The sequence below is a fragment of the Mesorhizobium sp. WSM3868 genome, assembly GCF_002294785.1.
Classification (GTDB): domain Bacteria; phylum Pseudomonadota; class Alphaproteobacteria; order Rhizobiales; family Rhizobiaceae; genus Mesorhizobium.
In genome coordinates this window covers 55,154-111,404 of the sequence record NZ_NSGB01000011.1, presented here as the reverse complement: position 1 = coordinate 111,404, position 56,251 = coordinate 55,154, and the positions used below count along the sequence as shown (strand labels likewise).

The window sequence follows — 56,251 nt, the reverse complement described above, 5'->3', positions numbered from 1 at the left end:
CGAATCCGGCCCATCTGATGAGCGGCGCACGAACCTCACCCGGCGAGAGCGTTACCCGGAAACGCGGCCGTTCGCTGGCGGCACTTGGCCACACGAAACCACAAACCTATGAGGAGCTGCGCGCGGTGCTCTCCTCCGGCACCGTGCATTTCCCGAAAAGGATGCGCCAGGTCGCCATCTTCCTATGGCAGCATCCGAGCGACGTTGCGCTTGGCACCATCGCCCAGGTGGCAGCACAGGCAGGCGTGCAGCCCTCGACGCTGGTACGCTTCGCGCAGATCTTCGGCTATGCCGGCTTTTCCGACTTCCAAGGCCTGTTCAAGGACCACATGAAAGGCTCCTGGCCGGAAGGACGCACGCGCGACAACAAGCAACCGGCAGCAGCCGAACCCCACGCCGACTTGCATTTCCTCAACGGCATGGTCGGCGCCTCGCAGGCTTCGCTCAACCGCATCGGCAATGGCTTCGACACCGACAGCTTCGACAAGATGGCCGACCTGCTGGCGGGAGCCGAGCTGATCTACGTAATCGGCAGCAAGCGCGCTTTCCCGGTCACCACCTATCTGTCGCTGACGCTGTCGCAACAGGGCGTGCGCAACGTCTTGGTCGACAATGTCGGCTCGACCGCGCTCGATCAGGTCGGCTGCATAAGCCAGCGCGACGCGGTGCTCGCCGTTTCCTTCAGCCCTTACAACTCGATCACCCCAGACCTGGTCGCCCTCGCGCATGATCGCGGAGCACGCATCGTCGCCATCACCGACAGCACCTTCTCACCGCTGGTCAAACTCTCCGACACCTGGCTGGAAGTGGTGGAACAGGACTTCGCAGGCTTCCGCTCGCTCGCCGCTTCGCTCGCCGTCGGCATGGCTTTGGTCCACGGCGTCGTCGCGCGACGGACAGGCTGATCGGCGCAGTTGACTGCAAGGAACTGCCGTTCCATATTCGAGAAAATAGAAACTTTGTTCCGGGAGGAGGAATGGAGGTTCGGCTCGACGGCAAGGTCTTGTTGATCACCGGTTCGACCCAAGGCATCGGCCGCGCGATTGCCTGGACGGCCGCCCGTTCCGGCGCCGAAGCTTTGCTGATCACCGGCCGCAACCGGCAGCGCGGCGATGCGGTTGCGGCGGAACTGTCGGCGATCGGGGCGCGGTCCGCTTTCCTGGCGGCCGACCTCGGCGACCCGGTGACTCCGGCCCTGCTCGCCGCCGCATGCACCGAGCGCTTCGGCCGCATCGACGGGCTGGTCAATGCAGGGGCTCTGACCGACCGGGCCTCTTTCGTCGATGCCGGCCTCGACGATTGGACATCATTGTTCGCCGTCAATGCGCGAGCGCCGTTCTTCCTGATGCAGGCGGCGATCGCCGACATGAAAAAGCGCGGACAAGGCGGCGCCGTCGTCAACATCCTGTCGATCAATGCGCATTGCGGCGCGCCGGACCTCGCCGTCTATTCCGCCACCAAGGGCGCGCTGGCGACGCTGACCAAGAATGCCGCCAACGCGCACCGCTTCGATCGCATCCGCGTCAACGGCATCAATGTCGGCTGGACCGACACACCCGCCGAACGCGTGATGCAGGCCGAAACGCTCGGCCATGGCCCGGGCTGGCTAGACGCGGCCAATGCCGCGCAGCCCTTCGGCCGGCTACTCTCCGTTACCGACGTAGCGAACCTCGCCGTCTTCCTGCTTTCCGACGCGGCCGGGCCGATGACCGGCGCGCTGATCGACCAGGAGCAATGGGTGATCGGAGCGAACCGGTGAGCATCTCACCCTCCGCCAATCTCGGCCCCGCCCTGCTCGGCGTTGTGCCGCCTGAAGTCCGCAGACCGGCTTACGCTCGCTCGGCGCTGCAGCCGGGCATTGCCCATATCGGCGTCGGCGCCTTTCACCGCTGCCACCAGGCTGAATACACCGATGACCTTCTGGCGGACGATTTCGACCGCTGGGGACTGGTCGGCATCAACATCCGGCCTCCCGTGCTCGCCGCGACGCTCGGCCGGCAGGACGGCCTCTATACGCGGCTCATCCGTCAGAACAACGAGATCGAGGCCCGCGTCATCGGCAGCATCGTCCGTGTGGTCGACAGCCAGCACAGCGCCGCGCCCGCACTCGAGGTGCTCGCCTCGCCCGATATCGAGATGGTCACGATGACGGTGACCGAAAAGGGCTATTGCCACATCCCGTCGAGCGGCGCGCTCGACCTAGACCATCCCGACATTGTCCACGACCTCGCCAACCCTGAGGCCCCGCGCAGCGTGCCCGGCATCCTGGCACGAGCGCTTGAGCTGCGCATGGGCTCGCATGGCCGCCCGGTGACGCTGCTTTCCTGCGACAACATCCCGGCCAACGGCACTATCCTCGGCAATGTCGTGCAGACATTCGCCGAGCGGCGCGGCAACGGCTTGGCGGACTGGATCGCCGCCAATGTCGCCTTTCCCTCGGCCATGGTCGACCGCATCGCGCCGGCAACGACCGAGGCCGATATCGAGGCGGTCGAGCAGCGCTTCGGCTATCGCGACAGCGCCGTCGTCGTCGGCGAGCGCTTTCGGCAATGGGTGATCGAGAACCGCTTCGCCGGCCGCGTGCCGCGCTGGGACCGCGTCGGCGCCACTTTCGTAGACGACGTCACGCCGTTCGAGCATCTCAAGATGCGGGTGCTGAACGGCGCCCAGACGGCACTCAGCTATCTTGGCGTTTTGGGCGGCTTCGAGCACACATCGGACGCCATGGCCGACCCATTGCTTGCCACCTTCGTCCGCCGCATGCTGACGGAAGAGACGCTGCCGACGCTGATGCCCGTGCCCGGCATCTCGCCGTCAGCCTATGTCGAGCAAAGCCTTTCGCGCCTCGCCAACACGGCGATCCGCCACCGCAATCACCAGATCGCTACCGACGGCTCGCAGAAGATCGTCCAGCGCCTGCTCAACCCGGTCAGTGATCGCCTGGCTAAGGGCCAAAGCATCGCGCTGCTGTCGGTTCCGGTCGCGGGCTGGATAGCCTATCTGATCAAGGCATCGTCGCGCTTCGGCCGCGCCTGGCAGGTGTCCGATCCTTTTGCCGAAAAGATTGCGGCCATCGCCGATCGCGTTGGTTCGGACAGCAGGGCCCTTGCCAATGCAATCCTTGCCGTCGAAGCCATCTTCCATCCGTCACTTGCCGCCAGCGACATGTTCCACGCAAATGTCGTCACCAGCCTCGATGGTTTGCTGTCAGATGATCCGATGGCCTTTGTCAGACATGTGTGCGCTGATGCAACAGATGCACGGTTGAAGCGACCAGCACGATCTGCATAGTACGAAGCGGGAGGCATCATGAAGCTTGGACTTCTCACGGCACCATTTCCGGATACTGCCCTCGGCGATGTCGCCGACTGGGCGAACTCGGCCGGCTTCGAAGCGCTCGAGATCGCCTGCTGGCCGAAGACTTCGGGCGCCAGCCGCCGCTATGCCGGCACCAGCCATATCGACGCCGCCGGCACCTCCCCCGCGCAAGCCAAGGACATTGCCGCCGAGCTCGCCGGCAAGGGCCTGACGATCTCCGGTCTCGGTTTCTATCCCAATCCGTTGCATCCCGATCGGGCGCATCGCGATGCGGTGATCGATCACCTGAAGAAGGTGATCGTGCTGGCAAGCCGAATGGGTGTCTCGCTCGTCAACACCTTCTGCGGCGGCGACGCCTCGAAGCCTGTCGACGACAACTGGCAGGCCGCGCAGAAAATCTGGCCCGCGATCATCGCCCACGCGCGCGAGCACGGCGTCAAGCTCGCCTTCGAGAACTGCCCGATGATCTTCAGCTATGACGAATGGCCGGGCGGACACAACATCGCCTATTCGCCCTATGTCTGGCGCCGGATTCTCGAGGCCTGGGGCGGCGACGTCGGCATGAATTTCGACCCCTCGCATCTCGTCTGGCAGATGATCGACAAGGAACGCTTCATCCGCGAGTTCGGCCCGCACATGCTGCATGTGCATGCCAAGGACCTGATGATCGATCATGATGGTTTGTATGAGCGCGGGATCCTTTCCGCTGGCATGGGCTGGCAGGTGCCACGCATGCCGGGGCTTGGCGACATCAACTGGAGCAGCATCTTTTCGGGCCTTTACCGGGCCGGATATGACGGGCCGGTGGTCATCGAGCATGAGGACCGCCGGTTCGAGGGAAGCGACGAGAAGGTCAAGCGCGGTTTTCTGCTGGCTCGCGACGTGCTGCGCCCCTTCGTCAAATGAGGGGACAAACGGCTAGGCTTCGATCGCTTCGGAGCCCAGGAACTGAAATCAATGTGGAGGAGCACTGAAATGAAGAAATACCTGACCATGGCCCCGCTGCTTGCCGGCGCTGCCTTGCTTGCCTCGGTGGGCGTGTCGTCCGCCGAAGGCAAATACACGATCGGCATCTCCAACACCGTGCAGGGCAATGGCTGGCGTGAGGAAATGATCTGCGCCATGAAGGCCCAGGCGCTCGCCTCCGGCCAAGTGGCGAAGCTCAACATCGCCCACCGCAACACCGACGCCGCCGGCCAGCTCGAGGACATCCGCAATCTGATCAGCGCCAAGGTAAACGCCATCGTCGTCAACCCGGCCGATCCGGCCGGCATCAAGGCCGGTCTGGAGGAAGCCACCAAGGCCGGTATCGTCGTCGTCGCTGTCGACCAGGCGGTGACCGAGCCGTCCGCATACATCATCTCCAACAACCAGGAACAGTATGCCTATCTCGGCGCCAAGTGGCTGTTCCAGCAGATGGGCGGCAAGGGCGAGGTGCTGTACATGCGCGGCGCCGCCGGTGCTTCCGCCGACAGCGACCGCGACAAGGGCTTCAAGAAGGCGCTGGCCGAATTCCCCGACGTGAAGGTCGCGCAGGAAGTCTTCACCGGCTGGCAGCAGGATCAGGCCAAGCAGCAGATCCTGTCCTTCCTCGCCACCGGAACGCCGATCAACGGCATTTGGACCTCCGGCATCGACAACGTCATCGTCGACGCTCTGGTCGAGCAGCAGGCGCCGATGGTGCCGGTTGTCGGCGCCGACAATGCCGGCTTCGTCGGTCAGTTGAACACGGTTAAGGGTCTGGTCGGCGCTGCCGTCACCAATCCCGGCTCGATCGGCGGCGCCGGCGTTTCGCTCGCACTGCAGATCCTCGACGGCAGGAAGCCGGCGCAGCAAACCGTTCTGGTCGAGCCGCAGCTCTGGGAAAATGTCACGGAGGAAGGCAAGGCCAAGCTGAAGGCGGCCGCCGACCCGTCGCTCAGCCCCGAATGGCCGGTCTCGATCTCTATCCCGGACTGGACCACCTACACCAAGGAGCAGATCGTCGCCTGCAAGGGTCCGGGCGAATAGTCGCCTGAGCGACTTCAACTCCGCAGATGTCGCAAAAAGCATCCTACGGTTTTGCGATAAGGAGCTGCGGGATAGGGTCGCCGGGACGGCAGGTGCGAACCTGCCGTCCTCGGTGCTTGATGCGAGAACGCTGGTTTTGACGACGAACGAATTGCCGAACAATACATTGCTGGACGCCACCGGCGTGGCGAAGAATTACGGCGCGGTGTCGGCGCTGCGTGACGCATCATTATCGGTGCTGCCGGGCGAAGTGCATGCGCTGATGGGCGCCAACGGCGCCGGCAAGTCGACCCTTGTTAAGATCCTGACCGGTGCGATCCCGGCGGATGCCGGCCGCATCCTGATCCGCGGCGAAGCTCGCGATGTCCGCTCTCCGGCCGCCGCGCGTCGCGCCGGCCTGCTGCCGGTCTACCAGGAACCGGCGCTGATCCCTGACCTCGATGTGCTTTCCAATCTCAGGCTCACTGGCACGCCGGTCGAGCCGTTCCGCGCCTGGGTGCGCGAGCTCGGCATTCCGAACCTCGACATACGCGAGACCGCGCGCGACATTCCGCTGGCCGTCCTGCGTGTGCTCGACCTGGCGCGCGCGCTCGCCGCTGAGCCCGACGTTCTGCTGCTAGACGAGATGACGGCCGCACTGCCCGCCAACCTTGCCGAAAAAGTGCTGGAAGTCGTTCGCCGCCAGGGCGACAGCGGCCGCTCGGTCATCTTCATCTCGCACCGTTTCGTCGAGATCTCGGCGCTGTGCGACCGCGCCACGGTGCTGCGCGACGGCGCAACCGTCGGCGTCGTCGACATCGAGCCCGGCGTCGAGGAAAGGATCGTCGAGATGATGCTTGGCGCCCGTATCGAGAAGACCAGCGTCGCCGCGGCGCGCACGGCAAGCGAAGCGCCGGTCGTGAAGGACAGCCACCCTCGGCTTTCGGTCCGCAACCTGCAGCTCGGCACGAAGCTGCATGACGTCTCTTTCGATCTCGCCAATGGCGAGGTGGCCGGCGTCGTCGCGCTCGAGGGCCAGGGCCAGGACGAGCTCTTCGCCGCCCTTGCCGGCTCGATCCGCCCGGCCGGCGGCACGATCGCCGTCGATGGCGCGCCGGTGAAGTTCTTCCATCCAAGCGATGCCATCCAGGCCGGCCTCGCCTACGTGCCGGGTGACCGCACAGAGGCTTTAGCCATGCAACGTTCGGTGCGCGAGAACATCGCGCTGCCTTTCAGCGCTGCGCTGCGCAAATGGGGACCGATCAAGGTGCGCCGGGAGCATATGGTGGTTTCAAGCGCCATCGCCCGGCTGCAGATCGACACCCGCGCGCAGGGCGAGGTCCAGCGCCTTTCCGGCGGCAACCAGCAGAAGGTGACGATTGCCCGCTGGATCGCGGCAGATGCCCGCACCATCCTCTGCTTCGACCCGACGCGCGGCATCGATGTCGGCACCAAGCAGGAAATCTACAAATTGCTGCGCGAGCTCGCCGGCCTCGGCAAATCGGTCCTCTTCTACACATCCGAGCTGGAGGAAGTGCAGCGTGTCTGCGACCGCGTCATCGTCATCTTCGGCGGCCGTGTCGTCGACACCTTCCCGGTCGAGCTCGCCGACGAGCCGGCTCTGATGCGGGCCGCCTACGGCCTGCCGCGCGGCGCCAGGGCGGATGTCGGCATCCTTGCCGATGTCAGGCCAACGTCCGACGCGGAGACCGCGCCATGATGCGCTTCCTGCGCCGCCAGGGCTGGGTCGCCGGCCTGCTCGCCCTGCTCGTATTCCTGTTCGTCGTCACCAAGCTGATCCAGCCGGGCTACGGCAGCGGCGACTTCGGCTCGCTGGCGCGGGCGGTTCTGCCCTACGCCTTCGCCGTCGCGGCGCAGACTGTGGTGGTCATCGCCGGCGGCATCGACTTGTCAGTGGCCGCCATGATGGCGCTGACCAGCGTCACCGCCGCCTCGATGATGAACGGCGCCAGCGAGGAGTATGCGTACTTCGTCGTGCCCTTCGTGCTGGCCATGGGCCTTGTGCTCGGCGCGCTAAACGGCCTCCTAATCGTCGTGACCCGAGTGCCGGATATCGTGGTTACTTTGGCCACGCTATTCGTCCTGCAAGGCGCGGCCCTCCTGGTGCTTGACGCGCCCGGCGGCGCAGCCGCCGAGTGGCTGAAGGCCACCGTCGTCGGCACCATGCCGATCCCCGGCCTGCCGGATTGGGCCGATGCCTGGATCCCGAAGGCACTGGTGCTGCTGCTTGTCTGCCTCTTCGTCATCTGGATCCCGCTCAGGCGCTCGCGGCTTGGCCTCTCCATCTACGCCATCGGCAGCAACGAGCTCGCCGCCTTCCGCAGCGGCGTGCCGGTGGCCCGCACCAGGATCGTCGCTTACGCGCTCTCCGGCCTGTTCGCAGCACTTGGCGGGCTGTCGCTCACCATCAGCACCGGCATCGGCGCGCCGATCCCCGGTCCCTATCTGCTGGCCAGCGTCGCGGCGGTGGTGCTGGGCGGCGTCGCGCTCGGTGGCGGCAAGGGTGGGCTGCTCGGGCCGATCATCGCCGTCTTCGTGCTCAGGCTGGTGCGCACCGACCTGACGCTTCTGGCCATCGATCCCAACGTCACGGCCATCATCGAGGGCGCGATCATGGTCGCCGTGGTGATGTTCGGCGCCTTCATCACCATCCGGGGCCGCCCGGCAGGAGCAACACCATGACGAACAGCGCGACCATGCCCCAGCCGGTCTCGCTCGGCCGCCGCCTGAAGCGCTTCATGGCGGACCGGCCGCTCATCCCGCTGATCATCCTGCTCGTCATCCTGGTGCTGATCCTGCAGGTTCTTCGCCCCGGGATCGTCAATGAACGCTGGATCGCCAACACCGCCAAGTTCGCCATTCCGCTGGCAATCCTCGCCGGTTGTCAGACCATGACGATGCTCACCGGCGGCATCGACCTCTCGGTCGGCACGGTGGCGACGATGAGCGCCTTCATCATGGCGACGCAAATCGTCAACCAGGATCCGACGGTGGCTTTCATCCTCGCCATGCTGCCGGCGGTGCTGATCGGCCTCGTCAACGGCGTCGGCGTCGGCGTCTTCCGCGTCCATCCGCTGATCATGACGCTCGGCACCAGCCTGATCGGCACCGGCTTCCTGCAGGTCTACCAGCGCACCGTGATCGCCTCCGGCGCCAAGATTCCGGATTTCCTCAACTGGCTGGGCACCGGCCTCACTTACGGCTTCCCCAACGCGCTCTTCCTGTTCGTGCCGGTGGCGGTGCTGATCGTCTTCACCTTGAACCGTACAGGCTTCGGCCGCCTGCTCTACGCCGTCGGCGACAATGAGCGCGCTGCACGGCTTTCGGGCGTCCGCTACTGGCAGGTGATCACGGCGCTCTACGTCATCTCCAGCCTGCTCGCCGGCATCACCGGCCTGCTCTATATCGGCCTGATCAAGGCGCCCTCGCTGTCGCTCGCCGAGCCGCTGGTGCTGCCTTCGGTGGCTGCCGCCGTCATCGGCGGCACCTCGATCTTCGGCGGCCGCGGCGGCTATATGGGAACCATTGTCGGCGCGCTGATCCTGACCGTGCTGACGACGCTGCTCACCATCCTGCATATGCCCGAAGGCGGCCGCCGCATCCTCTTCGGCTTCATCGTGCTGTTCGTGACCGCGGCCTATTTGAGGATCATCGAGGACAGGTAACAGGCGAAGCTATGCCGAGGCGTTGATTAGACTAGCTTGCCACGCGCTGCGGCATGTATGGCCACAACAAGGTCCTTTTCGTCGAACGGCTTGCCGACAAGCGCGACATCGAGGGGGCGCTCCACGATTTTCTCCGCATCCGCATAGCCGGTGATCATAACCGCGGGCCAGCCGGCACGCAGATTGCGGGCAAACCGGATCACGTCTATGCCCGAGATAAGGGGCATGGCAAAGTCGGTGACGATCACGTCGAATCGATCCGGCTCTCTCTCAATGGCGGCAAGCGCTTCGGCTCCGCCGGAAGCCCCTACGACCTCGAAGCCGGACTGCCTGAGCGACATGGCCGTCATTTCTCTCAAGGAGTGGCTGTCATCGATGAGCAGAACGGTCAGTGATCGTTCGCCAACCGCCGTGGCGCGCTCCGCGTCGGCAGCCTCGACAGCCTCTGCGCCGGCAACAGCGATAGCCTCGGTGACATCCTGCGGCTGATTGGATCGGGGCAGCCACAGTTCTATGATGGTGCCGCGGTCCACCTCGCTCTCTATCCTGAGCATGCCGCCCGACTGCTTGGCGAAACCATAGACGGTGCTGAGACCCAGCCCCGTGCCCTTCCCGATCGGCTTGGTTGTAAAGAACGGCTCGACCACCTTGCTTATCATGTCGCCGGCAATTCCGGTCCCGGTGTCCTCGACAGCGACCACCACATAGTCGCCAGCCGGCAGTTCGTCGCCCGCGTGGCCGACGCTGCGGTTGCTCGTCCGGACGAGAACCGTGCCTCCCGAAGGCATTGCGTCTCGAGCATTGAAGATGAGGTTCATCAAGGCGAGCTCGAGCTGCGCCGCATCCACATACACGGGCCATGTGTCGTCACTCACCAGCCACTTGAAGCGCACGAGGCCTCCAAGGACCGGCGCAACCAACCCGTTCATCGTATCCCCAAGGCTCGACAAGGGTACTGCCACGGGCTTCAGGTCCTGGCGTCGCGAAAAAGCGAGCATGCGCTGGACGAGATCCCTGCCTTGCCCGGCGGAGCGGCGTGTCATGTCGAGGATCTTGGTAGCGTTGCCGTCCAGCGTCAGCTGTCGCTCGAGCAGGCTTAGGCCGGAAAGGATCGCCGCGAGGAGATTGTTGAAGTCATGGGCGAGTCCGCCGGTCAGTTTGCCGATCGCATCGAGCCGCTGCGACTGCAGCAGCTGGCTCTCCAGGCGGCGTTGCTCTGTTATGTCTTGCATGGTGCCAAGCAACTCGAGCCCAGCGTCATCTTTGGAAACCACGCCCCGATCGAAGAAGATGCGATATTCATCATTGGCACACCGCCAGCGAAATTCGCAGCCATAGGACCCCGTCTCGCATGCCGCCGAAAGCGACCTGCTTACCTCCTCGCGATCGTCGGGGTGAACCCGGCTGAGCCCGAAATCCGGATGCGACAGGAAACGGCTCGGCGGGAACCCTGTCAGCCGCTCGACGCCTTTCGAAACGTAGCTTGCGGCGAAAGGCGCCTCAGCCGAGCGGGCATGAAAACAGATCGGAAGCGAGGCAAGAATCGCCTCCTGCCTTGCTTCCGAATGGCGCAGCGCCCGCTCGGCATCGAGTTTGTCCGACTTGGCCTTCAGCGCCTGTTCGAGCAGCCGCTGCTCCCGCGCCGCGTTTCGCTCGATCTCGCGCGTCTTCTCATGAAGATCGACGAAGACCATGACCTTGGAGCGAAGCATCACCGGGTCGAACGGCTTGAACAGGTAGTCGACAGCGCCGACGTCGTAGCCGCGCAGCATATGCGCCTCTTCCTTGCTGATCGCGGTAAGGAAGATGATCGGCGTGTTTTTCGATCGTTCACGCCGGCGGATCAGCGTGGCCGTCTCGTAGCCGTCGAGGTTCGGCATGAGCACGTCGAGCAGGATGACGGCGAAATCTTCCTTGAGCAGGAAGCGCAGCGCTTCCTCACCCGACTGGGCGCAGACGACCTCGCCGACTTCGCCAAGCACCTCCGCGATGGCAAGCAGATTGCGTTCGTCGTCATCGACCGCGAGAACGCGTGCCCGCAATCCTTCGACCGGTTCGCTTCTTTCTGCCTCGATCGCGGCCATTCCTTTTACCTGCCGGAGTGCTTTCAGATGGCGGTCATCAATGCCGGCGCGAAGGGCTCAGCCCGCGCTCGCGCGCGACCGATCCAAACCCGCAGCAACGCAAGCAGCAGATCGAGATCGACCGGTTTGGCGATGTAGTCGGATGCGCCGGCGTCCAGGCATTTCTGACGGTCGCCTTTCATCGCCTTGGCGGTAACCGCGATCAATGGGATGTGGGCTATCGCCGGCATTGCCCGAATCCGACGCATGGTCTCGTAGCCGTCCATTTCCGGCATCATGATGTCGATCAAGGCGACATCGACGTCGGGTGTTTCTTCGAGCAACGCGATGCCGTCCCGGCCCCGTTCGGCATGCTGCACATCAATGTCGTAAGTCTCCAGCACGCTGGTCAACGAGTAGATGTTGCGAATGTCGTCGTCGACGATCAGAACCTTGGCGCCGGCGAGATCGGCATTGTCGACCTGCTCGGTGGCCAAGATCTGTTCGCTCTGCGTGTCGCTTGGCAGTGCCGCCGAGATCAGGAGCCCGAGCTGGCCGAAGTTATCGGCACGTGGGACATCGCCCAGTGCCGGATGCAGCGCGACCTGCTGCAGAAACGCGTCCGGGTGCGGCGTGAAGAACAGCAGGCGCGGTAGAGCGTCGCTGAATTGAGACACGATTTCGTCGAGCATCTGGGCGTTGTCCTTGGCCGAACGCCCAAACCCGAAAACAATCGCGTCATAAGCGGCGGCGCCCGGCTCGTCCACGTTGGCGGCGACACGACCGACCGCGGTGACCGAGGTGATGCCATCTCGAATGGCTTCCACCAGGGCCAGGCGGCGCTCGGGGTCAGGATCGGCGATCAGCACGTTGCGCTGCACCCTCAGGTTCCGCGAATGGATTTCCTCGAAAACGCGGGCGAGCTCGCCGGCCGAAACCGGCTTGCTCGAAACGCTTGCAGCGCCCCTGCGCGTCAGCACTTCGAGATCTTCGGCGCCGGAGATGACATGGATCGGAATGCTCCTGGTCTTCTGGTCATGCCGCAGAAGGTCGAAAAGCACCCAGCCGTCGATGTCTGAAAGGCCGAGATCGAGCGTGATGGCATCGGGCATCAGCTTGCGAGTCAGCGCAAGCGTGCCGGAGCCGGCGGTTGAAAGCACCCCCTTCAGTCCGGCGGATCGAGCAAGACCGAGCAGCAGCCCTCCGAAAGTCGGGTCGTCCTCGACAATAAGCACCACCCTGTCCGAGGGATTGATCGAGTCACGATCGTCCGCAAGTTCTGGGGTACCCGAGCTGTCTGCTGGCTGGACGCCCGCCGCGATGACTTCGGCAGGCGAAAGCTCAATCGGCGCCGCCAGGCTGCTGCTGCGCGGGCCGTCGAAGGGGATGACCAGGGTGAAGGTCGATCCCTTGCCTGGCTCGCTTTCGACGCGCAGCTCACCGCCGAGCAGCCGGGCGATTTCCCGGCTTATGGAAAGGCCGAGGCCAGTGCCGCCATATTTGCGGCTGGTCGTGCCGTCGGCCTGCTGAAACGCCTCGAAGATGAGCTTTTGCTTGTCTTCCGGAATGCCGATCCCGGTATCGGTAACGGCGATCGCCAGTGCCCGGGGCGGCGCCGCACCGTTTTTGCGGCCGGTTCTCTCGGCATGGATGTTCAGCATCACCTCGCCGTTGGACGTGAATTTGAAGGCATTGGACAGCAGATTGAGCACGATCTGCTGCAGCCGCTTTTCGTCCGTGCGGATCGTGTCAGGCAGGGCTTGCTCAATCTTGATGGTGAAGCCGAGCCCCTTGTCAGCCGCAAGCTGTCTGAAAGTCCGCTCCATATGCTGGCGCAGGTGTGCGAGCGGCATGTCGTTGATTTCGATCGACACCGTGCCGGACTCGATCTTGGAAAGATCCAGTATGTCGTTGATGAGGCTGAGCAGGTCGGTACCTGCCGAGTTGATAGTACGCGCGAAATCGATCTGCTTGTCGTTCAGATTCCCCTGCTGGTTGGTCGCAAGCAGATTGGACAGGATCAACAGCGAATTCAGCGGCGTCCTCAGCTCATGACTCATGTTCGCCAGGAATTCGGATTTGTATTTGGAAGTCAGCGCCAGTTGCTCGGCCTTCTCCTCCAGAGCCCGCCTGGCCATCTCGATCTCGAGGTTCTTGTTTTCCACCTGCTTCTTTTCATTCTCGAGCAGTTGCGCCTTTTCCTGCAGCTCCTCATTGGTGGCGTGAAGCTCTTCCTGCTTCTTGGTGAGCTCGGTCTGACGCGACTGCAGTTCGGACGTCAAAAGCTGCGATTGCTTGAGAAGCCCTTCCGTGCGCATGGTCGCGGCGATCGTGTTGAGCACGATGCCGACCGATTCCATGAGCTGCTCCAGGAAAAGGCGGTGCGTATCGCTGAACCGGCTGAACGAAGCGAGTTCGATAACCGCCTTGACCTCGTCCTCGAACAATGCCGGCAGGACGATGGCGCTCGCCGGCGGGGCCTCGCCCAGGCCGGAGGTGATGCGCAGGAAGCTCGATGGGACGTCATCGAGCATGATTGCCCGTTTGTCGGCGGCGCACTGCCCGATCAGGCCTTCGCGGAAGTCGACCCGTTGGCGGACGGTGGCCTTGCCTTCGGCGGCGTAGGACGCGGCTAGTTCCAGATAGGATTCTTCCTCGTCCCGATTGGTGACGTAGAACAGGCCGTATTGCGCGTTCACCAGCGGCGCGAGCTCGGAAATGATCATCCGCGAAACCGTGGCAAGGTCCCGCTCGCCCTGCAGCATGCGCGAGAAACGGGCGAGATTGGTCTTCAGCCAATCCTGCTCGGCATTCTTCAAGGTCTGGTCCTTGAGGTTGCGGATCATCTCGTTGATGTTGTCCTTCAGCGCCGCGACCTCGCCGGAGGCCTGCACGCTGATCGAGCGGGTGAGGTCGCCCTTGGTCACCGCGGTCGACACTTCGGCGATGGCCCGGACCTGGGTCGTCAGGTTCGCCGCCAGCTGATTGACGTTGTCGGTCAGGTCGCGCCACAGGCCGGCGGCGCCCGGCACCCTGGCCTGGCCGCCGAGCTTGCCCTCGATGCCGACCTCGCGAGCCACGTTGGTCACCTGATCCGCGAAGGTCGCCAGCGTCTCGATCATGCCGTTGATCGTGTCCGCCAGCGAAGCGATCTCGCCCTTGGCATCGACCGCAAGCTTGCGCTTCAGATTGCCCTGAGCAACGGCGGTGACGACGTCTGCAATGCCGCGCACCTGGTTGGTCAGATTGGTCGCCATCAGATTGACGTTGTCGGTCAAGTCCTTCCAGGTGCCGGCCACACCCTCCACCCGAGCCTGACCGCCGAGCTTGCCTTCGGTGCCGACCTCGCGAGCCACGCGCGTCACCTCGCCGGCGAACGAGTTAAGCTGGTCGACCATGGTGTTGATGGTCGACTTCAGCTCCAGGATCTCGCCTTTGACATCGACGGTGATCTTCTTGGACAGGTCGCCTCGCGCCACCGCTGTGGTAACTTCGGCGATGTTGCGAACCTGACCGGTGAGGTTCTCGGCCATCGAGTTGACGTTGTCGGTCAGGTCCTTCCAGGTGCCGGCGACGCCGCGCACCTGTGCCTGACCGCCGAGCTTGCCTTCGGTGCCGACCTCGCGAGCCACGCGCGTCACTTCCGAGGCAAAGGAGTTCAATTGGTCCACCATCGTGTTGATGGTGTCCTTGAGCTCCAGGATTTCACCGCGCACATCGACCGTGATCTTTTTCGACAGATCGCCGAGTGCGACGGCGGTCGTCACCTCCGCAATGTTGCGCACTTGGCCCGTGAGATTGGCGGCCATGGCGTTGACGTTGTCGGTGAGGTCCTTCCAGGTGCCGGCAACGCCGCGTACCTGCGCCTGTCCGCCGAGCTTGCCGTCGGAACCCACCTCGCGCGCGACGCGCGTCACCTCCGAGGCAAAGGAATTCAACTGGTCCACCATCGTATTGATGACGTCTTTGATCTGCAGGATTTCGCCCAAGGCGTCGACGGTGATCTTCTGGGTCAGGTCGCCGGTGGCGATTGCGGTCGCGACCTTGGAGACGTCGCGCAACTGCACGGTCAAATTGCCGGCCATCGCGTTGACATTGTCGGTCAGATCCTTCCAGGTGCCGCCGACGCCCTCGACATGCGCCTGACCTCCCAGTTTGCCTTCCGAGCCCACTTCGCGCGCCACGCGGGTGACCTCCGACGCGAAGGAATTGAGCTGGTCCACCATGGTGTTGACGGTGTTCTTCAGTTCGAGGATTTCGCCCTTCACATCGACGGTGATCTTTTTCGAAAGGTCGCCCCTGGCAACGGCCGTGGTCACATCGGCGATATTGCGCACCTGCCCGGTCAAATTGGCGGCCATCAGATTGACGTTGTCCGTCAGGTCCTTCCACGTGCCGCCGACTCCGCGGACTTCAGCTTGGCCGCCCAGCTTTCCCTCGGTGCCGACCTCGCGTGCCACGCGGGTGACTTCCGAGGCGAAGGAGTTCAGCTGGTCCACCATCGTGTTGATGGTGTTCTTCAGCTCCAGGATCTCGCCCTTCACATCGACGGTGATCTTCTTCGAGAGGTCACCCAGTGCCACCGCGGTAGTCACTTCGGCGATGTTGCGAACCTGACCGGTAAGATTCGCCGCCATGGAATTGACGTTGTCGGTCAGGTCCTTCCAGGTGCCGGCGACACCGCGCACCTGCGCTTGGCCGCCGAGCTTGCCTTCCGTGCCGACCTCGCGCGCCACGCGCGTCACCTCGCCGGCAAATGAGTTGAGCTGATCGACCATGGTGTTGATGGTCGATTTCAGTTCCAGGATTTCGCCTTTCACGTCGACCGTAATCTTCTTGGAGAGGTCGCCCAAAGCCACCGCCGTCGTCACATCGGCGATGTTGCGCACCTGGCCGGTCAGGTTGGCGGCCATCAGGTTGACGCTGTCGGTTAGGTCCTTCCAAGTACCGCCAACGCCCTCGACACGGGCCTGGCCTCCGAGTTTGCCCTCGGTGCCGACCTCACGCGCGACGCGGGTCACCTCCGAGGCGAAGGAGTTGAGCTGGTCCACCATCGTGTTGATGGTGTTCTTCAGTTCGAGGATCTCGCCCTTCACGTCGACGGTGATCTTCTTCGACAAGTCGCCAGACGCGACAGCCGTGGTCACCTCCGCAATGTTGCGCACCTGGCTGGTCAGGTTGGTCGCCATCGCGTTGACATTGTCGGTCAGGTCCTTCCACGTGCCCGCCGCCCCCCTGACGCGTGCCTGACCGCCCAGCTTGCCTTCGGTGCCGACCTCGCGCGCCACACGCGTCACCTCCGACGTGAAGGAGGCGAGCTGCTCAACCATGGTGTTGACGATTTTACCGATGCGCAGGAATTCGCCACGAAGCGGCCTGCCGTCAATTTCCACCATCATGGATTGGGACAGATCGCCCTTGGCGACCGCGCCGATGACGCGGGCAACTTCCGCGGTGGGCTGCACCATGTCCTCGATCAGGTCGTTGACCGAACGGACGCTCGATTCCCAGCTGCCTTTGGCGTTCCTCACATGGCCGCGTTCGCCGATGCGGCCGTCCTTGCCGACGACCCTGCTCAGCCGCGCAAATTCTCGCGCCATCTGGTCGTTCAACTCGACGATCTGATTGAATGTGTGGGCGATCTCGCCGTTCAACCCTTCATAGGAATTCTCGATGCGGACGGAGAAGTCACCGTTTCGAAAGGCTTTGAGGGCGTTGAGAATCTGACGGGAATCGAATTGTTCCTTTGACGAACGAGAAACGCCCACACTCCCCTCCGCGCCTGCCCCGACAGCTATATTAAGCCGAGGGCCAAAACGCATCGCGGCCTGTTTGGTTCCGTGCCTGTCTGAACAGGAGGTTAATCAGATGTGGCGAAGCTTGCCGTAGAGACGCTCAGGCCGGATTCTTATGCAGCCGAACTGCCCGGCTCTTCTTCGCCGGCATTCGGATCCCCCGGGGCCGTTGCCCAGGCGAGCTCGACCAGTGTCACCGTGCGGCGGCCAACACCGTCGATCTGGCAGACGATCAGCCCCTGCTCCTCGATGTAATCGAGCAGCCGCCGGGCGCGACGCAGCGAATGCGAGCCATAAGCGCGGGCGATCGCCGCGTCGCTCGGGCAGGGCCAGCCTTCCTTCGCCGCCCTCGCGATCATCATGAACACGCCCTGCATGTCCTCCGGCAGAAGCGATGCGCGCACGGAGACGTCGCGCCACGCGTCGTCCTCGGCCATGTCCGAGCCGACGCCGGCGCGGGCGCGCGTCAGCATGCGTCGGAATTCCGAAAGGTCGGGCACCACCGAAGCGAGTCCTTCGATTCGGCAGCGGACCACGAACTCCTGATAGAGCACGCCGATGACGCGGAATCCGGCATCGGGCTCAGCCAAGATAGCGCGCAGGATACGGTCCATCCGCCCGCGCCGCTCGGCAAGGTCCTCGGCGCTCGGCTGCGGCTCGGCCGGCTCGGGGCGGATGTCGAGCGGCGCGGCCTTGGCCGCCATCAATTGATCGAGCAGGTCGGGCGACGGCCGGCGCTGCGGGCGGACCGTCTCCGGCGGCGGTGCCGCGAGGATGATGGCGCGCGCATCTTCGAGCGTCGCTTCGGGCAGCGGCATCAGCCGCGGCGTGCCGTTGCGCGGGCTCGTCTCGGTCGATCCGATCCGCACGCTGAGCGGGCGGCGCGACAGCGCCGGACCGAGCGCCATGAAATGCCCGCGCTCGAGATCGCGGAAGGCTTCCGCCTGCCGCCGCTCCATGCCGAGCAGGTCGGCGGCGCGCGCCATGTCGATGTCCAGAAAGGTGCGGCCCATCAGGAAGTTGGAGGCCTCCGCCGCGACGTTCTTGGCGAGCTTCGCCAGCCGTTGCGTGGCGATGATGCCGGCGAGCCCGCGTTTGCGGCCGCGGCACATCAGATTGGTCATGGCGCCGAGCGAGAGCTTGCGCGCCTCATCCGAGACCTCGCCTGCAGCAGCCGGCGCGAAGAGCTGCGCCTCGTCCACCACCACCAGCATCGGATACCAATGGTCGCGCGCGACCTCGAACAGCCCGCCAAGGAAGGCTGCGGCGCGCCGCATTTGGTTCTCGGCATCGAGCCCTTCGAGGTTTAGCACCGTCGAGACGCGGTGGATGCGCGCTCGCTCGCCGGCCGCCTGCAGGCCGCGCTCGGTATGATCCTCGGCGTCGATCACCAGATGGCCGTAGCGCTCACCGAGCGAGACGAAGTCGCCTTCGGGATCGATGATGGTCTGCTGCACCCAGGGCGCGCTCTGCTCCAGCAGCCGGCGCAGCAGATGCGACTTGCCCGAGCCCGAATTGCCCTGCACCAGCAGGCGGGTCGCCAGCAGCTCCTCAAGGTCGAGGGCCGCCGGCGCGCCTGCCGACGTCTGCCCCATCTCGATCGCAACCGTCATATTCTCGACTCGGATAGTCTCCCTGCGCGGGAGGGACTTAGCAACCGACGCGCGGTGCGTCGAGCACGGGGCCAAGGGCTGGGCGCGATGTTCCACACTTAACGGCAGGCCATCGCCAGCTGAACTGGTCCGACCACCATTTCGCTGGCGCAATCTCCTGATCGGCGTATCATCCCTTGAGGGAGGGGTTCATGGCAGGAGGAGGCTTATGAACGTCGCTGCGGAGGTGCCCGTCGTAGACCTGACGGTGCAAGACATTGTTTCGTCTGCTCTTTCGAAATTTCGCGCCGGCGACACCGTTTCGACCCGGGCAATGCTCGATGCCATCCGCCAATCGGACCCCGCCTGCGGGGACAGCGACGACCATCTGGTCGAACTGATCGTCATGGCCGCTGTTGGTAAGACCATGGGCGTCGTCTTCGATCACCGCTCGCCCGATGAGCGGTTGCCGCGCCTGTCCTAACCTCGTTACTCTGAAAAGGATTCAGGCGAGGCGCTGCAAATCCTTGTTTGGCGGATGTCGGTGTCCCAAAACGCGCACACATCCGGGCGACATGCATTAGCTTCCGAGCGGATGCGGCATATAACCGACAAAGCCGGCGATCTTCCAGCGCCCGCCGACCTTGCGGCAGAAATAGAGCGTTTGCCATTTGAGCCGATCGACGCTGCCGTCGGCCTTGGCGATCGAGCCGTCGAACTTCTTGTGCAGCACAGCACGATCGCCGTCGACGTCGATGTCGCGCAGGTTGGTGACGCGGAAAATCGCCTCGCGCAGCGGCTCGGCGAATTCCGTCGCGGCTGTCTCCTTGGCCTGCCGCAGCCATTCGTCGCGATAGATTTCCAGCTTGGGAAACTGCAGCCGCCAGGCGTCGGCATTGGGCAGGAAATGCGCATGCATGCCGAAAAAGCTCTCGGCGATGAAGTCGTCCTCGACCATCGACCAGTCCTGGCCGAGGAAGGCGTCGATGTCGCGCCGCACCAGCATTTCCCACAGCGCATGGCGATCGGCATCGCCTTCCGGAAACGGATTCTTGTCAAAGGTCATGTTGGTTCTTCCCCTTGCGTTCGATCAGCAATCCACCGGTCGCATCGCCGGTTCGGGGTGCAGGATGCTCACGATTTGTAATAAAGCAACATGAATTTCGGAAAAAATGTTGCTTTCCGACATTGCCTCTTGGAGGATCACCTCTACAAGCGTAGACGGCTGCAAGAACGGTCCTTACGCTCGACAACAGGAGATTCATTTGCCCAAGCAGTGCTTCGGAAAGTCGCATGTCCCGCTCTCGCCTGCCGTCCGCGCCGGCGATTTCGTCTATGTCTCCGGCCAGGTGCCGGTGGGCAGCGACGGCCTGGTAGTCAAGGGCGGCATAACTGACCAAGCCGAGCAGGTGCTGCAAAACGTCAAGGCTGCGCTGGCGCTGGCCGGATGCACCATGGACGACGTGGTGAAGACCACCGTCTGGCTCGAGGACGCCCGCGATTTCGGCGCGTTCAATACGGTCTATGCCAGGCACTTCCCGAACGACCCGCCGGCGCGCACCACCGTCGAGTCGCGCCTGATGATCGACATCAAGATCGAGATCGAGGCCGTCGCCTACCGGCCGATCTGATCGGGGCCAGACAACAACGGAGGCGCGGAATGCAGTTCGACCTGTTGATCAAGGGCGGCCGTGTGATCGACCCGGCTTCCGGGTTGGATGCGCCGCGCGACATCGCCGTCGCCGATGGTCGAATCGCCGCGATCGAAGCGGCCATCGATAGCGAGACCGCCGGTGAGGTCGTCGACGCCAGCGGCTGCATCGTCACTCCGGGCCTCGTCGATCTGCACAGCCACGTCTACTGGGGCGGCACCTCGCTCGGCGTCGACGCTGACCGTCTCGCCGCAAAGAGCGGCACCACCACCTTCATCGATGCCGGCAGCGCCGGCGCCGGCAATTTCCTGGGGTTTCGCCGCCATGTCATCGAGCGTTCGAAGGTCCGCATCCTTGCCTACGTCAACATCTCCTTCGCCGGCATATTCGGCTTCGCCGAGACGGTATCCGTCGGCGAATGCAGCGATCTCAGGCTTTGCGAGCCGCGCGAGACGGTGGCCGCGGTGCGCGAGCACGCCGCTGTCGTCGTCGGCGTAAAAGTCCGTTCCGGCAAGCATGCCGGCGGCACCAGCGGCATCGCGCCGGTCGACCTCGCGCTCGAAGCCGCGGACCAAGCCGGCCTGCCGCTGATGGCGCATATCGACGAGCCGCCGCCCGGCCGTTCGGAAGTGCTGCCCAGGCTCCGCCGCGGCGACATCCTCACTCACTGCTTCCGGCCGTTCCCCAACGCGCCGGTCTTCGCTTCGGGCGCGGTGCGGCCGGATATGCGGCAGGCGCGCGAGCGCGGCGTCATCTTCGACATCGGCCACGGCATGGGCTCCTTCGACTTCGAGGTGGCGAAGGCGATGCTGGCGGAGGGGCTGGCGCCGGACGTCATCTCGAGCGATGTGCATCTCTACTGCGTCGACGGCCCTGCCTTCGATATTCTCGTCTGCATGTCGAAGCTCATGGCGCTCGGCATGCCGCTGGTCGAGGTCGTGCGCGCGGCAACGCAGCGCCCGGCCGATGCGATCGCCAGGCCCGAGCTCGGGGCGCTTAAAGTCGGCGGCATCGGCGATGTCGCGGTGCTGAGGCTGCAGCCCGGCCGCTTCACCTTCGTCGATGCGGTCGGTGCGTCACTGATCGCGGACCAGCGGCTGGTCTCCAATGGCATCGTCATCGGCGGCAAATGGTGGCGGAACGAGGCGCCCGACCATAATGAGACCGAGCGCTTCGAGGCCCATGCGCACCACACGCATGTCGAGGTTGCGGCCAGGCACTTCGGGCGCTGATTGGCTCACCGTCGCGAATTGCTCGGCTCGCCATAGACCGGCGTCGCAATCCCCTCCATCCGCGCCTTGAGCTGCAGCGCCACGAATTTCGAATAGAAGCGCGACAGCGCGAGATTGCCGCCGTGGAACCACAGCGCCTCCTGGGCCGTCGGCTTCCACATGTTGCGCAACTCGCCCTGCCACGGGCCGGGGTCGCCCTTGACGCCGGAGCCGAGGCCCCAGCACGGCCCGACCTTGTCGGCGACCTCCCGGGAAACGATCCCTGCCACCGTCTCGTTCATCGACTGGTAGCCGGTGCAGGAGACGATCGCGTCGACCGCCAGCTCGCTGCCGTCCTCAAACAGGATGCCGGTCGGCGTCAGCGATTTGATGCCGACGCCGCTCTTCACCGCGATCTCGCCGTTCAGGATCAGCTCGCAGGCGCCGACATCGATGTAGTAGCCGGAACCGGTGCGATAGGCCTTCATCAAAAGGCCGGTCTCGTCCTCGCCGAAGTCGATGGCAAAGCCGCTGTCGCCGAGGCGCTGGTAGAAATCCGCGTCGCGCTCGCGGATGACGTCGTAGAGCGCCCGCTGTCCCTGTGGGACCAGCGCGAAGGGCGTCGAAGCGACGATCATGTCGGCCCTGTCGGTGGTGATGCCCCGCGCCAGCGCCTTTTCCGAAAAGATCTCGAAGCCGACCTCCATCAGCGTGTCGGACTTCACCACCGTCGTCGGCGAGCGCTGCACCATCGTGACCTTGGCGCCAGCTTCCCAGAGGTCGACGCTGACATCGTGGCCGGAGCTCGCCGCGCCGATCACCGCGACGCGCTTGCCGCGGAATGTCTCGCCGGTCGAGTACTGGCTGGAATGCAAAAGCTCGCCTTTGAAGCTGTCCGCGCCAGGCAGATCGATCTGCCGCGGCGGCCCGTAGGCGCCGGTGGCGAAGATGATGTGCTTCGGCTTCAGCGTGATGCGCTGGCCGACGCGGTCGACCCCCACCGTCCAGACCTTTTCGGCCTCGTCATAGGCCGCACTGATGCATTTGGTGCCGACCCAGTAGTTCAGCTCCATGACGCGGGCATACATTTCCAGCCAGTCGCCCATCTTGTCCTTGGGCGTGAACACGGGCCAGTTTTCCGGGAACGGAATGTAGGGCAGATGGTCGTACCAGACCGGGTCGTGCAGCACGAGCGAGCGGTAGCGGTTGCGCCAGGAATCGCCGGCGCGCGCGTTCTTCTCGACGATGAGGGTGGGAACGCCGAGCTGCCGCAGACGGGCGCCGAGCATGATGCCGCCCTGGCCGCCGCCGATCACCAGGCAATAGGGCTGCTCGTGCACGCCGAGCTCACGCGCCTCGCGCGCTCTTGCTTCCGCCCAGGTCTCGCGTTCGGGATCGGCCTTATGGCGGATGCCGAGCGGCCGGGCAGGCCCCTTCTGCTCCTCGAAACCCTTGAGCTCGCTCATCGCCGTGAACAGCGTCCGGCAGCGGCCATCCTTGAGCCGCAGGATGCCCTCGCCTCGCGCCACGGCCGTCTCGAAGCTGAACCAGGCCTCGATGACGCCGTCGGCGACGCTTGGCTCCCCGGACAGGCGCCAGTTCGACGGTTGCGTTGAGAAAAGCGTCGCCTTGAGCATCTCGCGGACCGCGGGTTGGCCCTCCATGGTCTTGATGTTCCATGTGAAGGTCAGCAGATCGCGCCAGTAGCAATCGTCCACGAAAAGGTTCGTCGCCACCTCGATGTCACCCGCCTCGAGCGCGCGGCCGAATGTGCCGACCCAGGTTGCCGCCTGTTGCGATGGTGCGATGTCGAGCATTGATGTTCGTTTCCCCTGAATTACGCAGATCATAGCCGCGTTGCGGATTTCCTCAGTCGCCGAGCGGCTCCATCTCCTTCCCCGTCCGATGGATCTGGGCGTTATATTTGATGCGGCGCACCGTCTCGCGCGCGGGGCCGTCGAGCTTGTAGGCGGACGCCACCGCGAGCAGGTCGATGGCCGCAAGAAAAGCGTAGCGCGAAGCTGTCGGCTTCAGCGTGTCGGGATATTCGGGAACCGCCATCGTCAGCTGGACATCGCAGACGCGTGTCAGCTCCGTGTCCGGCGCGGTCACGCAGATCGCGTCGGCACGATAGTGCTTGGCAAGCTCCACCGCCTCGATCACCTCCCGGGTACGGCCGGTCGCCGATATCGCGATCACCACATCGCCCGGCTTCAGCGTCGAAGCCGTCATGCGCATCAGATACGGATCGCATTGCGCGCTGATGGTGATGCCATAGCGAAACAGGCGATACTGCGTCTCTTGCGCCAGCGCCGATGAGCTGCCGCCAAGTCCGAATACCGTCACTTGCCTGGCCTTGGCGATCAGCTCCGCCGCTTTCTGCAACTGCCCTGGATCGATCTGCCGTTCGGCCTCCTGCAGCGCGCGGCGCGCTTCGCCGAACACGGCGTTCCAGAACGGCATGCCGCTGTCGCCGTTCGTGGGTTGCGGCTTGGTGCTAAGATAAAGCGCGCCGACGACGAGGCTCTGCGCCAGCTTCAGCTTGAAGTCGCGCACGCCGTCGCATCCGATGGCGCGGCAGAAACGGGTGACCGTCGGCTCGCTGACCTGGGCGCGCTGCGCCAGCGCGGCATTCGATGCATCGACGGCATATTTGACGTCGTCGAGCACGACGTCGGCGACGCGACGCTCCGCCGGCCGCAAGTCCGTATAGCTGTCCTTCACCTGCGAAATGATGTCGGGGAAGCGCCTGACATGATCATGCCGGCCGTCATCCGCGTCGGAAATCCGCAGCGCCTGGCTGTCAGCTTCGGTCATTGGCCGCCCTTCTCTGCCGTTTCTGGACCACCATATTTGCGATTATCCGCCGGCTGGCCATAGGCAATCAGCCGAAGTGAGTATGTAGGAAAGTAACACACACTGCAAGCCCGTCTAAACAAGGCGAAATCAGTCACTTAGATAAGCTTTGGTTGAATCTGATGGCGCCAGATCTTTGCCCGCCGCTTGACAGTAAAGTAGGATAGTTACAGACTGATTTCGCGGACAGAGGGGGCTCCGGCAACCCAATCACGCAGTCTCCGAGGGGAGCATGAATACCGGCAGCGCAAGAACGCCGAAGCTCGGCGTGCAGGTAGCGAGCAAGGTTTATACCACGGCCTCCGGCGATCTTCTCGCCCTGGACCGCTGCAGCCTCGACGTGCACGCCAACGAGATCGTCTCCATCGTCGGCCCCTCCGGCTGCGGCAAGACCACGCTCTTGTGGTCGATGTCGGGCCTGCATCGTCTGACCAGCGGCGCGATACTGCTTGACGGCAAGGAGGTCACCGGCCCGCGTCCCGAGATCGGTATCGTCTTCCAGGAAGCGAACCTTCTGCCCTGGCGCAATCTCGACGCCAACATCAACTTCCCGTTCGAGATCAAGGGCGAGAAGCCCGATCGCGCCTGGATCGCGCATCTGCTTCATCGCGTCGGGCTCGACGGCTTCGGCGGCAAGTTCCCGCGCGAGCTTTCCGGCGGCATGCAGCAGCGCGCGGCGATTGTCCGCGCGCTGGCGCTGAAGCCTTCCGTGCTCTTGATGGATGAGCCCTTCGGTGCGTTGGACAGCTTCACCCGCGAGGAGATGAACCGCCTCGTCGAGGAGATCTGGCTGGATACCAAGACGACCATCGTTTTCATCACCCACAGCATCGAGGAAGCGATCTTCCTCTCCGACCGGGTCGTGGTGCTGACCGCGCGGCCGGGACGCGTCGCCAAGGTCTACGACGTGCCGTTCCCGCGCCCGCGCTCGCTGGAGATCATGGCCACCAAGGAGGTCTTCGACCTCACCAACCGCATCAAGATGGACATCGTCGGCGAGCGCCGGCCGAAGGCGCAGGAGCAGCTCGAACACAAGAGCGCTGAAATCGTGAGGATCAGACCGTGAGCGGGGGCGACGCCATTCCGGAATTCTCCAAAGCCAAGTCCGGTGACGGCCAGGATGTCAGCCTCACCAACCTCTCCGCCTTCGCCGGCGGCCCAGGCATCAAGTCCGGCGCCGAGGTGGCCGCGATTCTCGTCGTCGCGGTGGTGATCATCGGCGGCATCGAGCTGGCGCTGCGCATCTTCCACGTGCCGCAATACATCATGCCGCCGCCGAGTGCGATCGTTTACGCTTTATTCGACGAGTTCCCGCTGATCGCGCCGCATCTCGGCTACACGCTGGTCGAGCTCTTCTCCGGCTTTGCCATCGGCGCCGTCGTCGGGCTGGTGATGGCGGCGGTGATCACGCAGTTTCCCTTCGCCGAGAAGATCGTCGCGCCTTACATCTTGATCCTCGTCACCACGCCGATGCTGGCGCTGGTGCCGCTTCTCATCCTGCGCTTCGGCTTCGGCTACACGCCGCGCATTATCGCGGTAGCTTTAGCCGCCGGACCGATGGTGATGATCAATGCCGCGACCGGGTTCCGGCGCGTGGACAGCGCCAAGATCGCGCTCGCTCGCTCCTATGGCGCGAGCACCTTGCAGATCTTTTGGAAGATCCGCGCGCCGATGGCGCTGCCGATGATCCTGGTCGGGCTGATGATCGGCGCGATCTTCGGGCTCCTCACTGCGGTAGGTGCCGAGATGGTCGGCGGCGGCTTCGGCCTCGGCAACCGGCTTACCTCGTATTCGTCGATGATCCAGATGCCGCAATTCTTCGGGGTGGTGCTGATCCTGTCGACGCTCGGCATCCTGATCTACGTGCTCTTCTTCCTGATCGGCAAGAAATGGGCGAGCTGGGAGGCATGAGCGCGGACGGATGAGATCGCCCGGGAGACGGGCGAAGGCAAGGGCAAAGCGATCGATAAGGGCAATCAACAAAAGGGGAATGCCATGACCAACGAAAGCTTATTCAGTACAGCGACAAGAGCGGGCATCAGCCGCCGCTACTTCCTGCAAGTGACGGCCGCCGGCGTGGTGACCGCCACCGCGCTCGGCGCATCGGGTCTGAAAGCCAGGGCGGCGGCTTATGAAAAGTTCACCTGGATCTCGCCGCGCGGCACGCTCGAAGTGCTGGACGACTATCCCTACTGGTCGGCCAAGAAGGCCGGCTATTTCGGCGACCTCGTCACCGACATGCAGCCGGGTCCGTCGGACGGCACCGCGACGGTCAAGTTCGTCGATGTCGGCCAGGCCGACATGGGCTTCCCCTCGCCAGGTGTCTTCTCCTTCGCCATCCAGAACGGCATGAAGCTGAAGTCGGTGTTCCACATGGGCGCGCGCGACACCTTCAGCATCGCTTTCCGCAAGGGCCAGGGCACCAAGAACCTGAAGGACCTCGAAGGCAAAACGATCCTTCTCGGCTCCGCCGCTTGGCAGGCGATCGTCGATCCGCTGCTTGCCGCGCAGGGTGTCGACATCAAGAAGGTGAAATATGTCGAGGCCGGGTGGCCGACCTGGGGCACCGCGCTCGCCGGCGGCCAAGGCGATGCCGCACTCTCTTGGGAAGGTCTGCGCGCCGAATGGATCGCCAAGGACCTCGACTTCGAATATTGGCTCGGCGTCCAGAATTCCAAGCTTCCGGCCAACACCTTCGTCGTGCGCGCCGCCGATCTCGAGGATCCCGACAAGAAGGCCTTCCTCGAAAAATATCTGCGCGGCTGGGCGATGGGCCTCGAATTCGGCTACCAAAACCCCCGCGCGGCCGTCGAAGCCGTGTTCGAGCAATTCCCGACTCTGGCCAAGAACCTTGGCCCTGAGCTCGGCACCACCTCGATCCTGCAGCAGATCAACGTTTTCCGCGGTGACATGGACAAGCGCAGTGGCTGGGGCTCGCACGACATGGCGAGCTGGCAGGGTTTTTTCGACGAGATCCTCAAGATCGGCCAGATCACCGCGCCGGTGAAGGCCGAGGACGTCTGCACCAACGACCTGATCCCGACCGCCAACGACTTCGACAAGGCGAAGGTCAAGGCCGATGCCGACGGCGTGAAACTGTCGGAAGGCTTTGCCGCGCTCGACGTCGAGAAGATCAAGGCGCACCTGTTCGATTCCGCCGTCAAGTAAGGCGGGCGCATTGACCATCGGGCGGCGCCTGATGCCGCCCGAGCTACTGTTCAAAGAGCATTGGGGAGGCTGACATGGCCGACAAAGTAAAAATCCTGGCGGTTGGTCTGGGCAATATGGGCGCTTCGCATGCGAGCGCCTATCACCGCTCCGACGGCTTCGAGATCGTCGGCATCATGAGCCGCACCATCAAGAGCAACAAGAAGATCCCGAAGGAGCTCGCCGGCTATCCGCTCTATGAGGATTTCGACCTGGCGCTGAAGGAGACCAAGCCGGACGCGGTCTCGATCAACAGTTGGCCGAACACGCATGCCGAATACGCGCTGAAGGCGATCGCCGCCAACTGCCATGTGTTCATGGAAAAGCCCCTCGCCACCAACATCGCCGACGCCGAGAAGGTGGTGGCCGCCGCGCGGGCCAAGAACCGGAAGCTGGTTCTGGGCTACATCCTGCGCGTCCACCCGTCCTGGATCAAATTCATCGAGGTCGGCAAGACGCTCGGCAAGCCGCTGGTGATGCGCCTCAACCTCAACCAGCAGAGCAGCGGCAGCGCCTGGCACTGGCACAAGAACCTGATCGACTCGCTGATCCCGATCGTCGACTGCGGCGTGCACTATGTCGACGTGATGTGCCAGCTGACCGGCGCCAAGCCGGTGCGCGTGCACGGCATCGGCGCCAAGCTCTGGGCCGAAGCCGACAAGCAGAATTATGGCCATCTGCACGTCACTTTCGACGATGGCTCGGTCGGCTGGTATGAAGCCGGCTGGGGCCCGATGATGAGCGAGACCGCCTATTTCGTGAAGGATGTGGTCGGCCCGAAGGGCGCCGTTTCGATCGTCGCCGGCCAGTCCGCAAGCAGCGCCAAGGAAGCCGAGGAGGTATCGGATTCCGCCGACATCGACCGCCACACCAAGACCGACGCGCTGAAGATCCACTACGCGCAGGTCGATGGCGACAAGAACTTCTCGAAGCCCGACGAGATCGTCAGCATGGAGGACGAGCCCGGCCATCAGGAGCTTTGCGACCGCGAGCAGGCCTTCTTCCTGCGCGCCATCCGTGAGGACCTCGATCTGACCGAGCAAATGGATGCCGCCCTCAACAGCCTGCGCATCGTTTTAGCCGCCGAACAGAGCATCGCGGAGAAGCGGACCGTCGAGCTGACCTGAAGCTCCGGGTCAACCTGCCGCGCAGCCCCTCATCTGGCCGCTTCGCGGCTGGGCAGTCCGCCGGCGGCATGCCCATCGGCATGCAGTTAGTCGGCCGCTATGTAGCGCTCTCCACGCAGTTGGAAGAGGAGATGCCGTGCAAGGACCGACGGCCGGCCAACTAGCTTCCGGATCTTTGGAACAGCACGTTGCCGCCGCCTTCATGCCGTGGCGTCAATTTCCTATAAGATTCCTATTTCTTTGCTCCCCGCCTCGTCTCGAACCTTTATGGCGGTCGGGTCCATATTCCCCTCGAAAAACACTTTCATCGCCATCGCCGCCAAGGTGACGGGCGGTTCTGTGCAATTTTGAACTCGACCGTGTCGGGGTGCAAAACAAGCCGAAACAAGGAATGCCTGCAATGGACCTCGTTGTTCTCGGGATGGGGATTTTGTTCTTCGTCCTGTCATTAGCTTACGTCAAAGCCTGCGACAGAATCTGATCGAAGGGTCTTACAATGCTTTTCGACTACGTCCTCGGCGGCGCGGTGACCTTGTTCTTGCTTGCCTACCTCACCTACGCCCTCATCCGCCCAGAGCGCTTCTGATCGGCATACGGAAAGTCAGTTCATGACACTCAACGGCTGGATACAGATCCTCGTCTATTGCGGGATCCTGCTTTTGCTCGTGAAGCCGCTCGGCGGCTACATGCACCGCGTCTTCAAAGGCGATCGTACGTTGCTGTCGCCCGTGCTTGTCCCGATCGAGCGCGGCCTCTATCGCCTCGCCGGGACAAGCGAGAAGGAAGAACAGCACTGGGCCGCCTACGCCACCGGCATGCTGCTTTTCAACCTCGCCGGTTTCCTCGTGCTTTATGCCTTGCAGCGGCTGCAGGGCGCGCTGCCCTACAATCCCGCCGGGATGGCTGCGGTCGAACCGGAGCTCGCCTTCAACACCGCGGCGAGCTTCGTCACCAATACCAACTGGCAGAACTACGGCGGTGAAAGCACGATGTCCTACCTCGTGCAGATGGCCGGCCTCACCGTCCAGAACTTTGTTTCGGCCGCCACCGGCATTGCCATTGCGATCGCGCTGATCCGCGGCTTTGCCCGCGCCTCGGGCAAGTCGATCGGCAGTTTCTGGGTCGACCTGACCCGCTGCACGCTTTACGTGCTCCTGCCGGCCTGCATCGTGCTGACGCTCGTCTATGTGTGGCTCGGCATCCCGCAGACGCTTGGACCCTTTGTCGACGCCACCACGCTGGAAGGCGCCAAGCAGACGATCGCGCTCGGCCCAGTCGCCTCTCAGGTCGCCATCAAGATGCTTGGCACCAATGGCGGCGGCTTCTTCAACGCCAATGCCGCGCATCCTTTTGAGAATCCGGACGCCATCTCGAACCTGATCCAGATGCTGTCGATCTTCGCGCTGGGAGCCGGTCTCACCAACGTCTTCGGGCGGATGGTCGGCAGTGAGCGCCAGGGCTGGGCGATCCTTGCCTCGATGGCCGTGCTGTTCCTCGTCGGCGTCGTCATCTGCTACTGGGCCGAGGCCGCCGGCAATCCGCTAGTACATGCGCTCGGCATCGACGGCGGCAACATGGAAGGCAAGGAGACGCGCTTCGGAGTTGCGTTGTCGGCGCTGTTCGCGGTCATCACCACGGCCGCTTCGTGCGGCGCCGTGAATGCCATGCATGATTCTTTCACCGCGCTTGGCGGCATGATCCCGCTGATCAACATGCAGCTTGGCGAGGTCATCGTCGGCGGCGTCGGCGCCGGCTTCTACGGCATCCTGATGTTCGTCGTCCTTGCCGTCTTCGTTGCCGGCCTGATGGTCGGCCGCACACCGGAATACCTCGGCAAGAAAATCGAAGCCAAGGAGGTCAAGATGGCGATGCTTGCCATCCTCTGCCTGCCGCTGGCGATGCTGATCTTCACGGCTATCGCCGTGGTCCTGCCGAGCGCGGTGGCCTCGATGGCCAATGGCGGCCCGCACGGCTTCTCGGAGGTGCTCTATGCCTATACGTCGGCGGCCGCGAACAACGGCTCGGCCTTTGGCGGACTGACCGGCAACACGCCCTGGTACAACATCACCATCGCGATCGGCATGCTGATGGGCCGCTTCCTGGTCATCATCCCGGCTTTGGCCATCGCCGGCTCGCTGGCCGCAAAGAAGACCGTGCCTGCTTCCGCCGGCACCTTCCCGACCGACGGCATGCTGTTCGTCGGCCTCCTGGTCGGCGTGATCGTCATCGTCGGCGGCCTCACCTTCTTCCCGTCGCTCGCCGTCGGTCCGATCGTCGAGCATCTGGCGATGATCCGCGGACAGACTTTCTGAGATGACCATGCCCCGGTTCAACAACATACGTCGGCACGATCGTCACCAATCCGGTGACGGAACGCCCGATGACGGAGGGGACGAGAAGCCTCGTCCTTTCCCGACGCTCTCCACCTTCCTCGGCATGGCGACCGTGCTGTTCGTGCTGTGGCTGCTGGCCTCCGGCCTTCCGCATCTGTTGCCGAAGACCGAACACCCGGCGCCATCCAACATCACCGATACCGGAGTCCTGAAATGAGCCAGTCCAAATCCGCGAGCATTCTGGATGCCAGCATCCTGATGCCCGCCATTGGCGGCGCTTTCCGCAAGCTCGATCCGCGCACGCTGATCAAGAACCCGGTGATGTTCGTCGTCGCCATCGTCTCAGCACTCACCACCGCCCTGTTCGTCAAGGATGTCATCACCGGCGGCGGCGATCTCGGCTTCACCTTGCAGATCATCATCTGGCTGTGGTTCACCGTGCTGTTCGCCAACTTTGCCGAGGCGGTGGCCGAGGGGCGCGGCAAGGCGCAGGCCGACTCGCTGCGCAAGGCACGCACCGAGACCCAGGCCAAGCTGCTCGTCAACGGCGAGGATCGCGGCAAGTTCAAGTTGGTGCCTGGCACCAGCCTGAAGGTCGGCGACATCGTGCTGGTCGAAGCCGGCGACATCATCCCTTCCGACGGCGAGGTGATCGAAGGGGTGGCTTCCGTCAACGAGGCAGCAATCACCGGCGAATCCGCGCCTGTCATCCGCGAATCCGGCGGCGACCGCTCAGCCGTCACCGGCGGCACGCAGGTGCTGTCCGATTGGATTCGTGTGCGCATTTCCGCCGCCTCCGGCCAGACCTTCCTCGACCGCATGATCTCGCTGGTCGAAGGTGCGGAGCGCCAGAAGACGCCGAACGAGATCGCGCTCAACATCTTGCTTGTAGGCATGACGCTGATCTTCGTCCTGGCCACCGCGACCATCCCAAGCTTCGCCTCTTATTCCGGCGGCTATATCCCGGTGACGATCCTCGTCGCTTTGTTCGTGACACTGATCCCGACCACGATCGGCGCGCTGCTTTCGGCCATCGGCATTGCCGGCATGGATCGCCTGGTGCGTTTCAACGTGCTTGCCATGTCCGGCCGCGCCGTCGAGGCTGCCGGCGACGTGGACACCTTGCTCCTCGACAAGACCGGCACCATTACGCTCGGCAATCGCCAGGCGACCGAGTTCCATCCGGTGAAGGGGGTGACCGAACAGGAGCTGGCCGATGCTGCTCAATTGGCCTCGCTGGCTGACGAGACGCCGGAAGGCCGCTCGATCGTGGTGCTGGCGAAGGAAAAATACGGCATCCGCGCCCGCGATATGGCGACCTTGCATGCCACTTTCGTGCCCTTCACCGCGCAGACCCGGATGAGCGGCGTCGACATCGACGGCTCGTCGGTGCGCAAAGGCGCGGTCGATGCCGTGCTAGCCCATGTCAATCAAGCAACGGTCGCAAGCCATGGCACGCGTCCGACAAGCGACACCATGCGCGACCTGCAGGCCAGGGCCGACGAGATCGCCAAGGCCGGCGGCACGCCGCTGGCGGTCGAGCGCGACGGGCGCCTGCTCGGCGTCGTCCACCTCAAGGACATCGTCAAGGGCGGCATTCGCGAGCGTTTCGCCGAGCTTCGCAAGATGGGCATCCGCACGGTGATGATCACCGGCGACAATCCGCTGACCGCAGCGGCCATCGCGGCCGAAGCCGGCGTCGACGACTTCCTCGCCCAGGCGACGCCTGAAAACAAGCTGTCGCTGATCCGCGAGGAACAGGCCAAGGGCAAGCTTGTCGCGATGTGCGGCGACGGCACCAACGATGCGCCGGCGCTCGCCCAGGCCGATGTCGGCGTCGCCATGAACACCGGCACGGTCGCCGCGCGCGAGGCCGGCAACATGGTCGACCTCGACAGCGATCCGACCAAGCTGATCGAGATCGTCGAGATCGGCAAGGCGCTGCTGATGACGCGCGGTTCGCTGACCACCTTCTCGATCGCCAACGACGTCGCCAAGTATTTCGCCATCATCCCGGCCATGTTCGCCGTGTTCTACGTCGCGCCCGGCCAGTCGGCGGGCCCGCTGCAGGCGCTCAACATTATGCATCTGGCGACGCCGCAGAGCGCCATTCTGTCGGCGATCATCTTCAACGCGCTGATCATCGTCGCGCTGATCCCGCTGTCGCTGAAGGGGGTGAAATACCGCGCCATCGGCGCCGGCGCGCTGCTCACCCGCAATCTTCTCGTCTACGGCCTTGGCGGCATCATCGTGCCGTTCGCCGGCATCAAGGCGATCGACCTGATCGTCACGGCTCTTGGCCTGGCATAGGGACCCATTCCGATGTTCAAGCAACTCAGACCCGCGATCGTCATGATCGTGTTCTTCACGGTGCTGACCGGCCTTATCTATCCGATCGGCATGACCGGCATCGCGCAGGCGCTGTTTCCCAGGCAGGCCAATGGCAGCCTGATCGAAAAGGATGGTAAGGTTATCGGCTCCGAACTGATCGGCCAGGCCTTCGCCAGCGACCGCTATTTCCACGGGCGGCCCTCGGCAGCCGGCGACGGCTACAACGCCGCCTCCTCCGGCGGCTCGAATCTCGGGCCGACCAATGCGAAGCTGATCGAACGCATCAAGGCCGACGCCGACAGGCTGAAGGCCGAGAACCCGAACGCACCGGTTCCGATGGATCTCGTCACCACGTCTGGCAGCGGCCTCGATCCCGAGATCAGCCCGGAGGCGGCCTATTTCCAGGTGCCGCGGATTGCCAAGGCCAGGGGCATCGATGAAGCCAAGGTGAAATCGCTTGTCGACGGCCATGTCGAGGATCGCGAGCTGGGCTTCATGGGTGAGCCGGTGGTCAATGTGCTGGCCCTCAACATGGGGCTCGACGATCTCAAATAATCAGCACCCGCAGCGGGGATCGACACGATCCCCGGTGCAATCCATGATCGGACTTGATGCCGGACGACAGGACCAACTTCGAGAACAGACCTTCTCCCGACGCGCTGCTCGAGCACGCGGAGCGGGAGGGCCGCGGCCGTCTGCGCATCTTCCTTGGCGCGGCGCCCGGCGTCGGCAAGACCTACGAGATGCTGTTGGCAGGCCGCGCCCGGCGCGCCGACGGCATCGACGTCGCGATCGGCGTCGTTGAAACGCATGGCCGCAAGGAAACCCAGGCGCTGGTCGAAGGCTATGAGGTGATCCCGCGCCGCGAGGTCGAATACAGGGGCCGCGTCCTCGACGAGATGGACATCGACGCCATCCTGAAACGGCGGCCGGAGCTGGTTCTGATCGACGAACTCGCGCACACCAACGCGCCCGGCAGCCGTCATCCCAAGCGCTATCTCGATGTTCAGGAATTCCTGTCGCAGGGCATCGACGTCTACACCACGCTCAACATCCAGCATGTCGAAAGCCTGAATGACGTCGTGGCGCAGATCACCCGCGTCAGGGTGCGCGAAACCGTTCCGGATTCCATCATCGACGAGGCCGACGACATCGAGGTCATCGACCTCACCCCGGACGACCTGATCAAGCGGCTGCATGAAGGCAAGGTCTATTTCCCGCAAACCGCTCAGCGCGCGATCGAGAACTATTTTTCGCCTGGCAATCTGACGGCGCTTCGCGAGTTGGCGCTGCGACGCACCGCGCAGCGCGTCGATGAACAGCTCCTCAGCCATATGCAGTCCCACGCCATTCCGGGACCGTGGGCGGCCGGCGAGCGGGTCCTTGTCTGCGTCGACTCGCGTCCGGACGGGGGCGCTCGTATCCGCTACGCACGCCGGCTCGCCGATCGCCTGCGGGCGCCATGGACGGCACTGCATGTCGACACGCCTCGCCTGGCCGGCATGTCCGAAGAGGACAAGGACCGGCTGGCGACAAACCTGCGCCTTGCCGAACAGCTCGGCGCCGAGGTGGCGACCATCCCGGGCCAGAACGTCGCCCAGGACATCGTGCGCCATGCGACGGCGAACAACTTCACCCATATCGTCATCGGCAGGCCGACCCGCTCGCGCTGGCGGGAACTGATCGAGGGCTCGCTCACCTATGACCTGATCCGCAATGCCGGCGACATCAGCGTCCATGTCATTTCGGGCAAGGAGCGCGATGCCGACATGCCGTCGGCACGGGTGAAGGCCGCGTCCGAGCGGAAGCCCTTCCAGATCTGGCCCTATCTGTTCTCGACGGCCTATGTCGCCGGCGCGGTGGCCGTCAGCTCGATTCTCGATCAGTTCCTCGATGTCCGCAATCTGGCCAGCGTCCTGCTGCTGGCGGTGCTGACTTCGGCGGTGACGTTCGGACTCTGGCCGGCGCTCTACGCTTGTTTCCTGAGCGCGCTTGCCTTCAACTATTTCTTCCTCGAGCCGCGCTATACGTTCACGATCAGGGATCCGGAGAGCATCGTTGCCTTCGCGGTCTTTCTCGTTGTCGCAGTCATCGCCAGCAATCTGACGGCGCGCGTCCAGCGCCAGGCGGTCGCCGCCCGCTCACGCGCGCGAGCCACGCAGGACATCTACTCGTTCTCCAAGAAGCTCGCCGGCGCCGGCACGCTTGACGACGTGCTGTGGGCCACCGCCTTCCAGATCGCCTCGATGCTGAAAGTGCGCGTGGTGCTGCTTCTGCCCGAGAATGGAACGATCACCGTCAAGGCCGGCTATCCGCCGGACGATACGCTCGCCGAGGCCGACATCGCGGCGGCCCGGTGGGCCTGGGAACATGACCGCCCCGCCGGCCGCGGCGCCGATACGCTGCCCGGCGCGAAGCGCCTCTATCTGCCCTTGCGAACAGGCCGGACAGCGGTCGGCGTCGTCGGCCTCGACAACGACAAGCAGGGCCCTTTGCTGACCCCCGAGCAGCAGCGCCTTCTCGACGCGCTTGCCGATCAGGCGGCGGTCGCCATCGAACGCATCCAGCTTGTCGCCGATGTCGACCGCGCCAGGCTGGCGGCGGAAGCGGACCGGCTGCGCACGGCGCTGCTTACCTCGATCTCGCATGACCTGAAGACGCCGCTGGCCGCCATCATGGGTGCCGCCGGCACGCTGCGGGAATACGCGGCCGCCCTTCCCGAAGAAGACCGCGCGGAACTCCTGTCGACGGTGGTCGACGAATCGGAGCGGCTCAACCGCTTCATCGCCAATCTGCTCGACATGACCAAGATCGAGTCCGGCGCCATGGAGCCGAACTACGCCCTCCATTATGTCGGCGATATCGTCGGCTCGGCGCTCGATCGCGCTCGCAAGATCACCGGCGAGCACCGCATCGACACCGACCTTCCGCCGGACTTGCCGATGCTGCGCCTCGACGCGGTGCTGTTCGAGCAGGCGCTGTTCAACCTCCTAGACAATGCCGCCAAATATTCCGCGTCCGGCTCGACCATCCGCCTGCAAGGCTGGGTCGACAACGGCTCCGTGATCCTGCAGGTCATGGACGAGGGACCAGGCATCCCGCCAAACGACCTCGAACGGATCTTCGACACCTTCTACCGGGTGCGCAAGCGCGACCAGGTCCGCGCCGGCACCGGTCTCGGCCTGTCGATCAGTCGCGGCTTCGTCGAGGCCATGGGCGGCACGATCTCGGCGACGAACCGCACCGACCGGCCCGGCGCGATCTTCACCATCCGCATGCCGGTGCCGCAGGAAATTCCGGACCTTGCCGTCGCCAAAACGGATGACGCCGCATGACCGGTCAGAACGTCAGCATCCTGGTCGTCGACGACGAGCCGCCGATCCGCAGGCTGCTTCGGGTCGGTCTCGGCAGCCAGGGCTATGCCGTATCGGAGGCACCGAACGCCAAGGCAGCGATCGATCTCATGCAGGCGCAGCGGCCCGACCTGATCCTGCTCGATCTCGGCCTCCCGGGGATGACGGGCCTCGAACTGCTCGGCAAATGGCGTGACGACGGCCTCGACATTCCGGTCGTCATCCTGTCGAGCCGCACCGACGAGGCCGGCATCGTCCAGGCGCTCGAGATCGGCGCGGACGACTATGTGACGAAACCCTTCGGCATGAACGAGCTCGTCGCCCGCATCCGCGTGGCGCTGCGCCACAAATTCCAGCAGCAGGGCGAGAAGCCGGTGTTCCAGGCCGGCGACCTTTCGGTCGACCTGGTGAAGCGCATCGTCAAGGTAGAGGGCAGGGAAGTAAAACTGTCGCCGAAGGAATACGATATCCTGCGCATGCTCGTGCAGTATGCCGGCAAGGTTCTGACCCATCAGTTCCTGCTGAAGCAGATCTGGAACGAGTCGACGGACGTGCAATATCTCAGGGTCTATGTCCGCCAATTGAGGCAGAAGATCGAGAAGACACCGGACCAGCCGCGCTACATCATCACCGAGACCGGCGTCGGCTACCGTTTGCGCGAGGTCGATTGAAGGAACCGGCGGGCATCATCCAACCGATTGAGGCTGTGCGGCGAGATCGGTCGCTTGAACCATGGTAGATCCGCACAAACACCCTATATTACGGCAAAGTTTCTGTTTTTCGTGCGGGAAGGAAGCGATGTCGCATCCTCGGCTATCGGCGGCTTTGATTGCCGCGGCTTTGTCGACTGCCGCCCTTTTGGGCGCGGCTTCATATGCCTCCGCGCAGGTCGTCATCCCCACAGACCGCAACGCCCTGATCCAACATAACGAGCTGCAGGCGCTCCGGAACCAGCTGCAGCGACGACAGTTCCAGCAACAGCAGCAGCTTTACCGCGAGCAGGACCGGCAGATCGTTCCGAAGGCTCGCCCTGAAGTGCCGATCGTCAAGCAGAATTGCCAGTCTCAGGTGATCGGCACCACGATTTCGCGCGTCTGCCGCTGACATTTTTCTTTTTTCGGTTTACTTAGCCGACTTACTGTCGGCGGCGTCCGGCTTGCATGGGCGGCGGTTTTGGGATTTGCAGGAGCGAGGTTTTGCCGTGTGGATAGCGTACGGCAGGAATGCCGCTTTGATCGGATTTTGGGATGGCAGCAGCCAAGAAGAAAGCAGTACGCAGGGCAAAGAAGGGAGAGCGGATCCGCCAGGTGGCGGCCATCCCCTTTCGCCTACGCGGCGACGGCCAGCTTGAAGTCTTGCTGGTCACCTCGCGCACGACCAAACGTTTCATTGTGCCCAAGGGCTGGCCGATGAAGGGCAAGAGCGGGCGCAAGGCGGCCGCGATCGAGGCCCAGGAAGAGGCGGGCGTGCTGGGCAAGGCGCTGAAGCAGCCTGCCGGCGGCTACTCCTATTGGAAGCGCATGGCCAGCCGTTTCGTCCGTGTCGACGTGGTCGTCTACCTGCTCGAAGTCAGCGAGGAGATGGCCAACTGGCGGGAGGCCGTGAACCGTCAGCGGGCTTGGCTGCCGGCGGCCGATGCGGCCCTGCTGATCGACGAGCCCGAGCTTTCCACGCTGCTGAGGGATTTGACGGCCTTGGCGACCGATCCGGCGTAAGACGATGGCCTGGCGCAATTCCACGAAAGTGTGACACGGCATCCGTCAGGAATTCCGTCAAAACAAAGAGATAGATTGGTTCGCCGTTTCCGTGGAACGGTGAAACGCTCTAATCGGAGTCGCCAGGAAACGGCCGTGCCGGGGTGCCGCTATAAGCCCACAGCCATTCTTTGGGCAGAGGTCCCTTGTTGCGGTCGCTCTCCTGTGATTGCTCCCAGGCATGCGCCAGTATGCCTACCGAGCGCGACAGCACGAAGAGGCCGCGCGTCAGTGGCGGCGGGAAGCCTAGCTCGCCATAGATGACGGCCGTGGCGCCATCGATGTTGAGCGGGATCGTCTTGCCCTTGCGTGTCGCCACCTCCGCCTCGATCGCCTCGGCAATGTCGGCAAAGCGCCCGCTGACGACGCCGCGACCGGCGAAGTCGCGCGTCAGTTCGATGAGGCGCGGCGCCCGCGGATCGATCGGGTGGAAGCGATGCCCGAGGCCGGGCACGTAGCCCTTTTCCTCGGCGAAGAACCGGTCGAGCCGCGCACTCACCGCTTCGGCGAGGCTCGCGCCACCATCCATTGCGGCGGCGATGTTGCCATAGAAGGAAAGCGCCTGCTCGCCGGCCCCGCCATGCACGTCCCCCAGCACATTGATGGCGGAGGCCATGGCGTTGTTGATGCCGACGCCGCAGGTCGCCGCCATGCGCGCGATCGCGATCGACGGCGCCTGCGGGCCGTGGTCGACGGCGGCCCCGAGCGCGATGCCGAGCAGCGCCGCCTGATCGTCGCCCGGCAATTCGCCGCGCAGCATCAGCCAGATCATCGCCGGAAAGCTGACCCGGCCGATCAGATCCTGGATCTGGTAGCCGCGCAGCCGGATCACGCCGGGCTGCATCTCGATGATGCCGGTCCGCCACCACTCCTCGCCGCGGTCGCGGCCGGTCCTTTTGTCCGCGCTCATGCCCGCGCCCTCCCTTTGCCGCGCGCCGGCAAGCTGGCGAACACGTCGTCCATATGCGCGCCAAGACGTGGCGGGGGGCCGGCTGGCACGGGAGCCGCACCGTCGACCATAAAGCCGCCACGCACCACCGTGAGCGGCTTGTCCATTCCGGGTATCTCCTGGAAGCGCGTCGTCATGCGGCGCTCGGTGACCTGGCGTTCCTGCAGCACTTGCGGGATCGTCAGCACCCGCCCGGCCGGCACGCCGGCGCGGTTGAGCTTTTCTTCCCAGACCGCCGCAGGAGCGCCGGCAAGCGCGTCTTCGATGAGCGGCTTCAGCGCTGCCCGGTTCTCTTTGCGCGTCTCGCGCTCGGCGAAGCGCGGATCCGAAGCCAACTCTGGGCGGCCGATCAAGCCGCAAAGGATGACGAACTGCTCCTGCTTGTTGGCGGCGATGTTGAGCAGGCCCTCGCCGGTGCGGAACGCGCCGGAGGGCGCGGCCGTCATGTTCTCGTTGCCCATGGCTTGAGGCTGGACGCCCGCCGTCAGATAGTTCGACACCGGCCATCCTAGCGCCGACAGCGTGCATTCGAGCATCGACACGTCGAGGAAGGCGCCTTCGCCGCTGGTCTTCTGCCGCACCAGCGCCGCAGCGATGGCGAAGGCCCCCACCAGCCCGCCCAGCGTGTCGGCGACCGGATAGCCGACGCGCAGGGGCGCCGTTTCCGGCGTGCCGGTGATGCTCATGATCCCGGACAGCCCCTGGATGATCTGATCATAGGCCGGGTTGCCGCGCATCGGGCCGGTCTGGCCGAAACCCGATATCGCGCAATAGACGAGGCTTGGCCGCACCTTCTTTAGCTTCTCATGGCCGAGGCCGAGCCGATCCATCACGCCGGGCCGGAAATTCTCGACCAGTGCGTCCGCCGTGGCGACCAGGTTGAGGAACCGCTCGCGGTCGGCCTCCTGCTTCAGGTCGAGCATCACCGATCGTTTGCCGGCGTTCTGCGCCAGGAAGGATGCACCCATGCCGGCTTTGTTGAGCTCCGGCGAGGCGCCAAGCTGGCGCGCGAGATCGCCGCCCGGCGGCGCCTCGACCTTGATGACGTCGGCGCCGAGCAGCGCCAGCTGGTAGGCGCAGTAAGGACCTGCCAGCACATTGGTGAGGTCGAGGACGCGGATGCCGGAAAGCAGGTCTGTCATGATGCTCCAGATCGGTCAGGCATCGCCCGGCACATGCTCTGGTCCGCGCGTGCGCCGGCGTTCGATCCAGGCCCAGATATGCGGGCCGACCAGACCGATGAAGGCGAGCGTTAAAAGCGTCAGCGAGAGCGGGTGCCGGTAGAACACCGTCCAGTCGCCATTGGCGATCGTCATCGCCCGGCGGAACTGCGTCTCGGCGAGCGGCCCGAGGATCATGCCGATGATGACCGGCGCCGTCGGAAAATCGAAGCGGCGCATCAAGAAACCCGCCGCGCCCAGCAGATAGAGGATGATGAGATCGATCGGCGACTGCGAGATGCCGTAGGTGCCGACGGTGGCGAACACCAGAATCCCGGCATAGAGCTGCGGCGCCGGGATCTTGAGCAATCGTACCCATAGGCCGATCAGCGGCAGGTTGAGGATGACGAGGATGACGTTGGCGATGAACAGACTGGCGATGAGGCCCCAGACGAGATTGGCCTGCGTCGTCAACAGCAGCGGTCCGGGATTGATGCCGTAGCTCTGGAAGGCCGACAGCATGATCGCCGCCGTTGCCGAGGTCGGCAGGCCAAGCGTCAGCATCGGCACCAGCACGCCGGCAGCCGACGCGTTGTTGGCAGCCTCCGGCCCGGCGACGCCTTCGATGGCGCCGACCGTGCCGAACTCCTCCTTGTGCTTGGAAAGCTTCTTTTCGATGGCATAGGAGAGGAAGGTCGGGATCTCGGCCCCGCCGGCGGGCAGGGCGCCGATCGGGAAGCCGATTGCCGCGCCCCTGAGCCACGGCTTCCACGAGCGCGCCCATTCGGAAGCAGTCATGTAGAGCGAGCCCCTCAGCGGCACGATCTCGTCCTTCCCGGCATAGCGGCGCGAGGCCACGTAGAGAGTCTCGCCGACCGCAAAGAGGCCGACCGCGACGATGATGACGTCGACGCCGTCGAGCAACTCGCCCATGCCGAAGGTGAAGCGCGGCTGCCCGGTCTGCAGGTCGACGCCGATCATGCCGATGACGAACCCGACGAACAGGCTGGTAAGCCCACGCACAGAGGACGAGCCGAGCACCGCCGAAACGGTGATGAAGGCGAGCACCATCAGCGAAAAATATTCCGCCGGCCCGAAAGCCAGCGCCAGCTTGACCACGATCGGCGCCAGGAAGGCGACGCCCAGCGTGCCGATGGTCCCGGCGACGAACGAGCCGATCGCGGAAGTCGCAAGCGCCGCGCCGCCGCGGCCCGAACGCGCCATCCGGTTGCCCTCGAGCGCGGTGACGATGGTGGCGCTTTCGCCCGGTGTATTGAGCAGGATCGACGTCGTCGAGCCGCCATACATGGCGCCGTAATAGATGCCGGCAAACAGGATGAAGGAAGCTTCCGGCGCCACCTGGTAGGTGATCGGCAAAAGCAGCGCGATGGTCAGCGCCGGCCCGAGGCCGGGCAGCACGCCGATCGCGGTTCCGAGCGTCGTGCCGAGCAGGCACCACAAGAGATTGGTCGGCGTGAAGGCGACCGCAAATCCGTGCGCGAGATAACCGAGGGTGTCCATCGTCCTCAGCCCCTTCCGATGCCGACGAGGGCGCTGATCAACGCGTTGAGCTGGTTCTCGATCAGGCCGGCCCCGATGTTGACGCCGAGCGCTCTGGCGAATCCGAAATAGGCCGCCAGCGCCAAGATCAGGCCGAGCAGCGCATCGCGCAGCGGATGCCGGCTGCCGAAGCCGAAGCAGACCAGCACGAACATGATCACCGAGGCGGCTGTGAAGCCGAGCGGCTGGATCAGCACGAGATTGGCAACGAGCCCCGCGACCACGAAACCCATCGCCTTCCAATCGGTCGGCGTCTCCTTTTCCTCGTCCGGCTGCCAGCCGCCACGCAGGGCGGCAACGATGAGCAGCAGCGACAGGATCACGATGCCGGCCATGGTCATGTAGGGGAAGACCTTCGGGCCGACCTTGGAATAGAGCGGCGAAACCGGGATCGCCAGGGTCTGCCAGGCAACGGCCCCGGCGCAGGCAAGAAGCCCGACGCCGATCAGCAATTCGGGTATGGCAAGGCGCGGCGGTGACGCCTGCTGGTCGCTGGTGCTCATGATCTCCTCCCCGGAAGCCGGCCTTCCACTGCCGGCTTCGCCGCACTTTCATTGAACCGTCGCATGTCCGCTGTCTACGAAGAAGCGATGCAGCCTCCTTCGAGATCAGGCAGGAGGCGATCAGGCGAGGCCGAGATCCTTGAGGATCGCGCCGATGCGTGTCGTGTCCTCGGCGACGAACTTGGCATAATCGTCGCCGGTCAGCAGAATCGGCGTCCAGTTGCGGTTCTTGCACTCGGTCGCCCAGGCCTCGCTCTTCGCCATGATCTCGACCATCTTGATCATCGCCGCCTTGTCTTCGTCGGAAACGCCGGGGGGTGCAAAGACGCCGCGCCAGTTGAACAATTCGACGTCGATGCCGGCCTCTTTCAATGTCGGCGCGTCGATGCCTTCCTGGCGCTTGTCCGACGAGATCGCCAGCAGCCGGAGCGCGCCCGCCTTGACCTGCTCGGAGAATTCGCCATAGCCGGAAATGCCGGCCGCGACCTGGTTGCCGAGCAGCGCCGACAGCGCCTCGCCGCCGCCGGCGAACGGCACATAGGACAGGTTGGCGGCAGGCACGCCGGCCGTCTTGGCGATCAGGCCGAACAGGATGTGGTCGGAACCGCCGGCCGAACCGCCGGCCACCGGAACCTTCGTCGGATCCGCCTTCAGCGCCGCGACGAAATCATTGGCCGTCTTGAACGGCGAGGCTGCCGGCACCACCAGCGCCTCGAACTCGCCGGTGAGGCGCGCGATCGGCGTCACTTCGGTGAGATTGTTGGCGGCCTTGTTGGCGATGATGGCGCCAACCATGACCATGCCGGCAACCATCAGCGCATTGCCCTTGCCCTTCCACTGGTTGACGAATTGCGGCAGGCCGACCGTGCCGCCGGCGCCGCCGACATTGGTGATCTGCGAGCCGGAGATCAGCTTTTCGGAGCGCAGCACCTGATCGATCGTGCGCGCGGTCTGGTCCCAGCCGCCGCCGGGGGCCGCCGGCACGAAAATTTGGATTTGCGGGGCGTCCTGCGCAAAGGCGGGTCCGAAATGCAAAGCCGCGAAGCCGGCGGCGGTGGTCGACAAGAATCTGCGTCTGTTCAGCATGGGATTCCTCCAAATCACGACACCTCCTCCGGTGCCTGCCAAGACGTGGCCTGAATTAAGACCCGCATTCGAGTTCAAGCATTTGTTACCGCGTTCTGTCAACGGGAATGCCATTCTGCTGGACAGAACGCATAGGATCGGACTAAATCCGCATGTCCAGGGTCATTCCCGGATGGGCGACCACGATGAAATCGTCACCGCAATGACAGACCTCCCTCCAAGCCAGGCTCCGGCCGACGGCGTAGCCGCGCTCGACAGGGCAATCGCCATCCTCGACGCCTTCACCATTGCCGACCGGTCGCTCGGCCTCGCCGAGATCGCGGCCCGAACCGGTCTCTACAAGAGCACGATCCTCAGATTGGCCAACTCGCTGATGCGCGGGCAATTGCTGGAGCGCCTGGAGGACGGACGCTATCGCATCGGACCAGCGACCTTCAGGCTCGGCGCGCTTTACCAGCGCTCGCTCGTGGCGATGGATATCCTGTTGCCGATCATGCGCGATCTCTCCGAGCGAAGCTGGGAAAGCGTCGCCTTCTATGTCCGCTCGGGCGACGTGCGCACCTGTCTCTACCGGGTCGAGTCGAAGCACCCGATCCGCTACACGATACGGGAAGGTGACGTGCTGCCCTTGCTGGTTGGTTCCGGCGGCCGGGTGCTGGCCGCGTTCTCGGGAGAGCAGGGCGAGCCTTACGAGACGATCCGGAAAACCTATAGCTACATTTCAATCGGTGACCGCGATCCGCAGACTGCCGGCATCTCTGCCCCTGTCTTCGGGCCGGGACGGACACTGCTCGGCGTGCTCACGCTCGCCGGTCCGAACACGCGGGTCGACGCGGCCTTCCTCACCCGCATGAAGCGGCCGCTGCTCGAAGCTGCCGCCCGCGCCACCCGCGCTTTTGGCGAAGATGCATCCATGCTGGATGCGGCAAGTCTCGACACGCCGCCGAAACCCACAACGGATCGGAGTTTTGGCGAGCATCAAATCGGAGTTTCCGGCACGCAGCAGGCCAATGTCGCCGAGCTTCGGGCAGGTGGACGCTCAAGCGACGGTTAGCACTTGCCAATCGCGTCCCTTGGCACCAATCTCGGCTCAAAGGGCCGCCCATCGGGTGGATGGCGGCGCGATAGGGTTTTTGCCATGACCCGCGATCAGATGCTCGCCCACCTCCGATCCGCCGACGCCGCGGCGCGCGAGGCGGCGGCGCACGGTCATCATCCTTTCGGAGCGGTGCTGGTCGGCCCCGACGACGCGATCCTCATGCGCCAAGGCAATATCGACACCGTCCATCATGCCGAAACCGAACTTGCGCGACGCGCGGCGGCTGCCTATTCGCCGGAGTTTCTCTGGACCTGCACGCTCGTCTCAACCGGCGAGCCCTGCGCGATGTGCACCGGAACGCTCTACTGGGCCAATATCGGCCGGCTGGTTTACGGCTTCGAGGAGACCAAGCTTCTCGCGCTCACCGGCGATCACGCGGCGAATCCGACGATGAGCCTTTCTTCGCGCGCCGTGCTCGACTCCGGCCAGAAAAAGATCGAGGTGTTTGGCCCCTTCCCCGAAGTCGCGGACGAGCTGCTCGCACCACACCGCGATTTCTGGAAGCGCTGACGCGGAAGCGGATGTCGGGGACGGGCCCGCAAGATATCGTGACCGACTCCGCCCTAAGCTTCCGCCCTCTAGGCTCTGCTTGACTCACACATATCTCACTGGTTATACGTCAATCAATAGCCATTGAGTTATCGATCCCGATGACGAACGCACACGATATGCTCTTCCGGACGCTTGCCGATCCGACAAGGCGCGCCATCTTCGAGCGTCTGTGCCGGCAAGGCGAGCAGACGGTCGGCGCACTGACGGCTGAGGCGGGTGTCTCGCAGCCGGCGGTGTCGAAACATCTCGGCCTGCTCAAGCAAGCCGGACTGGTGCGCGACCGCCACGAGGGTCGCCAGACCCATTACAGCGCACAGCTTGGCGCGCTGGCGCCGCTAATGGATTGGACTCGCTATATGGCCGGGTTCTGGGAGAGCCGGTTCGACGATCTCGAGGATCTGCTGCAGAGGATGGATCAATGAACGATATGCCGGCCGGAACGCGCTCCGTTGTCGTCGAGCGCGAGATTCCCTATCCGCCGGAAAAGATCTGGCGGGCACTGACCCAACCGCATCTCATCGAGGAGTGGCTGATGAAGAACAACTTCAAGCCGGTCGTAGACCACCGTTTCGAACTGAGCGCGGACTGGGGCGGTGTCGAGTGCCAGGTCCGGACAGTCGAGCCAAACAAAACGCTTTGCTACACATGGGACACCAAGGATCTAGAGAGCGTCGTCACATGGACGCTCACCCCGACCAGCGCCGGCACTCGCCTGCGCATGGAGCAGACAGGCTTCCGGACTGACCAGGAGCCGTATTTCCGAGGTGCGACCGTTGGCTGGCCGAAGTTCTTTGCGGCCTTGGAGCAGGTGCTTTCGCGGATCGATTGAGGGTCTGCGGCAATCTCATTCAGATCACGCAGCTGGCGTGCTGGTAAGCCCAGCGTTCATTGGTTCTTTCAGAGGAGGAAGCATTGGACTGGAGCAAGTGGATCAGGCAGTTGCATCGCTGGCTGTCGATCATCTTTACCATCACCGTCATCGCCAACTTCATCGCCATGGCGTTGGGCGAGCCGCCGGCCTGGGTGGTCTATTCGCCGCTCCTGCCGCTTTTCCTGCTGTTGTTCAGCGGCCTCTACATGTTCGTGCTGCCCTATGCCGCAAGGTGGCGCGGTGGGCCGGCGCGCGAGCGCGCCGGACCGGCCTGATGGCAAAAGCGAAATCGGCAAAGGTTGCAGCCAGGCCGTCGGGGGAAAAACCCGTCCTGCTTTCGGGCGGCAACCCGCAGATCGCCAAGGGGTATGGTGACGCTCCCGTGCAGGCCTATATCGCGGCGATGCCGGGTTGGAAGAGCGAGCTAGGCCGCCGGCTCGACCAACTCATCATGCAGGCCGTCCCCGACGTGCAGAAGGCCGTCAAATGGAACTCGCCGTTTTACGGCACGGACGGCGAAGGCTGGTTTCTCGGCATTCATTGTTTCACCAGATACGTCAAAGTGGCCTTCTTTCGCGGCATGTCGCTGAAGCCGGTGCCGCCCGGCGAATCCAAGAGCAAGGACACGCGCTATTTTCACATCCATGAGGACGACCAGCTCGACGAAGCGCAATTCGTCTCCTGGGTGAAACAGGCGAGTCAATTGCCTGGCGAACGAATGTAAGCGCATTATCGGTCACTCACGGTCCGCCCGACGAGGCATCATGGCGAACCGTCTAGCGGGTGTTGAAGGAGGACACATATGGAGAAAATCGGCGTGCAGGAAAGCAAGTCTCCTTCCGAGCTGATTGATGGCCGTATCGCGGAATTGGGCGATTGGCGGGGCGAGATGCTCGGCCGACTGCGCGCCCTGATTAGGGATGCCGATCCGGACGTCACCGAGGAATGGAAGTGGCGCGGCGTGCCGGTCTGGGAGGACGTCGGAATGATCTGCACCGGCGAGACCTACAAGGCCGTCGTCAAGCTGACCTTCGCCAAGGGCGCGGCGCTGCCGGATCCCTCACGTCTCTTCAACTCCAGCCTCGAAGGCAACACAAGGCGCGCCATCGATTTTCGCGAAGGCGAGGAGATCGACCAGGAAGCGTTCAAGACTCTCGTGCGAGCAGCGGTGGCCCTGAACAGGTCCAAGGCCAAACGCTGATCCGAGAAGCGCGCCAGCACCGGGGCGGACCAACCCGGCATTTGCCCTCTAGGCTGTTGCCCCTCCGGCCCACCGCTCCAGCAGGATCGTCGGCTTGTCGTGATAGGTGGTCCGCAGCATCTCGCGATAGCCGTTCTTAGCTGCGACCTTGAGCGAGGCGCCATTTTCGGGATCGATGATGCAGACGGTCCTGGCTCGCCCGAACGCCTCGTCACCCCACGCAACGATGCGCCCGACGACTTCGCTTGCAAGCCCCTGGCCGTGCGCACCCGAGGCTAAAGCCCAGCCGGCTTCCGGCACGCCTTCGATCGAGGGCTCGATCTCGCGCTTCAGATCATGGAAGCCGGCCTCGCCGAGGAAGCGGCCAGTCGCCTTGTCCTCGATCGCCCAGAACCCATAGCCAAGCAGCGACCACAGCCCGGCATGGCGCAGGAAGCGCATCCAGCTTTCCTCGCGGGTGCGCGGCTTGCCGCCGATGAAGCGGGTGACCCCCGGGTCCGCCCACATCGCGACATAGGTCTCGAAATCGTCGAGCCGATGCGGCCGCAGGACCGTCCGCGCGGTCTCGAGGATCGGCACCCCGGCTTCCCCTGCAATGCTCATCGCGTCCTCTCCTTTGAGCGGCAGCGCTTAGCAAACCTGCACGTTCGAACAAGGGCCAGGATCGCCCGGAGCATCCTCCAGCGACGCAAGTAGATGAGCGCAGTCATTGACCGGCTGACATTTCGGCGTGTGGGATTCTCGACAGGCGATGTTAGTCTTCGGACGAAGCTGATTCAGCGATATCGCGGCGCCGTCTGAATACGAGGAAAGATAATGGACACCACCGACCTTCTGCTGGCGATCGTCCATCATCTTCTTGTGTTCTCGCTGGCCGGCATCATTGGCGCCGAGTTCGTGCTGGTGCGCGGCGAGTTGGGGGCGACGACGCTCAAGCGCCTTGTCGGCATCGACCGCCACTACGGCATCATCGCCGCGCTGATCGTCATCGTCGGCATCTGCCGGGTGTTCTTCGGCCTGAAGGGTTGGGAGTTCTACGTCTTCAACTGGGTGTTCTGGGCAAAGATGATGGCCTTCATCATCGTCGGCCTGCTGTCGATCATCCCGACCGTGCGCTTCATCTCCTGGAGCAGGAAGGCAAGCGGCAATCCATCATTCTCGGTCCCGGCGGCGGAGCTCGCCTCGGTGAAGAACTATGTCCGCGCCGAGGGCTTCATCTTCCTGCTCATCCCGATCTTTGCGGCGGCGATGGCGCGCGGCTACGGTTATTAGAATAGAACCGAGGAAGAGCAGGGATCGGGCAGCAACCGGCATGCGCCAACGTACCGTCGTCAGATGACGACATCCCGCGATCCATCATTCGACCCAGATCTTTTCCATCCATCTTGTGGATGGTTGTAGATAATCGCAGTTTGGCCGTTTGAGTCCGATTGCAATCTGCCAGCCTGCACTAGTTGCTATTACATCACAGCCGTCGCCGAGAGGAATTTCGCGCGGTGGCTGAAGATTCATACTCTGGGAGGAAGTCACAATGAGAAAATTTGTTGCCGCTCTAGCTGCCGCAGCGGCCGTCACGCTTTATCCGTTCGCCGCGGGCGCGCAGACCTATCCGGAACGCACCATCACCGTGGTGGTGCCGTTTGCGGCCGGCGGCCCGACCGACACGGTCACACGCCTCATCGCCGAAGCCATGTCGAAGGATCTCGGCCAGCAGGTCATCGTCGAGAATGTCGGCGGTGCCGGCGGCACGCTGGGCGCGGGCCGCGTCGCGAAGGCTGACCCGGACGGTTATACGCTGCTCCTCCACCACATCGGCATGGCGACCAGTGCGACGCTGTACAGAAAGCTCGCATACGACACGCTCAACGCCTTCGAATATGTCGGCCTCGTCACCGAGGTGCCAATGACCGTCGTCGGCCGCAAGGACCTTGAGCCGACCGATCTGAAGGGACTGGTCGAGTACGCCAAGGCCAACAAGGATACTGTCACCGTCGCCAATGCCGGGATCGGTGCGGCCTCGCATTTGTGCGGCATGCTGTTCATGAGCGCCATCGGTACGCCGCTGGTCACCGTGCCCTACAAGGGCACCGGCCCGGCCATGACCGATCTTCTGGGCGGCCAGGTCGACATGATGTGCGACCAGACGACCAACACCACCAAGCAGATCCAGGGCGGCACGATCAAGGCCTATGCCGTCACCTCGCCGGAACGCCTCGATGTGCTGCCGGACGTCCCGACGACGACGGAAGGCGGCCTTCCCGAGGTGCAGGTCAGCATCTGGCACGGCCTCTACGCACCAAAGGGTACGCCGGCCGAGATCACCGGACGCCTGTCGAAATCGCTGCAGGTCGCGTTGAAGGATCAGAACGTCGCCGCCCGCTTCGCCGAACTCGGCACCAAGCCGTCGCCCGAAGCCGACGCGACACCGGCGGCGCTGAAGGCCAAGCTTGAAAGCGAGATCGGGCGCTGGAAGCCGATCATCGAAGCCGCCGGCCAGTACGCCGACTGAGGTTTTGGACGGGGCGCGATCGGCGCCCCGTTTTTGCTTCGGCCCCGTTTTGCGTTGTAACGGCGCGCCCGGGGTGCGCACCTGAGAGGAACGTGATGAAGCCTTTCGCAATCGACACGACCAACGGCATATGCGCCGCGCTGTTCATCGCCTTCGGCGCATTTTTCGCGCTGCAGTCGCTCGGCCTCGAAATCGGCACCGCCTTCCGCATGGGACCGGGCTATTTCCCGCTGGTCCTGGCGATCGTGCTGCTCCTGCTTGGCGTTATCATTCTCGTCCAGGCAGTGCGCTTCGAGAGCGAGGCGATCGGCCACATTGCGTGGCGCGGCATGCTGCTCATCCTCCCCGCTCCGATCTTCTTCGGCCTGACGGTGCGCGGCCTCGGCTTCATCCCGTCGATCTTCCTGACGGCGCTGATCGCATCCTTTGCCAGCCGCCGCATGAAACCGCTGACCGCGCTCGTGTTGTCGGCCGGCCTGACGCTGTTTGCCTCACTCGTCTTCAGCTACGCACTCGGCCTGCCGTTCCGACGCTTTGGCCCGTGGCTGCCACTGTGAGGAGATGACCATGGAGCTCCTCGCCAACTTGGTGCTCGGCTTTTCGACGGCGACATCGCTGACAAATCTCGGTTTCTGTCTGATCGGCGTCCTTCTCGGCACGCTGATCGGCGTCCTGCCCGGCATCGGCGCCACCGCAACCATCGCCATGCTCTTGCCGATTACGTTCCAGATAGGCGACCCGGTTTCCTCTCTCATCATGCTCGCCGGCATCTATTACGGCGCGCAATATGGCGGCTCCACCACCGCCATTCTCATCAATATGCCCGGCGAATCCTCGTCAGCCGTCACCGCAATCGACGGCTACCATATGGCCAAGAACGGCCGCGCCGGGGCGGCACTCGCGATCGCGGCGATAGGCTCGTTCTTTGCCGGCACGGTGTCGACCTTCCTGGTCGCCATCTTTGCTCCGCCGCTGACGGCGATGGCGCTGGAATTCGGCGCGGCCGAGTATTTTTCGCTGATGGTCGTCGGCCTCGTCTCGTCCGTCGCGCTCGCCCACGGCTCGATAGTCAAGGCGCTGGCCATGGTTGTGCTCGGCCTGCTGCTCGGCATTGTCGGAACCGACATCTATACCGGCACGCCGCGCTTCACGCTCGGCATCACCCAATATGCCGACGGGCTGAATTTCGTCGCGGTAGCGGTCGGCGTCTTCGGCGTCGCCGAGATCCTGCGCAACCTCGAGAACGAGCATGAGCGCTCCGTGCTGATCCGAAGAGTCTCCGGCCTCATGCCGACCCGCGAGGATTTTCGGCGCATGGCCGCGCCCATCGTGCGCGGAACGATTATTGGTTCGGCGCTCGGCATCTTGCCGGGAGGCGGCGCGATCCTTGCAGCCTTTGCCTCCTACACGGTCGAAAAGCGCGTATCGAAAAACCCGGGGGAGTTCGGCAAGGGCGCCATCGAAGGGGTCGCCGGGCCGGAATCGGCCAACAATGCCGGCGCGCAGACCTCCTTCATCCCCATGCTGACGCTTGGCATTCCGGCCAATCCGGTAATGGCGCTGATGATCGGCGCGATGATCATCCAGGGCATCGTGCCCGGCCCTAATGTCGCGACCGAACAGCCGGAGCTGTTTTGGGGCATCATCGCCTCAATGTGGATCGGCAACCTGATGCTGATCGTCCTCAACCTGCCGCTGATAGGGCTTTGGGTGAAGCTCCTTACGATCCCATATTACGTGCTGTTTCCGATCATCATGGCGTTCTGCTCGATCGGCGTCTACAGCGTCAACACCAATGTTTACGACCTCTACGCCGTCGCCTTCTTTGGCTTGCTCGGCTACCTCCTGACCAAGCTGCGCTGCGAACCCGCGCCACTGCTGCTCGGCTTCGTGCTCGGCCCGTTGCTTGAGGAAAACTTGCGTCGCGCCATGATTCTGTCGCGCGGCGACCCGAGCACCTTCGTGACGAGACCGATCAGCGCCAGCTTGCTCTTCATCGCGCTCGCCGTGCTCGTCATCGTCTTCCTGCCCGCGGTCAAGAAGAAGCGCGAAGAGGTGTTTGTGGAGGAAAATTAAGTCGTTGAAGCCCGTTGCGATTTTTCAAATCGGCGTTTTGGCCGCAGGCGCCGTCGGCTGGCACTATCCGGCTAGCTGACACCAATCGCTCGGTCCTCAGTTTCGTCGAGCGGCGCGAGCTCGATCAGCGGCGCCGGCAGGTCGGTGGTCTTTTCCTTGGACTTGCAGATATCGGCGATGACACAGACCGGGCAGTCGGGCTTGCGCGCCTTGCAGACATAGCGGCCATGCAGGATCAGCCAGTGATGGGCGTGCCGCATGTATTCGGCGGGGATGACTTTTATCAGCCCCTGCTCAACCTGTTCCGGCGTTTTGCCGGGCGCCAATCCAATACGATTGCCGATGCGAAAGATATGCGTGTCGACCGCCATCGTGTGCTGGCCGAAGGCGACGTTGAGCACGACATTGGCGGTCTTGCGTCCCACGCCCGGCAGCTTGACCAGCTCGTCCCGATCTTCGGGCACCTTGCCGGCATAGTCGTCGATCAGTGCCTTCGAGAGCGCGACCACGTTCTTGGCCTTGTTGCGCCACAGGCCTATGGTGCGGATGTAGTCGCCGACTTTGGCCTCACCGAGCGCCAGCATCTTGTGCGGTGTATCGGCGAGCGAAAACAGCGGCTTCGTTGCCTTGTTGACGCCGGCATCGGTCGCCTGCGCCGACAGCACCACCGCGATCAGAAGGGTGAAGGGATTGACATAGTCGAGCTCACCCTTCGGCTCGGGCCGCTGCACGGAAAAACGCCGAAAAATCTCATGCACCTCGGCGGGCGTGTAAAGCGAGCGCAGCCCGCCCTTCCGGGAGGGCGTCTTTGCTTTTGCACTGCCGCCTGAGGCTGAGGCCGACGGCTTTTTGACGGGGAAGGATTTTTTGGACTTGGGCGGCGCCATTCCCTTCCTATAATATTTCCGTATGAGCGACACAAACGCCTCGTTCGAAGCCGACAAGCCATTCTTCCAAGCCCTGCTGACGCCGCATCGCTCCCTCGGTCGGACCGGCTTTCTGATACTGATGGGCGCCCTGGTGTTCGGCTGGGCGGTCACCGGCGCGATCTTCCTGGCTCATGGCGCATGGCCGGTCTTCGGCTTCTTGGGGCTGGACGTGGTCGCCGTCTACATCGCCTTTCGCGCCAACTACCGGGCGGCCCGCGCCCGTGAGGAAATATCGGTCTCGCGCACCAGGCTTGACATCCGCAAAACGGCGCCGTCGGGCCGCTTCGAGGATCATCGCTTCAACCCGTTCTGGACCCGCTTTTCGATCGCCCGCCATGCCGAGATCGGCATCATCAAAATGGCCGTCGAGGCGCAAGGCGAAAGCGTTTCGATCGGGTCTTTCCTGGATCCCGATTCCCGCGAAAGCTTTGCTGCTGCCTTTTCGCGCGCACTGGCGACCGCCAGGGCGCGTTGAACTAGCACGGCGCTCGGCGCCCTTGCCGTAGAGCGTCATCAGCAAGGTCTGCCTTACCCCGGTAAAATCTATCTTTTCGCCGGCCGTCATCGCCCTTCGGCTCGAAGCCTGCTCGATCTGGGTAGGGGCCGGAGGAAGGCAAGTTTCGGGTGGTGGCAATGCGCGGGAAGACCGATATTCGCGGCCGAGCAGATAGCCATGGGAGATATTGCCATGAACGCCCAGATGACCATGAATACCCGGATGGAACCGTCAGCGATCCTGCAGAACGACATCACGCCCGTGGGCAGCGACTACGAAATCGTGCGCCGCGCCATCGAGAGGATCAGCCTCGACTATCGCGACCAGCCCTCGCTGGAGGTCCTGGCCGAGGCGGTCGGCGAGACGCCGACGGGCCTGCAGAAACTGTTCACGCGCTGGGCCGGCCTGTCGCCCAAGGCCTTTCTGCAGGCGGTGACGCTCGACCATGCGCGCAGGCTGCTTGATTCCGGCATGCCGCTGCTCGAAACCTCGTTCGAGCTCGGCATGTCGGGCCCTGGCCGGCTGCACGACCTCTTCGTCACGCACGAAGCGATGTCGCCCGGCGACTACAAGACCCGCGGCGCCGGCCTGACCATCCGCTACGGCTATCATATCTCGCCCTTCGGCATCGCGTTGATCATGGTCACCGATCGCGGGCTGGCCGGCCTGGCCTTCTGCGACGCCGGCGGCGAGCGGGCCGCCTTCGCAGACATGTCCGGCCGCTGGCCGAACGCAGCTTACGTCGAGGACATGTCGGCCACCCAGCCCTATGCCGCGCGCGTCTTCGATCCGACCAAATGGCGTGCGGACCAGCCGCTGCGCGTGGTGATGATCGGTACCGATTTTCAGCTGCGCGTCTGGGAGGCGCTGCTGCGCATTCCGATGGGCAGGGCCTGCACCTATTCCTCGATTGCGGCAAGCATCGGCGCGCCGAGCGCCAGCCGGGCCGTCGGTGCGGCGGTGGGCGCCAATCCGATGTCCTTCGTGGTTCCTTGCCATCGTGCGCTCGGCAAGTCCGGCGCCCTCACCGGCTACCACTGGGGACTGACGCGCAAGCGCGCCATCCTCGGCTGGGAGGCGGGACAAATCGCGTCCTGAAACTTCGTTTTTTCCGCGCGCCATTGCGAAAAACCGTGGATCTGAATATAGGTAAGTATAATCGAAACAATACATCCGAAATATCGGGAAATGCAACCGGAGACAACCCCCAGGTTTCGCCGGTTGTAGTTTGAATTGTTTGCAGTCGTTATCTTGTTTAACGCTAAATTAACCACGATAAGCGGATGATACCTCTGTATTGAGCCGCATTTTCCGGCTCGAAAGAGGGGTCCTATGAAGTTCTTTCGCGTCGCAATGGCCGCGAGCCTGCTGGCCGTCTGCACCGGCCAGACTGCATCGGCAGCCACCGGAAACGTCCTCTTCAACGGCACTATCACCGCTACCTGCACGGTCACGATCAACTCTAACGGAGCGATGACCGTCAGCAGCAATCTTCAGTCGCTGAGCTCTCACAATGCCGGCGGTTCGGCCGGCAGCGCCCAGGTCGATACCACCGGCGGCGTCACGCTCAGCGTCGATCCGGTCACCACCACCACCGTCCCGGCCTCGGACACCACGGCCACGACATGGACCCCGACCTTTGCCACCTCCGGCGCGCAGACCATTGCCGAAACCGGCACAGCGACGGCGCTCACCGTACCGGGCACATCGACGGTCGCGGTCAATCTTGCCGGCACCAAGAGCGGCACGGACCGCTTCTCCGCCGGCAACTACCAGGCAACCGTGACCCTGCGCTGCGAATAGCCCTCTCGCGAAAGGAGCGCTCCTTGAGAACGATTGGAATCCTGGCGGCCGGGCTGATCGCCGTGCTGTCTCCCATTGCCGCGGCGGGCCAGTCGATGACGCCGATGCGGGGCGAGGTCAGGTCCTTCACCGATGCTTTCGCGGTCCGGGTCTTCCCCGGCAACCCCTACGACCAGCGCATACGCGTCGAGATTCATGTCTATGACCAGGATTTTCGGCCGGTCGACGCCAGGATCACGCCGAGCGCCTTCGTTCTGGCCGGCCAGGCGTCGCGCCCAGTTCTTGTGGTCGTCCCGTTCGACGGCGCGAACGAGCGTAAAGTGCGTATCTGTACCGAGAGTATCCCCTTTCCAAGCGAGCAGACGCAGATAAGGGCACAGATATGCGGAAAGTTCTTCGGGCATCGCAGGTTCTGACGCTTGCCCTGCTGCCCGCCTTGGCGGTCGCAAGTCAGGGGTATGCTGAGGATATACTGAACCTGAACCAGAACCAGACGGGCTTCACCTTGCCCGGCGTCACCCTCCCCCAGGGCCAGGACGAGGTTCATGCTTCCGACGGCACGACCTGCCGCTCGGCCGTTTCCGGCAGCGGCGCCTATCTGGACGTCGGCGTCATCCGCGGCAACAGCAACAGCCAGTCGAACAGCGACCTCGCCACTTACGGCCGCGTGGTGGTCCCGATCGGCCGGACGCCGAAGCGCGTCGATTGCAGCCGCCTCTACGAACTCGAGGTCGAGCGCCTGCAGCTTGAATTGAAGCTGCTCAAGATGGGTCTCGGCGCCGACGGCCAGACGGGAAGCGTGGCTGCTCCCAATCCCGCGACCGCCTCCGCCGCCGCATCGACTGGATGGGCTAACGAAGGCTGGAGCATCAGAGGCACAACCGGCAATGACAAGAAAAAGAAAAAGAAATAGCCGCGCGCTGATCGCCGCGGTGGCTGCGCTTGCAAGCTTCTCGCTCCCGGCTCCGGCGGCGATCATCGGCACTTGCACCATCATGATCGGCGCCTCGGGAACGATGAAATCGAACCCCGCCATCAATATCTTGGGCTCCAGGCAGGCGGGCGGGTCGAGCGCCGGCGCCACCATCACCGCGAATGCGACGCTATGCACGATCCTCAACCTGCTCGACTGCTATTCCGTCTCGGCGCCGGCGCCGATTGCCTTCACGTCCGCGCCGAGCGGCGGCGAC

At 63.9% G+C, this 56,251-nt stretch carries 54 protein-coding genes (1 of these 54 only partly in view); 41 read left to right on the top strand and 13 right to left on the bottom strand.

Annotated elements, in window-relative coordinates; genetic code table 11:
* Window positions 1-17: 17 nt before the first annotated feature.
* The 8 genes from CK221_RS18710 to CK221_RS18675 all read left to right on the top strand — a co-directional run bounded on the left by CK221_RS18710 (window position 18) and on the right by CK221_RS18675 (window position 8,993).
* Entirely contained in the window at window positions 18-905 is an 888-nt protein-coding gene (locus CK221_RS18710; RefSeq protein WP_095778779.1) for a MurR/RpiR family transcriptional regulator, read from the top strand.
* A 71-nt stretch (window positions 906-976) separates the two neighbouring features.
* Window positions 977-1,759, top strand: a complete 783-nt coding sequence (locus CK221_RS18705) for an SDR family oxidoreductase (RefSeq protein WP_095778778.1) — start codon at window positions 977-979, stop codon at window positions 1,757-1,759.
* A complete protein-coding gene (locus CK221_RS18700; RefSeq protein ID WP_245430678.1) occupies window positions 1,756-3,291 on the top strand; it encodes a mannitol dehydrogenase family protein in 1,536 nt (511 codons plus the stop codon). The genes CK221_RS18705 and CK221_RS18700 overlap by 4 nt, the downstream gene beginning before the upstream one ends.
* 18 nt (window positions 3,292-3,309) lie before the next feature.
* Entirely contained in the window at window positions 3,310-4,224 is a 915-nt protein-coding gene (locus CK221_RS18695) for a sugar phosphate isomerase/epimerase (protein WP_095778776.1), read from the top strand.
* A 69-nt stretch (window positions 4,225-4,293) separates the two neighbouring features.
* The gene (locus CK221_RS18690) at window positions 4,294-5,328 is read left to right on the top strand and encodes an ABC transporter substrate-binding protein (protein ID WP_095778775.1); all 1,035 of its coding nucleotides are present in this window, start codon (window positions 4,294-4,296) and stop codon (window positions 5,326-5,328) included.
* Between the two features lie 151 nt (window positions 5,329-5,479).
* On the top strand, window positions 5,480-7,027 hold the full coding sequence (locus CK221_RS18685; protein WP_095778839.1) for a sugar ABC transporter ATP-binding protein: 1,548 nt from the start codon (window positions 5,480-5,482) through the stop codon (window positions 7,025-7,027).
* Complete coding sequence (locus CK221_RS18680; RefSeq protein ID WP_095778774.1) at window positions 7,024-8,010, top strand: ABC transporter permease; 987 nt, start codon at window positions 7,024-7,026, stop codon at window positions 8,008-8,010. Before CK221_RS18685 ends, CK221_RS18680 begins: the two co-directional genes overlap by 4 nt.
* Window positions 8,007-8,993 (top strand): ABC transporter permease, encoded by a 987-nt coding sequence (locus CK221_RS18675; protein ID WP_067003946.1) that lies wholly within the window; start codon window positions 8,007-8,009, stop codon window positions 8,991-8,993. The genes CK221_RS18680 and CK221_RS18675 overlap by 4 nt, the downstream gene beginning before the upstream one ends.
* Window positions 8,994-9,019: 26 nt before the next feature.
* On the opposite strand, the gene CK221_RS18670 is transcribed toward CK221_RS18675, so the two are convergent.
* The 3 genes from CK221_RS18670 to CK221_RS18660 all read right to left on the bottom strand — a co-directional run bounded on the left by CK221_RS18670 (window position 9,020) and on the right by CK221_RS18660 (window position 18,464).
* Complete coding sequence (locus tag CK221_RS18670; protein ID WP_095778773.1) at window positions 9,020-11,077, bottom strand: response regulator; 2,058 nt, start codon at window positions 11,075-11,077, stop codon at window positions 9,020-9,022.
* Between the two features lie 23 nt (window positions 11,078-11,100).
* Window positions 11,101-16,824, bottom strand: coding sequence for a HAMP domain-containing protein (locus CK221_RS18665; protein WP_245430677.1), 5,724 nt, complete (start codon window positions 16,822-16,824; stop codon window positions 11,101-11,103).
* Window positions 16,825-16,964: 140 nt separating this feature from the next.
* A complete protein-coding gene (locus CK221_RS18660) occupies window positions 16,965-18,464 on the bottom strand; it encodes an ATP-binding protein (RefSeq protein WP_095778771.1) in 1,500 nt (499 codons plus the stop codon).
* Between the two features lie 208 nt (window positions 18,465-18,672).
* On the opposite strand from CK221_RS18660, the gene CK221_RS18655 reads away from it, so the two are divergent.
* Window positions 18,673-18,927 carry a hypothetical protein gene (locus CK221_RS18655; protein ID WP_095778770.1) on the top strand — a complete coding sequence of 85 codons (255 nt, stop codon included), beginning with the start codon at window positions 18,673-18,675 and terminating at the stop codon, window positions 18,925-18,927.
* A 96-nt stretch (window positions 18,928-19,023) separates the two neighbouring features.
* On the opposite strand, the gene CK221_RS18650 is transcribed toward CK221_RS18655, so the two are convergent.
* Complete coding sequence (locus tag CK221_RS18650; protein ID WP_095778769.1) at window positions 19,024-19,509, bottom strand: hypothetical protein; 486 nt, start codon at window positions 19,507-19,509, stop codon at window positions 19,024-19,026.
* A 199-nt stretch (window positions 19,510-19,708) separates the two neighbouring features.
* Here CK221_RS18650 and CK221_RS18645 point away from each other — a divergent pair, with 199 nt between their 5' ends.
* A complete protein-coding gene (locus CK221_RS18645; RefSeq protein WP_095778768.1) occupies window positions 19,709-20,074 on the top strand; it encodes a RidA family protein in 366 nt (121 codons plus the stop codon).
* 29 nt (window positions 20,075-20,103) lie between these two features.
* Window positions 20,104-21,327, top strand: coding sequence for an amidohydrolase/deacetylase family metallohydrolase (locus CK221_RS18640; protein ID WP_095778767.1), 1,224 nt, complete (start codon window positions 20,104-20,106; stop codon window positions 21,325-21,327).
* Between the two features lie 5 nt (window positions 21,328-21,332).
* Here the strand turns inward: CK221_RS18640 and CK221_RS18635 are convergent, their stop codons facing one another.
* Both CK221_RS18635 and CK221_RS18630 read right to left on the bottom strand, forming a co-directional pair.
* The gene (locus CK221_RS18635; protein WP_095778766.1) at window positions 21,333-23,123 is read right to left on the bottom strand and encodes an NAD(P)/FAD-dependent oxidoreductase; all 1,791 of its coding nucleotides are present in this window, start codon (window positions 23,121-23,123) and stop codon (window positions 21,333-21,335) included.
* Between the two features lie 52 nt (window positions 23,124-23,175).
* A complete protein-coding gene (locus CK221_RS18630; RefSeq protein ID WP_095778765.1) occupies window positions 23,176-24,123 on the bottom strand; it encodes a MurR/RpiR family transcriptional regulator in 948 nt (315 codons plus the stop codon).
* A gap of 271 nt (window positions 24,124-24,394) precedes the next feature.
* Here CK221_RS18630 and CK221_RS18625 point away from each other — a divergent pair, with 271 nt between their 5' ends.
* The 13 genes from CK221_RS18625 (at window position 24,395) to CK221_RS18565 (ending at window position 38,228) form a co-directional block, all read left to right on the top strand.
* Window positions 24,395-25,228: an ABC transporter ATP-binding protein gene (locus tag CK221_RS18625; protein WP_095778764.1), complete on the top strand. Its 834-nt coding sequence runs from the start codon at window positions 24,395-24,397 to the stop codon at window positions 25,226-25,228.
* Complete coding sequence (locus CK221_RS18620) at window positions 25,225-26,073, top strand: ABC transporter permease (protein WP_095778763.1); 849 nt, start codon at window positions 25,225-25,227, stop codon at window positions 26,071-26,073. Before CK221_RS18625 ends, CK221_RS18620 begins: the two co-directional genes overlap by 4 nt.
* 84 nt (window positions 26,074-26,157) lie before the next feature.
* Entirely contained in the window at window positions 26,158-27,330 is a 1,173-nt protein-coding gene (locus CK221_RS18615) for an ABC transporter substrate-binding protein (protein WP_095778762.1), read from the top strand.
* Between the two features lie 74 nt (window positions 27,331-27,404).
* Window positions 27,405-28,496, top strand: a complete 1,092-nt coding sequence (locus CK221_RS18610; protein ID WP_095778761.1) for a Gfo/Idh/MocA family oxidoreductase — start codon at window positions 27,405-27,407, stop codon at window positions 28,494-28,496.
* 496 nt (window positions 28,497-28,992) lie between these two features.
* Window positions 28,993-29,082, top strand: coding sequence for a K(+)-transporting ATPase subunit F (locus CK221_RS18605; protein ID WP_067003971.1), 90 nt, complete (start codon window positions 28,993-28,995; stop codon window positions 29,080-29,082).
* A gap of 22 nt (window positions 29,083-29,104) precedes the next feature.
* Window positions 29,105-30,808 carry a potassium-transporting ATPase subunit KdpA gene (gene kdpA, locus CK221_RS18600; protein WP_095778760.1) on the top strand — a complete coding sequence of 568 codons (1,704 nt, stop codon included), beginning with the start codon at window positions 29,105-29,107 and terminating at the stop codon, window positions 30,806-30,808.
* A gap of 1 nt (window position 30,809) precedes the next feature.
* Window positions 30,810-31,046, top strand: coding sequence for a hypothetical protein (locus CK221_RS18595; protein ID WP_245430676.1), 237 nt, complete (start codon window positions 30,810-30,812; stop codon window positions 31,044-31,046).
* Window positions 31,043-33,139 (top strand): potassium-transporting ATPase subunit KdpB, encoded by a 2,097-nt coding sequence (gene kdpB, locus CK221_RS18590; RefSeq protein WP_095778759.1) that lies wholly within the window; start codon window positions 31,043-31,045, stop codon window positions 33,137-33,139. Before CK221_RS18595 ends, kdpB begins: the two co-directional genes overlap by 4 nt.
* A gap of 12 nt (window positions 33,140-33,151) precedes the next feature.
* Window positions 33,152-33,715, top strand: coding sequence for a potassium-transporting ATPase subunit KdpC (gene kdpC / locus CK221_RS18585; protein WP_067003978.1), 564 nt, complete (start codon window positions 33,152-33,154; stop codon window positions 33,713-33,715).
* Between the two features lie 56 nt (window positions 33,716-33,771).
* A complete protein-coding gene (locus CK221_RS18580; RefSeq protein WP_095778758.1) occupies window positions 33,772-36,495 on the top strand; it encodes a sensor histidine kinase KdpD in 2,724 nt (907 codons plus the stop codon).
* Complete coding sequence (locus CK221_RS18575) at window positions 36,492-37,184, top strand: response regulator transcription factor (protein ID WP_095778757.1); 693 nt, start codon at window positions 36,492-36,494, stop codon at window positions 37,182-37,184. The genes CK221_RS18580 and CK221_RS18575 overlap by 4 nt, the downstream gene beginning before the upstream one ends.
* A gap of 61 nt (window positions 37,185-37,245) precedes the next feature.
* Complete coding sequence (locus tag CK221_RS18570; RefSeq protein WP_245430675.1) at window positions 37,246-37,617, top strand: hypothetical protein; 372 nt, start codon at window positions 37,246-37,248, stop codon at window positions 37,615-37,617.
* A gap of 143 nt (window positions 37,618-37,760) precedes the next feature.
* Complete coding sequence (locus tag CK221_RS18565; RefSeq protein ID WP_095778756.1) at window positions 37,761-38,228, top strand: NUDIX hydrolase; 468 nt, start codon at window positions 37,761-37,763, stop codon at window positions 38,226-38,228.
* Between the two features lie 109 nt (window positions 38,229-38,337).
* Here CK221_RS18565 and CK221_RS18560 read toward each other — a convergent pair whose 3' ends face one another.
* From CK221_RS18560 to CK221_RS18540, 5 genes are all read right to left on the bottom strand, one after another.
* Window positions 38,338-39,177, bottom strand: coding sequence for a citryl-CoA lyase (locus CK221_RS18560; protein ID WP_095778755.1), 840 nt, complete (start codon window positions 39,175-39,177; stop codon window positions 38,338-38,340).
* Complete coding sequence (locus CK221_RS18555) at window positions 39,174-40,358, bottom strand: CoA transferase (protein WP_095778754.1); 1,185 nt, start codon at window positions 40,356-40,358, stop codon at window positions 39,174-39,176. The genes CK221_RS18560 and CK221_RS18555 overlap by 4 nt, the downstream gene beginning before the upstream one ends.
* Before the next feature lie 15 nt (window positions 40,359-40,373).
* Complete coding sequence (locus CK221_RS18550) at window positions 40,374-41,897, bottom strand: tripartite tricarboxylate transporter permease (RefSeq protein ID WP_095778753.1); 1,524 nt, start codon at window positions 41,895-41,897, stop codon at window positions 40,374-40,376.
* A gap of 5 nt (window positions 41,898-41,902) precedes the next feature.
* A complete protein-coding gene (locus tag CK221_RS18545; RefSeq protein ID WP_095778752.1) occupies window positions 41,903-42,439 on the bottom strand; it encodes a tripartite tricarboxylate transporter TctB family protein in 537 nt (178 codons plus the stop codon).
* Between the two features lie 120 nt (window positions 42,440-42,559).
* Window positions 42,560-43,525: a tripartite tricarboxylate transporter substrate-binding protein gene (locus tag CK221_RS18540; RefSeq protein WP_067003996.1), complete on the bottom strand. Its 966-nt coding sequence runs from the start codon at window positions 43,523-43,525 to the stop codon at window positions 42,560-42,562.
* 202 nt (window positions 43,526-43,727) lie between these two features.
* Here CK221_RS18540 and CK221_RS18535 point away from each other — a divergent pair, with 202 nt between their 5' ends.
* From CK221_RS18535 to CK221_RS18505, 7 genes are all read left to right on the top strand, one after another.
* The gene (locus CK221_RS18535; RefSeq protein ID WP_095778837.1) at window positions 43,728-44,579 is read left to right on the top strand and encodes an IclR family transcriptional regulator; all 852 of its coding nucleotides are present in this window, start codon (window positions 43,728-43,730) and stop codon (window positions 44,577-44,579) included.
* 84 nt (window positions 44,580-44,663) lie between these two features.
* Complete coding sequence (locus CK221_RS18530) at window positions 44,664-45,134, top strand: nucleoside deaminase (protein WP_095778751.1); 471 nt, start codon at window positions 44,664-44,666, stop codon at window positions 45,132-45,134.
* 140 nt (window positions 45,135-45,274) lie between these two features.
* A complete protein-coding gene (locus CK221_RS18525; protein WP_095778750.1) occupies window positions 45,275-45,598 on the top strand; it encodes a metalloregulator ArsR/SmtB family transcription factor in 324 nt (107 codons plus the stop codon).
* Entirely contained in the window at window positions 45,595-46,005 is a 411-nt protein-coding gene (locus CK221_RS18520; protein ID WP_095778749.1) for an SRPBCC domain-containing protein, read from the top strand. The genes CK221_RS18525 and CK221_RS18520 overlap by 4 nt, the downstream gene beginning before the upstream one ends.
* Window positions 46,006-46,088: 83 nt before the next feature.
* Window positions 46,089-46,322: a hypothetical protein gene (locus tag CK221_RS18515; protein WP_095778748.1), complete on the top strand. Its 234-nt coding sequence runs from the start codon at window positions 46,089-46,091 to the stop codon at window positions 46,320-46,322.
* On the top strand, window positions 46,322-46,771 hold the full coding sequence (locus CK221_RS18510; protein WP_095778836.1) for a DUF1801 domain-containing protein: 450 nt from the start codon (window positions 46,322-46,324) through the stop codon (window positions 46,769-46,771). Before CK221_RS18515 ends, CK221_RS18510 begins: the two co-directional genes overlap by 1 nt.
* A gap of 78 nt (window positions 46,772-46,849) precedes the next feature.
* The gene (locus CK221_RS18505) at window positions 46,850-47,248 is read left to right on the top strand and encodes a DUF1801 domain-containing protein (protein ID WP_095778747.1); all 399 of its coding nucleotides are present in this window, start codon (window positions 46,850-46,852) and stop codon (window positions 47,246-47,248) included.
* Between the two features lie 48 nt (window positions 47,249-47,296).
* On the opposite strand, the gene CK221_RS18500 is transcribed toward CK221_RS18505, so the two are convergent.
* Complete coding sequence (locus tag CK221_RS18500; protein WP_095778746.1) at window positions 47,297-47,851, bottom strand: GNAT family N-acetyltransferase; 555 nt, start codon at window positions 47,849-47,851, stop codon at window positions 47,297-47,299.
* Between the two features lie 213 nt (window positions 47,852-48,064).
* On the opposite strand from CK221_RS18500, the gene CK221_RS18495 reads away from it, so the two are divergent.
* The 4 genes from CK221_RS18495 to CK221_RS18480 all read left to right on the top strand — a co-directional run bounded on the left by CK221_RS18495 (window position 48,065) and on the right by CK221_RS18480 (window position 51,833).
* Complete coding sequence (locus CK221_RS18495; protein WP_095778745.1) at window positions 48,065-48,520, top strand: DUF2214 family protein; 456 nt, start codon at window positions 48,065-48,067, stop codon at window positions 48,518-48,520.
* Window positions 48,521-48,779: 259 nt separating this feature from the next.
* Window positions 48,780-49,757, top strand: a complete 978-nt coding sequence (locus CK221_RS18490) for a tripartite tricarboxylate transporter substrate-binding protein (protein WP_095778744.1) — start codon at window positions 48,780-48,782, stop codon at window positions 49,755-49,757.
* A gap of 95 nt (window positions 49,758-49,852) precedes the next feature.
* Window positions 49,853-50,314: a tripartite tricarboxylate transporter TctB family protein gene (locus CK221_RS18485; RefSeq protein WP_095778835.1), complete on the top strand. Its 462-nt coding sequence runs from the start codon at window positions 49,853-49,855 to the stop codon at window positions 50,312-50,314.
* Window positions 50,315-50,324: 10 nt separating this feature from the next.
* Entirely contained in the window at window positions 50,325-51,833 is a 1,509-nt protein-coding gene (locus CK221_RS18480) for a tripartite tricarboxylate transporter permease (protein WP_095778834.1), read from the top strand.
* Between the two features lie 71 nt (window positions 51,834-51,904).
* Here the strand turns inward: CK221_RS18480 and nth are convergent, their stop codons facing one another.
* The gene (gene nth, locus CK221_RS18475) at window positions 51,905-52,720 is read right to left on the bottom strand and encodes an endonuclease III (protein WP_095778743.1); all 816 of its coding nucleotides are present in this window, start codon (window positions 52,718-52,720) and stop codon (window positions 51,905-51,907) included.
* Window positions 52,721-52,742: 22 nt separating this feature from the next.
* On the opposite strand from nth, the gene CK221_RS18470 reads away from it, so the two are divergent.
* From CK221_RS18470 to CK221_RS18445, 6 genes are all read left to right on the top strand, one after another.
* The gene (locus tag CK221_RS18470; protein ID WP_095778742.1) at window positions 52,743-53,237 is read left to right on the top strand and encodes a DUF2244 domain-containing protein; all 495 of its coding nucleotides are present in this window, start codon (window positions 52,743-52,745) and stop codon (window positions 53,235-53,237) included.
* A gap of 213 nt (window positions 53,238-53,450) precedes the next feature.
* Window positions 53,451-54,356 carry a bifunctional helix-turn-helix domain-containing protein/methylated-DNA--[protein]-cysteine S-methyltransferase gene (locus CK221_RS18465; RefSeq protein WP_179295164.1) on the top strand — a complete coding sequence of 302 codons (906 nt, stop codon included), beginning with the start codon at window positions 53,451-53,453 and terminating at the stop codon, window positions 54,354-54,356.
* 234 nt (window positions 54,357-54,590) lie between these two features.
* Window positions 54,591-55,061, top strand: a complete 471-nt coding sequence (locus tag CK221_RS18460; protein WP_067004020.1) for a hypothetical protein — start codon at window positions 54,591-54,593, stop codon at window positions 55,059-55,061.
* Window positions 55,062-55,084: 23 nt separating this feature from the next.
* Window positions 55,085-55,477 carry a hypothetical protein gene (locus CK221_RS18455; RefSeq protein WP_095778741.1) on the top strand — a complete coding sequence of 131 codons (393 nt, stop codon included), beginning with the start codon at window positions 55,085-55,087 and terminating at the stop codon, window positions 55,475-55,477.
* A complete protein-coding gene (locus CK221_RS18450) occupies window positions 55,444-55,974 on the top strand; it encodes a hypothetical protein (RefSeq protein ID WP_067004024.1) in 531 nt (176 codons plus the stop codon). The genes CK221_RS18455 and CK221_RS18450 overlap by 34 nt, the downstream gene beginning before the upstream one ends.
* Window positions 55,949-56,251, top strand: the 5' portion of a protein-coding gene (locus CK221_RS18445; RefSeq protein WP_095778740.1) for a hypothetical protein. It continues 183 nt past the right edge of the window; only the first 303 of its 486 coding nucleotides appear in the window; its start codon is at window positions 55,949-55,951; the stop codon falls past the right edge of the window. Before CK221_RS18450 ends, CK221_RS18445 begins: the two co-directional genes overlap by 26 nt.

What these genes read in the sequence shown, in the direction of transcription:
- CK221_RS18710 (WP_095778779.1), top strand. Translation starts at nt 18, where the DNA reads ATGAGCGGCGCACGAACCTCACCCGGCGAGAGCGTTACCCGGAAACGC.
- CK221_RS18705 (WP_095778778.1), top strand. Translation starts at nt 977, where the DNA reads ATGGAGGTTCGGCTCGACGGCAAGGTCTTGTTGATCACCGGTTCGACC.
- CK221_RS18695 (WP_095778776.1), top strand. Translation starts at nt 3,310, where the DNA reads ATGAAGCTTGGACTTCTCACGGCACCATTTCCGGATACTGCCCTCGGC.
- CK221_RS18690 (WP_095778775.1), top strand. Translation starts at nt 4,294, where the DNA reads ATGAAGAAATACCTGACCATGGCCCCGCTGCTTGCCGGCGCTGCCTTG.
- CK221_RS18680 (WP_095778774.1), top strand. Translation starts at nt 7,024, where the DNA reads ATGATGCGCTTCCTGCGCCGCCAGGGCTGGGTCGCCGGCCTGCTCGCC.
- CK221_RS18675 (WP_067003946.1), top strand. Translation starts at nt 8,007, where the DNA reads ATGACGAACAGCGCGACCATGCCCCAGCCGGTCTCGCTCGGCCGCCGC.
- CK221_RS18670 (WP_095778773.1), bottom strand. Translation starts at nt 11,077, where the DNA reads ATGGCCGCGATCGAGGCAGAAAGAAGCGAACCGGTCGAAGGATTGCGG.
- CK221_RS18660 (WP_095778771.1), bottom strand. Translation starts at nt 18,464, where the DNA reads ATGACGGTTGCGATCGAGATGGGGCAGACGTCGGCAGGCGCGCCGGCG.
- CK221_RS18655 (WP_095778770.1), top strand. Translation starts at nt 18,673, where the DNA reads ATGAACGTCGCTGCGGAGGTGCCCGTCGTAGACCTGACGGTGCAAGAC.
- CK221_RS18650 (WP_095778769.1), bottom strand. Translation starts at nt 19,509, where the DNA reads ATGACCTTTGACAAGAATCCGTTTCCGGAAGGCGATGCCGATCGCCAT.
- CK221_RS18640 (WP_095778767.1), top strand. Translation starts at nt 20,104, where the DNA reads ATGCAGTTCGACCTGTTGATCAAGGGCGGCCGTGTGATCGACCCGGCT.
- CK221_RS18635 (WP_095778766.1), bottom strand. Translation starts at nt 23,123, where the DNA reads ATGCTCGACATCGCACCATCGCAACAGGCGGCAACCTGGGTCGGCACA.
- CK221_RS18630 (WP_095778765.1), bottom strand. Translation starts at nt 24,123, where the DNA reads ATGACCGAAGCTGACAGCCAGGCGCTGCGGATTTCCGACGCGGATGAC.
- CK221_RS18625 (WP_095778764.1), top strand. Translation starts at nt 24,395, where the DNA reads ATGAATACCGGCAGCGCAAGAACGCCGAAGCTCGGCGTGCAGGTAGCG.
- CK221_RS18615 (WP_095778762.1), top strand. Translation starts at nt 26,158, where the DNA reads ATGACCAACGAAAGCTTATTCAGTACAGCGACAAGAGCGGGCATCAGC.
- CK221_RS18610 (WP_095778761.1), top strand. Translation starts at nt 27,405, where the DNA reads ATGGCCGACAAAGTAAAAATCCTGGCGGTTGGTCTGGGCAATATGGGC.
- CK221_RS18605 (WP_067003971.1), top strand. Translation starts at nt 28,993, where the DNA reads ATGCTTTTCGACTACGTCCTCGGCGGCGCGGTGACCTTGTTCTTGCTT.
- kdpA (WP_095778760.1), top strand. Translation starts at nt 29,105, where the DNA reads ATGACACTCAACGGCTGGATACAGATCCTCGTCTATTGCGGGATCCTG.
- CK221_RS18595 (WP_245430676.1), top strand. Translation starts at nt 30,810, where the DNA reads ATGACCATGCCCCGGTTCAACAACATACGTCGGCACGATCGTCACCAA.
- kdpB (WP_095778759.1), top strand. Translation starts at nt 31,043, where the DNA reads ATGAGCCAGTCCAAATCCGCGAGCATTCTGGATGCCAGCATCCTGATG.
- kdpC (WP_067003978.1), top strand. Translation starts at nt 33,152, where the DNA reads ATGTTCAAGCAACTCAGACCCGCGATCGTCATGATCGTGTTCTTCACG.
- CK221_RS18580 (WP_095778758.1), top strand. Translation starts at nt 33,772, where the DNA reads ATGCCGGACGACAGGACCAACTTCGAGAACAGACCTTCTCCCGACGCG.
- CK221_RS18575 (WP_095778757.1), top strand. Translation starts at nt 36,492, where the DNA reads ATGACCGGTCAGAACGTCAGCATCCTGGTCGTCGACGACGAGCCGCCG.
- CK221_RS18570 (WP_245430675.1), top strand. Translation starts at nt 37,246, where the DNA reads ATGGTAGATCCGCACAAACACCCTATATTACGGCAAAGTTTCTGTTTT.
- CK221_RS18565 (WP_095778756.1), top strand. Translation starts at nt 37,761, where the DNA reads ATGGCAGCAGCCAAGAAGAAAGCAGTACGCAGGGCAAAGAAGGGAGAG.
- CK221_RS18560 (WP_095778755.1), bottom strand. Translation starts at nt 39,177, where the DNA reads ATGAGCGCGGACAAAAGGACCGGCCGCGACCGCGGCGAGGAGTGGTGG.
- CK221_RS18555 (WP_095778754.1), bottom strand. Translation starts at nt 40,358, where the DNA reads ATGACAGACCTGCTTTCCGGCATCCGCGTCCTCGACCTCACCAATGTG.
- CK221_RS18550 (WP_095778753.1), bottom strand. Translation starts at nt 41,897, where the DNA reads ATGGACACCCTCGGTTATCTCGCGCACGGATTTGCGGTCGCCTTCACG.
- CK221_RS18545 (WP_095778752.1), bottom strand. Translation starts at nt 42,439, where the DNA reads ATGAGCACCAGCGACCAGCAGGCGTCACCGCCGCGCCTTGCCATACCC.
- CK221_RS18540 (WP_067003996.1), bottom strand. Translation starts at nt 43,525, where the DNA reads ATGCTGAACAGACGCAGATTCTTGTCGACCACCGCCGCCGGCTTCGCG.
- CK221_RS18535 (WP_095778837.1), top strand. Translation starts at nt 43,728, where the DNA reads ATGACAGACCTCCCTCCAAGCCAGGCTCCGGCCGACGGCGTAGCCGCG.
- CK221_RS18530 (WP_095778751.1), top strand. Translation starts at nt 44,664, where the DNA reads ATGACCCGCGATCAGATGCTCGCCCACCTCCGATCCGCCGACGCCGCG.
- CK221_RS18525 (WP_095778750.1), top strand. Translation starts at nt 45,275, where the DNA reads ATGACGAACGCACACGATATGCTCTTCCGGACGCTTGCCGATCCGACA.
- CK221_RS18520 (WP_095778749.1), top strand. Translation starts at nt 45,595, where the DNA reads ATGAACGATATGCCGGCCGGAACGCGCTCCGTTGTCGTCGAGCGCGAG.
- CK221_RS18510 (WP_095778836.1), top strand. Translation starts at nt 46,322, where the DNA reads ATGGCAAAAGCGAAATCGGCAAAGGTTGCAGCCAGGCCGTCGGGGGAA.
- CK221_RS18505 (WP_095778747.1), top strand. Translation starts at nt 46,850, where the DNA reads ATGGAGAAAATCGGCGTGCAGGAAAGCAAGTCTCCTTCCGAGCTGATT.
- CK221_RS18500 (WP_095778746.1), bottom strand. Translation starts at nt 47,851, where the DNA reads ATGAGCATTGCAGGGGAAGCCGGGGTGCCGATCCTCGAGACCGCGCGG.
- CK221_RS18495 (WP_095778745.1), top strand. Translation starts at nt 48,065, where the DNA reads ATGGACACCACCGACCTTCTGCTGGCGATCGTCCATCATCTTCTTGTG.
- CK221_RS18490 (WP_095778744.1), top strand. Translation starts at nt 48,780, where the DNA reads ATGAGAAAATTTGTTGCCGCTCTAGCTGCCGCAGCGGCCGTCACGCTT.
- CK221_RS18485 (WP_095778835.1), top strand. Translation starts at nt 49,853, where the DNA reads ATGAAGCCTTTCGCAATCGACACGACCAACGGCATATGCGCCGCGCTG.
- CK221_RS18480 (WP_095778834.1), top strand. Translation starts at nt 50,325, where the DNA reads ATGGAGCTCCTCGCCAACTTGGTGCTCGGCTTTTCGACGGCGACATCG.
- nth (WP_095778743.1), bottom strand. Translation starts at nt 52,720, where the DNA reads ATGGCGCCGCCCAAGTCCAAAAAATCCTTCCCCGTCAAAAAGCCGTCG.
- CK221_RS18470 (WP_095778742.1), top strand. Translation starts at nt 52,743, where the DNA reads ATGAGCGACACAAACGCCTCGTTCGAAGCCGACAAGCCATTCTTCCAA.
- CK221_RS18465 (WP_179295164.1), top strand. Translation starts at nt 53,451, where the DNA reads ATGAACGCCCAGATGACCATGAATACCCGGATGGAACCGTCAGCGATC.
- CK221_RS18460 (WP_067004020.1), top strand. Translation starts at nt 54,591, where the DNA reads ATGAAGTTCTTTCGCGTCGCAATGGCCGCGAGCCTGCTGGCCGTCTGC.
- CK221_RS18450 (WP_067004024.1), top strand. Translation starts at nt 55,444, where the DNA reads ATGCGGAAAGTTCTTCGGGCATCGCAGGTTCTGACGCTTGCCCTGCTG.